We start from the raw sequence: 57671 nt of genomic DNA on the forward strand, positions 1-57671 counted from the left end.
TGTCTGGCTTGTGGCTATCGTGAGGAGCAATGCACAAGGCAGTGGCAGAGTGGGGCACGCACAAGTGATTTTACGCACTCAAGATGGCTTGGTGCTAGTCCCTACTAATGTCCCTCAGACGCCTTTTGATGTGTTCAGAGCTCAGCTTGATGCGACGACTTCAGCCACTGAAATCCTCAGCCGGATCACTCTAGGCAATACCCGCACGCTTTTTAGCCTTTCTACCTTGCGGCTTATCCAATCTGATGAGAACCCCATACAATTCACAATGTCGCAAAACAACTGCACAGGTGAGGGCAGCGATAGACGCGGTAGCAGCCATTTCCCTAGGAGCAATTTGGTCAATCAGTGCTTGAGCGGTAGGTGTCTTTTGCAATAGCTTGACTTTTATGCCCCTTGGCAGCAAGGGCAAGTCAGAGGAGGGGGAATCAAACTTTCAAGGAGGTATCGATGATATTTTTTTAATTAATAAATGGATATATAAAGTTTTATAGATATTCAATAAAACTATAGATATGAGTTATCAATAAGATTACAAGGTTTAAGTAGTTTATGATTTCAAGATCCCAGAGGATACAGCAGTTAGAGCCATAATCTGGGATATACAAAAACAGCGATTACCCATCGCACTCAATGGGGTTTAGCAAGACCACTAGGTGTGATGGGTATTTTTCTCAAACCTCTCTTTTGCAAGTAAAAACATCAGAATATCAAGAGTATTTAGCAAATAATAAAGACCCTCAAGTCTTTATAAAATTAGAATAAAAGATTTTAAAAATTTCTATATCTATTATGGTAATATTTTTAAAACATTAATTGTATGGAGTAAAAATGATTGAATTAGAAATTAAAAATCTTAGTGAAAAGATAGGTGCTATCAAAAATAAAGTAACCACAGAAGAAGCTACTAAAAATGCCTTTGTTATGCCCTTTTTGCAAGCACTTGGTTATGATGTATTTGACCCTGAAGTGATAATTCCTGAATTCACTGCAGACATTGGAACAAAAAAAGGAGAAAAGGTTGATTATGCTATTATGCGAGATGGTGAGCCATTGGTAATTATTGAAGTAAAAAAACACACAGAAGTTTTAGATGACCACAACAATCAGTTGGTTCGGTATTTTAATGCGTGCCTAACTTCAAAATTTGCCATACTCACAAACGGCATAGAATATCGCTTTTTTTCTGATATAGATGCACAAAATCGGATGGATAAAACACCATTTCTTATTTTTAATCTTGAAAAGCCCACCCAAAGAGGTATTAAAGAGTTAGAGAGGTTTATGCACTCGGAGTTAAATATTGATGATATCTTAAAGATGGCGAGTGCCAATCGCTATCACCAACATATACAAAAAATTTTTAAAGAGCAGATAGAGAAGCCAACTGACGATTTCGTTCGTATTTTTGCTTCTCAGCTCACAGAAAAACGAATGACAGAGAGTGTTTTAGAGGAATTTAGAGGGCATATTCATCGTGCCTTTAATAATATGATCAACGAGCTAGCTGGCGAAAAAATTATTGCAATTAAAAATAATATTTCTGATAATCAGGAAAAGAATCAAGCTAAAGACCAAACAGAAGAGACAGATATTATTGTTACCACCGAAGAAGAGCTACAAGCTTTTTATATCGTTCGTAGTTTTTTTGCAGATAGAGAAGATATTAAGATTTCTGATATTGGATATAAAGATACCCTAAGCTATTTTGGTGTTTTGTATCAAGATAAGGTAACAAAATGGCTATGCAGATTCTTTCTTAATGGCTCAAAGAAATTTTTTACCCTGCCAGGAGAAAATGGGAAAGACCATCGTATTAATATTGAATCTATTGACGAAATTTATAATTATAAAAAAGAAATTAATGAAGCCTTAGATAAGAGACTTTGAGACTTTTATTGCAAACAAAAGATATCCAGCAATATCTATCATATTTTGGAAGAATCGCCGAAGTCTTAAATGACAAACAAGAGGCTCCAACCACTCATAAATATCTCAAAAATTAATCCAAGCTCTTTTGCTGATTTTCCTCACTTCTGTTTTTATGAAACTATATAAAAATTTAGATAGTTATGCCTAAAATGATTAAAAAGGGGGAGGGTTTAGGGGGGGGGGTGAAAGATATGCCTTGAAATGCAATCTGTCTTGATTTTTTGGGATTTATTGTGGCGTGTGGGTGATTTTGAATTTGTTTGCTCTCTTTTTTGGCTGCTTTGTTTTTGCCTTTTGGAGGAGGGGTTGTTTTGAGTTTTTGGGTGGGTGGGTGTAGAGCGTGATGGTTTCATAATCGCTGCTTAAGGTAACAGAATCTCTTTGGATATGTGTGATGTGGTATTGAGAGAATTGCTGCCCTTGCACAAACCACTTGCCATTGATTCGGGCTTTTTGGTTGATAATCATCTCTAGCTGGGGCTTTTGGAGGATTTCTGGGTTGAATACATCAAAAATAGCTTGCTTGGGGATTATGCGCGGTGTATCAAAGGCTTCTTTGGTTAGCTCATAAGATTGCTCACCAAAGAGCATGACTCCAACTAGCCCTATCAAGCATATAGCCCTCATAGCATATTCCCTAGATTTTTAATCTGTATTTCATAGGTGAGTATAGAGTCTTGTGGGGATATGCGTAAGTCTTCGACAAAGACAAAATACTGCTCTTCTAGCACGCGCATCCACTCCATAAAGTCCTGAAAATCCCCTTGCAAAAGCAAGGTCAAGCCATCTTTTTGTAGAGCGATGTCAGCGATGGGTTCAAGATGGTGGTGCTTGGTGTGTGTTTGGAGCCAAACAAGCAGTGCTTCATTGTCTTTGGATACTTTTTTGAAGCTCTCTAATAGGGGCGGCGTGTGGGGTGGCTTTGTGTCTTGGAGGTGTGCGCTGAGCTTGTCTTTGAGTAAGGTGTTGTTGTGGTAGTTAGACTGCTGCTTGTCATGGGCTTGTTGTTGGAGGGCGAGTGATTGGGAGGTTAGAGGGAAGAGCCAAAAATAAATGACAGAAAAAATCAATGCAATCAGCAGGGCTATGAGTGTCCAATATTCTTGCTTGCTTTTGCTTTGAATATAGTTTTCAAGACGCAAAATCCCATTATAAAACATTGTAAGTCCAAATGATTTGAGCCCTAGGGGGTTGGGCGTCAAGGGTGTGGCTAAAAATTTGTGTGCTTTTTGCTTGCGGGAGGGAGGTTTTGAGCTTGGTGATTGCTGTTGTGAGGTTTTCTGAAGAATCGCTTGAGATTTCAAGACCTATCACGACAGCATTGCCCCAAATATCCCCGCTCACATAGAGGTCTTTGAGCTGGATATGGTAGCTTTTGAGTATCTGGGTGAGCTTAGCGATGAGTGCATAGCGAGGGATATAGGAAGTCTGGGCTTGATGAATAGCTAGCAAATCTTTTTGCGTGATGGGCTTTAAAGATTGGGGCGCAGTGGCTTTATAGGCAGTTTTGAGTGATTGGATCTGATGGGAGATCGCAAGATTTTGGTCGATGAGTTTTTGGGTTTGGTGCTTGATATAGAGGCTTTCAGATAGTTCAATCATGGGATATATGAGCATTAAAAGTGTCACACAAGCTATCAAGAGGAGGAGCTTTGAGGTGTGGCTTTGGTAAAAAGAAAAGGCAGGTTTTAAGACTAAAAGAGGCAGTGCTTTGGGGGTTTTATGCGCAAAATACAAAAAAGAGAGCGTGGCTATGGGCTGAGGGCTCCGAGCAACTAAGGTGCTTAATGGGATAAAAGGAACGGGTAATTCAGGGTAGCTTGTATCCTCTCCATAGATGGCTATTGGGGAGATTGAATAGATTGTATGGATATAATCTAGGGCATTGATAATCCCATCAAAATCTTGACACAAGGCAGTGTAAGCAAGCTTGCCTTGATGATAAAACACAAGAGTTTCTCCGAGCAAAAATAGATGTGCTTCTCTGAGTGTGCTCTCTAAAACCATCGGCAAGAAAACATCAGGGATACAGACTTGATGGGGGTTGATAGAAGTTGCTAGGAGTGCATAGATATGGAATACACTCTCTGAGGGGCTATCTTCACAGAGATACACAAAAACATAAGGCAGGTTGGCTTCAAAAATACCCATTTCAAGGCAACGCACATACAGCCAATCTTTGGTATCCACTCCATCTGCGGGCAATGTGTGTTTTGGGGCGCGGATTTGTCCTTTGATGAGATGACTCAAAGGGATACAAGAGAGGAGTTTGCTGTTTTTAGAGGGGGTTATGGGACGCAAATGGGTATCGATACACCCATCTTGTGTCATAAAGACAACTTTATTGCTCCTTTTAAGCCCTAATGTCAAGCCACTCTCCATACAGACACAAAATCACTGCTATCCCCACCCGATTAACCCCCCCCATATCAAGGGCAAATCAAAGCATACTTAATGCTTAGAATTCTATCAAAATCAAGATTATTTTACAATGAAAGGTCAGGAAATTTATCCACTATTTTTGTCTAAAGCCAAAAAGTGTGTCAAAAATAAAACCATTTACAGGTTTTGAAGGACAAATATAATCTAAAATATCATCTAAGCAAGGCACGATAAAGCCAAAAGGCACGACAAAAGCTATAAAGCCATAAAAATAATCGCGTGATAAAAATTTCATTAAATAAAGTTAGGAGATTTGTAGGAAATAATGGTCGGAGTAGCGGGATTCAAACCCACGACCTCACCCACCCCAAGGGTGCGCGCTAATCAGGCTGCGCTATACTCCGTTTGCAAAGCAAGGGTGTGATTATAGCACAAAATCACAGAAATCAGAGGAAAATTAGAAACTTTTGCTCCAACTCATATGGTGCTTGTTATGGAATATTTGTTGCTTGAAATCACTTGAAATGAGGCAAATATTTTGCTTTTTGAAGCTTTTCTTAAATTGATAAGGAAATATTGCCGAAATATCGCCAAGGAGAGCATTTGCAAGGAGAGAAATTGAAAGTTTTTATGGTATTTCAAAGCCGTTTGACCTTGTGTGTGTTGGTTGCGCTTTTATCGTGTTGTGTGCTCTTGAGGGCTGAGAAAATCGGGGATATTGCTAATATCGTTGGTGTCAGAGATAATCAGCTCATCGGCTATGGGCTTGTCATAGGGCTCAATGGCACAGGCGATAAGACCAGCTCTAAATTCACGATGCAATCGATTTCTAATATGCTAGAGAGTGTCAATGTCAAAATCTCTCCTGAAGATATCAAGTCTAAAAATGTCGCAGCTGTGATGATTACAGCCTCTTTACCCCCCTTTGGTAGGCAGGGCGATAAAATCGATATACAAATCTCTTCAATCGGTGATGCAAAGTCTATTGAGGGAGGGACTTTGGTGATGACGCCTTTAAATGCTGTTGATGGCAATATTTATGCAATCGCGCAAGGTGCAGTGGTGCTAGGGAATTCGCAAAATATGCTTTCTGGCACGGTGGTCAATGGAGCGACTATAGAACGCGAGGTTACTTATGATCTCTATGACAAGACAGGCATGACATTGAGCTTGAAAAATTCTAATTTTCAAAATGCTATCAAAATCCAAAACACGCTCAATGAGGTCTTTGGCTCAGATATTGCAGTAGCCATTGACCCTAGAACTATCAAGATAGTCCGGCCTGCTAAGTTGAGTATGATAGAATTCCTTGCGTTGGTTCAAGAGGTGCAGGTGGATTATTCCCATCGTGAAAAAATCATTATCGATGAAAAATCAGGCACAATTGTCGCAGGGGTGGGGATTGTTGTGCGTCCTGTGGTGGTAAGCAGTGGGGATATTACCATCAAAATCACACGCGATACTCCCATAGATGGCGATGCACAAAAGCTCGATGCAGACACGACTTTTGACCCAAAAGAAAGCACCTTAAATACTCAAGGCAAGCTCACGACCATCTCAAGTGTTGTCAAAGCCCTCCAAAAGATGGGGGCGAGCCCTAAGAGTATGATTTCTATTCTTGAAGCAATGAAAAGAAGTGGCGCTATCAGTGCTGAAATTGAGGTGATATGATGCGTATAGATACAAAAGGGATTTATGAAAATGCTGCTGTGCAACAAGTGCTAGACCATCGGCCCAATAGCCGTGATGATAAGGTCTTAAAAGAGCAGACAGACGCCTTTGAGGCCTTGTTGCTTAAATTTCTTTTAGATACTTCTTTGAAGCTTGATGACCCCTTGTATCCCAAGCAAGCAGGCGCTGAAATCTATCAATCCCTCTACAAAGACCAGCTTTCTAAAGAGCTCAGTGGGAGTTTTGGCTATAGTCAGTTATTGTTTGATTTCCTCAAAGAGCAGCAACTTGGCAAGCGATAAGCTTTCGGGCAAAAACACACTCACACTCCAAGACACCCCAAAGACTGACACAGCCGATGAAGGGGTAATTGGAGAGTCCTTGCTCCAAAAGCTCGAACCCAAGGATAAGCAAGAATTATTAGAGCGCTTGAACGAATTTATCCTCCAAACCTATAAAATCGAAAAAGAATTCAAAGACTACAAAGCCCTTTATGAGTGGGTGATAGAGATTTTGCCCCAAGCGATATGGGTGATCAATGGCAATGGGAGTTTTTTTTATAAAAATACCTTAGCTGAGGGGCTCAAGCCACTTTTTTCAGAGGCCAAGAAGTTGGATTTTGATGGTGAAGTCAAGGCTGAGGGGAGGACTTATTTGTTCCAAAATAATAGTATTCAAAACAAGCAAATCATCACAGCCACAGACATCACAGCCCAAAAACGCCAAGAGCGCCTTGCTTCAATGGGGCAAGTTTCTGCACATTTAGCCCATGAAATCCGCAATCCCATCGGCTCTATTTCTCTGCTTGCTTCTACCTTGCTCAAGCGCGTTGATAGCACTTCAAAGCCCATTGTCTTTGAGATCCAAAAGGCGCTATGGCGGGTGGAGCGTATCATTGCTGCGACTTTGCTTTTTTCTAAAGACATACAAATCCATAAAAAGCCCTATGCCCTCAATGCTCTTTGTGAGGAGCTAGAAGAGGCTATTGAGCGATACACTTACAGCAAGGTGATTGATTTTAAGTTTGATTTTTCTGCGCAGGAGGCGTGGTTTGACTGGGATTTGATGGGGATTGTGCTCCAAAACTTTATTTATAATGCCATCGATGCGATCGAAGATAGCGAAGTATCCCAAGGCCAGATTGTGATAAAAGCATTTGTTATGGGGGATAAGATTGTGTTTTCTATCAGCGATAATGGCAAAGCTATCGAAAATAAAGCCTTGCTGTTTGAACCCTTTGAAACCACCAAACTCAAAGGAAACGGCTTAGGGCTCGCACTTTCTTTGCAGATAGTCCAAGCCCATAATGGGAGTATTGAGCTTTTAGATACCGCAGAAAAGACCTTTAAAATCGAGCTTGCAAACACCTAAACCCAAAAACTTTTAAAAATAAATCAAACGATAAAAGATGATTGTAGCATTTGGAATGTTGAAATGTGAATTTGGTTTGGATTTATTTACACTTGTGCTATATGATTGAGATTATCTCAAAAGATAAAATTTTTCGATAAAAGGATTTTTCATGAGTAGCGTTAAAATTTTGAAACAACTTCAGGCTGATTCGATCGTGCTTTTTATGAAGGTGCATAATTTCCACTGGAATGTAAAAGGCTCAGATTTTTACAATACACACAAGGCAACAGAGGGAATTTATGAAAACTTTGCTGATATGTTTGATGATTTGGCTGAGCGCATTGTCCAACTAGGTGATAAGCCTGTGGTGACCTTGAGCGAAGCTTTAAAGCTCACTAAAGTCAAAGAAGAAACCCGATCAGATTTCAGATCTAGCGATGTGTTTAAGGGCATTTTGCAAGATTATGAATACCTTGAAAAAGAGTTCAGACAGCTATCAGATACAGCTGAAAAAGAAAACGACAAAGTCACTGTGGCTTATGCTGATGAACAGACTGCTAAGCTCCAAAAAGCCCTTTGGATGCTCAAAGCAGAATTAGCCTAATCGCTCCACCCCTTATTTGAGGGGTGTTTCTTGTATCTTTCTTGATTGTGTTATAATACCTCCATCTATAACTAAAAGCTAGCACTAGGGTTTGTGATGATAAAAATACTCCATACTACCGACGCCGATTTTGAAGTCAATTTCCAAAAGATACTCAATCGTGGGAAACTCGATATCAAAAATGTGCACCAAAAAGTCCAAAACTTACTTTGTGAAATCGCTACAGATGGAATCGATGCAGTTTTAGCACACATCAAGACCTTTGATCGCTGGGCGCCCCAATCACTCCAAGATATTATTATCTCCCCGCAAGCTTGCAAAGAGGCTTATGATGGGCTTGATAGCGCGACTAAAAAGGCTCTGCATACAGCCTATGAGCGTATCTATGCCTTCCATATGAAGCAAAAGCCCAAAACTTGGCTTGATATTGAAGACAATGGCAGTATCCTAGGGCAAAAGGTTAGCCCTATGCAACGTGCTGGTTTGTATATCCCAGGGGGGAAGGCAGCTTATCCGAGCTCTTTATTGATGAACGCTATCCCTGCGATTGTCGCAGGTGTTAAAGAAATCGTTGTTTGCACGCCCACTCCTGATGGTATCTCCCATAAGCTTTTGCTCGCAGCTGCCCATCTATGCCAAATCCAAGAGATTTATGCTGTCGGTGGGGCAAGTGCGATTGGTGTGATGGCATATGGTGTTGCAGGGATTGAGAAGGTTGATGTCATCACAGGACCGGGCAATATCTTTGTTGCCACGGCCAAAAAGCTAGTCTTTGGCGAAGTCGCTATCGATATGATCGCAGGCCCTAGTGAGATTGCTATCATCGCAGATGATGGGGCAAACCCCAGATATATCGCGCACGACCTGCTTTCACAAGCTGAACACGATGAAATGGCAAGCGCTATTCTCATCACTCCAAGCCTATCCCTTGCCCAAGAGAGCTTGCAATTTCTCCAAGAGATTTTACCATCTTTAGAACGCACAGATATTGCCAGAGAGAGTATCACACATCGTGGGGCTATCATCATTGCTAAAGACCTAGAAGCGTGCGTTGCTTTGAGTGATAGGATTGCTCCTGAACACCTAGAGATACTCACGCACAATCCCTTTGAAATCCTCCCTAAAATCCAGCACGCAGGGGCGATATTTTTAGGCGAGCATACCCCAGAGCCAATCGGTGATTATCTCGCAGGTCCCAATCACACACTCCCTACAGGGGGCAGTGCGCGGTATTTTTCTCCTTTAGGGACGGAGCATTTTATGAAAAAAAGTTCTGTGATTAGCTTTTCGACTCAAGCGATCGCAGAGCTTGGTGAGTCTTGTGCGGCTTTAGCACATTTAGAGGGGCTTATGGCCCATAAAAAGGCAGTTTTAGCCAGATTGAAAGGAGCAGAAAAAAATGTGGGAAAACTTTGATGAGCTTGAGGTGCTTGAGGGCTCTCCGATTGAAAAATGGAAAGATGTGATTTTTAATGCAAGTCGCAATCTTGCTTCTATGGAGCTAGAGAGGTTGCTTGAATTGCAAGCTTTTTATGAAGTGGCTTTTGAGGATTTTGAGCTAGAGGGCAGGCTGAGAGAATTGCATATGAAACTGCGGGAAGATACAGCATTTCAAGAAAAGGTCGCCCACCAAAAAAACAATATCGCTATTGAATCGATGGCTAAAATACTCAGTGAAAATGAGTAGGCTTTGCTGGGTCTTGATTTTTGTGCTAGTATCGTGGGGCAAAGAGCCAGTTTGGAGCTTTGACCGCAATATTACTTTGAAAAAAGACCAGATATATCAAGGGGTTGTTTATAAAGACACGATAGAAAAGCCCCTTGTTTTGCGATGGACTTTGTATAAAAATTTTGGGCTTGTGTTGTATGTGAATTATGATGGTTTCCCACATCAATTTGTGCTTTATAGGGATTATCAGAGAGATATGCTGCGTTTGGAGCTTTTTGGAGAGGGGCATTTGGAAAATGCTTCGTATTTGTATGTCGCATTTAGGGACTTTAGCCCAAAAGACCAGAGTGCCAAGCTATGGATAGGAGTATCAGGAGATGCGCAATTTTTGAGAAAATAAGGAGAGCATAGGCAGATGTTAGAGAAAATCCAAGAAAAAATACAGAGTTTTCTGCATCAAGTAGAGGGGGAAAATGTCGCTTCTTTGAGTGCGCAAATGCATTTTGGGAAAATGCTAAGAAGTAAGCTGATTTTAGCCATCTGCCCCCACCACCCAAAGACCCTTGAGCTGTGTGCTATCATTGAGATGATCCAGAGTGCTTCATTGCTCCACGATGATGTGATCGATGCATCACAAATGCGTCGGGGGAAATCCTCTTTAAATGCTGTGTTTGGAGATAAAAACGCTATCATGCTCGGAGATGTGTTCTATGCAAAAGCGTTTTTTGAACTCACCAAGCTGCCCCCACCCATCGCTCAGTGTATTGCAAAATCTGTCATTGAGCTTGCAAAAGGAGAGATTGATGATGTGTTTTTGAGCACACATTTCAACCCCCATAAAGACAAATATCTCCAAATGCTCCAAGACAAAACAGCCTCTTTGATTGCAGCAAGTGCAGAGTCAGCTGCTATTTTAGCAGGGCTTGAAGCGTCAAAATACCGAGATTATGGCCGCAATCTTGGTATCGCATTTCAGATTATTGATGACTTGCTTGATATCACTCAAGATAGCAAAACGCTCGGCAAGCCAGCTATGAGCGATTTCAAAGAGGGCAAGACGACCCTGCCTTATATCCTTTTGTATGCAGCGCTCCCAGAGGAGCAAAAAAAGATTTTGATTTCTTATTTCAGAGAAGATACAATACAAGCACAAAAATGGCTCAAAGAGCATTTTGAAGAATATGGTATCATCGCTTTGGTCGCACAAGAAGCTAGAGAATATGGCCAGAGGGCATTAGCAGCGATTGCCAAAGAATCCAACCCTTTGCTTGAAGAAGTGGTGCAAACTATGATTTACAGGGAGTTTTGATGGAACAGACAGCACAATATTTAGCGATCAGTTTTTCACACAAAAATACTCAAATCGCTACACGCGAAAAGCTCGCCTTTGCCTCTAATGAATCGATAAAAGAGTTTTTGCAAACACTCAAAAACCAAAATCCCGATATCTTAGAAATTCTCTTACTCTCTACTTGCAATCGCGTTGAAATCTACATTTACACGCACAATGCTGAATCCATCACAGACAAAGTAACCACAGCGCTCGCAGCCCTCAAAGACCTTTCAGATAGCTATTTGAGAGAAATCGCAGATGTGTATATCCAAGAGGGGGCTGTCCATCATGTATTTTGCGTAGCTAGCAGTTTGGATAGTATCGTCGTGGGTGAAACTCAGATAGCAGGGCAGCTCAAAAGTGCGTATAAATTTTGCTTTGATAATGGATTTTGCGGCAAGGGCTTGACACGATTGGTGCATTTTGCCTTTCGCTGTGCAGCCCAAGTAAGAAACGCAACACAAATTTCACAAAATGCCGTATCTGTAGCTTCTGTAGCTGTCAAAAAGGCCAGTGCGATTTTAGAAAATGACGCGATCAAAGACAAAATTGCTGTTGTGATCGGGGCAGGTGAAATGGGTGCTTTGCTCAGCAAACATCTTTTGGTCTGTGGGTATCGTATCTTGCTCTTAAATCGCAACAAAACCCACGCCCAGACCCTCGCGCAAACGCTCAACGCCCAAACTCCAAATTCTGTAGAAGTGCGTAATTTTTCTGAACTTTCCACACTCATCAATCAATACCCTCTTTTACTCGTAGCCACAGCAGCCCCTAGCCATATCGTGCTAGATTCTATGATAGAGCCCAGTGATTTCAAGCGCTTTTGGTTTGACCTCTCTGTGCCTAGAAATATCCAACCTCCCTCCATGGAGGGGATCACACTTTTTAGTGTTGATGACTTAGAGCAAGTCATGCACGAAAATCTCGCTAACAGAAAGCGCAACACCACCAAGGCCTATGAAATCATTGGTATTTATACCTTAGAGTTTTTCAAATGGCTCTCAAGCCTAGGTGTTGAGCCTGTCATCAAAAAACTCCGAGATATGGCAAAAGACGCGTCTTTAAGAGAGCTAGACCGCGCTATCAAAAAGGGCTTCCTCCCCAAAGAGTACAAAGAAAATGTGGCAAAAATCCTCCACAATGCGTTCAATATATTTTTACACCAACCCACGATTAATATCAAAAAACTCTCCGACAAAGAAGAAGCTGATCCGATTATCGAGGCCATCAAAGGGGTTTTTGGTATCGATGATGAAGCCATATTGATCAATCGCTATAAATGTGAATATGACACGATTTTGAACTGATTAATCATTTAAAGCAAAGGATATTGATGCGATTTTCCCAGACTTTTATCCCCACAACCAAAGAAAGCCCCAAAGATGCGATATTAAAGAGCCATCAGTTTTTAATTCGTGGAGGGTTTATCCATCAGATTGGCTCAGGGATTTATGATTTTTTGCCCTTAGGCAAGCGTGTTTTAGACAAGATCACCCAAATCATCAAAGAAGAAATGCAGGCTGCAGGCTCTTGTGAGATTATGATGGGTTTTGTTGTGCCTGCGGAGTTATGGAGGGCAAGTGGGCGCTATGAGAAATATGGCAAAGAACTCTTGAGATTTGCAGACAGAAAAGACAATGAATTTATCCTCGGACCAACTTATGAAGAGAGCGTGACTGCTATTGTCAAGACCTATGTGAAAAGCTACAAGCAACTCCCGCTCAATCTCTACCAGCTGCATATCAAATTTCGCGATGAACTCAGACCTCGGTTTGGCCTAATGCGCACGCGTGAATTCGTGATGAAAGACGCCTATAGTTTCCACGCAGATACTCAAGACCTCCAGAGAGAATTTACACATATGGAAGCGACTTATCGACGCATTTTCAAACGCTTAGGGCTGGATTTTAGAGTGGTTGAGGCTGATAGTGGGGCGATTGGCGGGAGTGGGAGCAAGGAGTTTGTTGTCTTAGCTGCGTGTGGGGAAGATACGATTGTGATCTGTGAGCAGTGTGAATATGCAGCCAATATCGAAGCAGCCAAGCGCACCAAACGCACCGAGCCACCACACCCCCCAAAAGCTGCATTTGCTAAGTTCCACACGCCTAGTATCGGCACAATCGAACGACTGAAAGATTTTTTCAAAATCGATGGATTTTTCACCATCAAAGCTGTTGTGCGTAAGGCTATCTTTGACCCCAAGACTCACAAAGCCCCAGAATTGGTGTATTTCTTTTTGCGCGGAGATGATGACTTAGAGATGACCAAAGCGCTCAATGCCCTTAACCAGCTAGGGGCTGAGGCGCTAGAACTCCAAGACGCTAGCACAGAAGAGATTGCTAATAGTGGCTTGTTTGCAGGCTTTATTGGCCCTTATGCTTTGAAAAACATCACACAAGCGCATTATATTATTTTTGACACTGATTTGTATGAAGCAAGAGATCTGATTTGTGGGGCTAATGAAAGGGATTATCATTTTGTGGGCGTGGATTTGAGTTTGTTTGAATCCCTGACATATGCAGACATCGCCCAAGTGCGGGTGGGGGATAGTTGTCCGTGTTGTCAGGGCAAGCTTGTGTATCAAAAGGGTATCGAAGTTGGCCATATTTTCAAGCTCAATCAACGTTATTCTGCACCTTTGGGGGCTCATTTCTTAGATAGTTCTGGCAAGAGCTTGCCTTTTGAAATGGGTTGTTATGGGATTGGTGTTTCTAGGTTGCTCCCAGCGATTTTAGAGCAAAAGAGCGATATGAAGGGCTGTGTATGGACAAAGGCCAGTGCACCTTTTGATATTGATATTATCATCTCTCACGCCCAAGACACACACCAAAATACCTTTGCCTCAGAGCTTTATGCAAGCTTACATAGTGCAGGAGTTGCAGTGCTTTTAGATGATAGAGATTTGCGATTTGGTGTGAAAATGACAGATTTTGAACTCATAGGCCCTAGATTTGCTCTGATCGTGGGTAAGTCCTTAGAAGAGGGGCGTGTGGAGTTGGTCAATCGGGAAAGCTTGGAGCGTGAATTCTTAGGTCTTGAGGGCTTGAAGGAAGCGATTCTTTTGAGGTTAGAGAGGGATTGAAATGCCCTTTTTGTATATTTTGATATGGGCGTATTTGGCTCTTGAAGTTTTTTTGATTGTTATTTTTGTGCAAACATATGGCTTTGGGATATTTTTTTTAGAGGTGGTTATCAGCGGCATATGGGGGTTTTTGATTCTTTTGAGCGCACAAGTGAATATTTTAGAGAGTTTATCAAGAGTGTTTGCGCACCAAGTCAATGCTTTTGGCGCTATCAGTGGGAATATTGCTCGTGTGCTAGGAGGCGTGCTTTTGATTATGCCAGGGGTTTTGAGTGATGTATTTGGCGTGCTTTTGTTGCTTGTGAGTTTCCTTGCTTTGCATACATCGCTTTTTTCTCGCTCCATCTTTGCTAGCAAACGCGCAAACACCACAGAAAATGCAAGAGAAAATAGCGATATTATCATCGATGCAGAGATTATCGACACAGAAACTGCCAATACAAATAGCCCTAAAATTCCAAAACAGGAGCAACAATGAGAGAGCTTGTCATCGGGACGAGAGGGAGTGTGCTGGCCTTATGGCAAGCAGAGCATATCAAAGAAAGACTGCAAAAGGAGCTAGGATTATCGAGCCGACTTGAAATCATCAAGACCAAAGGCGATAAAATCCTAGACACTCCCTTGGCTAAAATCGGTGGGAAAGGGCTATTCACTAAAGAGCTTGAAGAAATGCTTTTAGCGCAAAAAATCGATTTGGCCGTGCATTCACTCAAAGATGTGCCAGTCGAATTCCCAGAGGGGCTGGGGCTTGCGTGTATCACGCAAAGAGAAGATGTCAGAGATTGCTTTTTGAGCCATCATTATGCCAACATCACAGCCTTGCCTAAGGGCGCTAGAGTGGGCACAACTTCAATGCGCCGCACTATGCAGCTCAAAGCCATACGCCCTGATTTGGATACTCAAAGCTTGCGCGGTAATGTCCAAACAAGGCTCAAAAGGCTAGAGGACAATGCTTTTGATGCGATTATCTTAGCGCAAGCAGCCCTCAATCGCTTGGGTATCTCAAAGGCTCAAGTGCCTTTTATCACACCACTTTCTACAGAAGTCATGCTCCCAGCGATGGGGCAGGGTGCTTTGGGGATTGAGATGTGTTTAGAGAGTGAATTATTTGCTCAGATAGAGAGATTGGGACATACGCAGAGTGCCTTGTGCTGCGGGATTGAACGCACTTTTGTGCAGGCTTTAGATGGGGGGTGTCAGGTGCCTATTGGTGTGTATGCTTGTGTGCGTGAAAAAAAGGTGATTTTAAATGCTGTGATCGGTCTGCCAGATGGCTCGATTATGCTTGAAGATAGCATAGAGGGTAGGCTTGATGATGGCTCAAAACTGGCCTTGATACTTGCACATCGTATGATCCAAAAGGGAGCTAAGGAGCTTTTAGCCCAAGCGCAGGAGATGGCCTTTGATACATAGCACACCCCCCAAGCCCCTAAAATCTCCAAAGTCTCCAAAATCTCAAGAAACTCCAAAAATTCAAGAAATTCAAAGAGCTTCTCAAGTCCCTCAAGATCCCCAAAGACCCCATAATCTCAAAACCTCCAAAGCCCCTCAAATCGCCCAAAGTTCGCAAAATCTCACAACCCCCCAAGCCCCCCATTTTACTGCAACGCCCTCAGTGTCGCTAGCTCCTCAAGTCTTGTGCGGGCTTTATGGGATTTCTGATGCAGTCCTCACGCCCTATGATAGGATATTTGAGATGTTGGAAAGGGCGATTATGGGAGGTTTGAAGATATTCCAACTGCGCGATAAAATCCATAGCGATACAGACCTTGCCCCTCTTTGTGTCAAGCTCATGCAAGTATGTGCTTCTCATGGTGTTTTGTTTGTCCTCAATGACCGAGCACGACTTGCTCAAGAGCTCCAAGCCCCTGCTTTGCATATCGGTAGTGCTGATGGGATTTTGAGCGATATACGGAAGGATTTTAAGGGTATCATTGGTGTGTCTTGCTATGATAGTCTTTCTCTAGCCCAAGAAGCGCAAGATAAAGGGGCTGATTATGTGGCTTTTGGAGCATTTTTCCCCTCAAGCACTAAGCCCAATGCTAAAAGAGTCGCCCCAGAGATACTTTTAAGAGCTAAAGAAACCATACAAATACCTATCTGTGCGATTGGTGGGATCACTTCTTTGAACGCCCATCAACTCAAGAGCACGCAAATGATTGCTGTGATTGGAGGGCTTTGGCGGGGAGATGTTTTAGAAAATGCTAGAGAGTTGCAGAAGTGTTGGCAAGCTTAGCTGACTATTTAAACACTTAAAAGAGGAGAGGGGCTATTATCGGGGGGGGGGAGCAATAAGGACAGCGAGAAAGAAAGCAAGAAAGAAAAAAAGAAAGGAAAGAGGGGACTTGCCCCTTGTTTTTGCTCCCCCATTATTTGGCTCCATCGTTATTTGACTAGCCCATTATTTGGGTTGCTCCGATTTGCCCCTATGACTTGATTTGATTTGCCCTATTATTTTTTGCCATTATCTTGTTTTGGGATTGGCTTCATTGACACGAATTGTTCGGCTCATAAACTCGGTATTGTCTAAAGCATCGATTGCCTTGAGCGCTTGATCATCTTCCATTTCTACAAACCCAAAGCCCTTGGCTCTGCCTGTATCTCTGTCGCTGATAAGCTTGACAGATACTACATTGCCATACTTGCTAAAAAGCTCTTTGATGTCCTCGTTGGTCGCACTATAGGCGAGATTTCCTACATAAATACTTTTCAATTCAATTCTCCATATACTAAAAATTAGAGGCAGACCTCAACAAACACGGATCCTTTAATGTGTAGGCAGAGGAATCAAGGATACACAACCACCAATAAACTCAAACTTACATACTAAAGTATGGTATAGTAAGCTACTTAAGCTTTAAAAACAATTAAAAAACATTATTCATTACGCAAAACTGATAATGCATCAATACTCGAAGCCTTTTTGGCTGGATAATATGAAGCAGCACAGACAATCAGCACAGCCCCAAGTAATGTCGCACAAAAATCCACCACAGATAGGTCAATAGGGAGCTTTGTGATACCATAAACATCAGCAGGCAAAGAGATAATCGGGAAAGTCCTTAGCACATACAACACCACACCAGAGAGCATAACACCCAGCACTATCCCCCCACAGCCGATACAATTCCCCAGCCAAAAAAATGTCTTTTGGATTTCTTTGGCCCTTGTGCCCATACTCAAAAGCAGTGCAATCTCTTTGCGCCGATTCATAATAACCATCAGCAATGAACTGATAATATTCAATGAAGCCATCAAAATAATCAACATCAGCACGATAAATAACGCACGTTTCTCTAATGCCATCGCAGAAAAAAAGTTGCCATTTTGTTGCCACCACCCCTCAAGCGAAAGGCTTTGATGGGGAATATCATTGAGCGCTAGACGGATTTTTTCTATATCTTCCATTGGCCTGTCTGAATAGATATGGATCCCATCATACACCCCTTGGGGGATATTTTTGATCGCAGCGAGTGCAGAGAGATTGGTATAGATATAACTTGTGTCATATGCCCTAAGCCCTGAAGTGAAGACCCCTCCTATTGCAAATCGTTTCATCACAGGCGAAAGGCTTAACCCCATCGGCTCTAACTGCGTGAAAAACAGCGAGATTTTCTCTCCCACCTCCACTCCAAGCATTTCAGCAAGCCCCTCGCCAACAATCAATGCGAACTTGTCTTGCTTGAACTTTTGGATATCGATATTTTGGATAGCTTTCTGGAGCACACCATTGATTTGTGCTTCTTTTTGGATATCCACTCCAAAGATAATACTCGCTCCCATCACGCCATGCGCCCTTGCTACAGACTGCATACGCACATAGGGGCTAAAGATGAGTTTGGGGAATCGCTCTTGTAGGGATTGGAGCGTTTGGCTAGAAATCCCCTGCCTGCTTGTAGCATATAATGTAATCGGATAATTCATCACAAAAAGCTTTTTTTCAAACTCCTTACTCATGCCGTTCATGATTGCCATCGCCACAATCAAAACCATCACCCCCACCCCCACACCAACAAAGGCTAAAATCGCTGTGATGGAGATAAAGGGCTGTGTTTTATCAAAGCGTAAATAACGTCGGATAAGAAAGCCGCTCAAAGCCATTGGCACACCTTATTCACCCTTATGGGCTAGCAAACCTTTTTTAGGGCCACTTTTCCCGCAGCATTGCTTGTATTTTTTCCCACTATTGCACGGGCAAAGCTCATTGCGCATGATTTTTTTCCCTCCTATGCCTTGTGTGGGATTTTCTTTAATGGCTTGATTTTTGGTCGTTTGATTTTGGAGATGGTTTTCTTGTAAGTTTGCTTGGATCGCTTGGGCATTGTAGTCGAGATTTTCTTGATTCTCTTGGAGTTCTTCTATGATTTTTTGTGCAGAATCTTGGGCTTCTTCGCTTGTGTTTTCAGCTTGGAATTGTATGATATGCAATGTCTTGATTGCCTCTGTCTTGATGGATTCAATCAGCTCTAAAAACAAATTATAGCTTTCTTTTTTGTATTCAACCAAGGGGTCTTTTTGGTTGTAGCTACGCAGACCAATGCCTGTTTTGAGATTATCCATCGTATAAAGATGCTCACGCCACGCATTATCAAGGACTTGCAGATAAATCACTCTTTCGATTTCATTTCTTTGCTCTGGTGTGAGGGGGGACATCTTTTTGTCATAGGACTGCTCAAGTTGGGCTAAAATCGCTTGTTGCACGCCCCCATCATTGACATCAATCACTCCCATGCCCCCATCACTCCCCTCACCCAAAGCCCCATCAAGCACCACTTCTAGCCCAAAATCTTCTTTGATAATCGCCCGCAGTGCTTCTTTATCTGTATCCACCCCCTCGCCAAAGAGTGCTTGGAGTCTTGAAAGACTCTGTGATAGGGCATATTGACGATTTTCATCGATACGCGCACGCATATCATAGTTGGGATCAAGGAGCTCATTTCTGAATTTATACACCGTTTTTCTTTGCTCATTTGCGACATCATCATACTCCAAGAGGTGCTTACGGGATTCAAAATGCAGATTTTCTACCTTTTTTTGTGCTTTTTCTACAGCACGCGTTACGAGTCCTGATTCGATATGCTCGCCATTATTCAGCCCCAAGCGCTCCATCACGCCCTTGATTCTATCGCTACCAAATATCCTGAGTAAAGGATCTTCTAAGCTCAAATAAAACTGACTTGTCCCCACATCGCCCTGACGCCCAGAACGCCCACGGAGCTGGTTGTCTATGCGCCGACTCTCGTGTCTTTCTGTCCCGATGATATAAAGCCCACCGAGTGCTTTGACTGTATCATCAAGCTTGATATCCACACCCCGACCAGCCATATTAGTTGCAATCGTTACAGCCCCCTTTTTGCCCGCGTCTTTGATAATCTCAGCCTCTCTTGTGTGCTGCTTAGCATTTAAGACCGTATGGGGTATGCGCTCTTTTGTCAGCAAATGGTGGAGTGTTTCACTCTTTTCAATGCTCGCAGTCCCCACCAATACAGGCTGGCCTTTGGCGTGGAGTTCTTGTATCTTTTTAATCACAGCTTGGAATTTTTCCTCCTCGCTTTTATAGACCAAATCATTGAGATCGCACCTTTTGATGGGGACATTTGTGGGGATAGACACCACTTCAAGATTATAGATTTGCAAAAACTCGCTCGCTTCAGTCTGTGCTGTCCCTGTCATACCTGAGAGTTTTTCATAGAGTCTAAAATAATTCTGAAAAGTAATATCTGCAAGTGTCTGGCTTTCTTCTTTGATCGCCACGCCCTCTTTGGCCTCGATAGCTTGATGTAGCCCCTCAGAGAAGCGCCGCCCCTCGCTCAAACGCCCAGTAAATTCATCAACAATGATGACCTCACCTTCTTGCACGACATAATCTTTGTCTTTGATGAAAAGAAAATTTGCCTTCAGGGCTTGATCGAGATGATGGGAAAGCGCGGCATTTTCGATACTATAGAGATTATCAATCCCAAAGAGCTCCTCAGCCTTTTTGATACCATTTTCACTGATAAGAATTACGCGATTTTTTTCATCGATACTAAAATCCTCAGCCGCAGACAGCTTTTTAGCGACCTTATCAGCACTTTCATAGTTTTCCATCTTGCGATTGATAGGGCCAGATATAATCAAAGGCGTGCGCGCTTCATCAATGAGTATAGAATCCACCTCATCGACAATGGCAAAAAAGTGCTGTTTTTGCACCTTTTGATCGAGCGAATATTTCATATTATCCCGCAGATAATCAAAGCCAAATTCATTATTAGTCCCATACACAATATCTTTTGCATAGATTTCTAAACGCGTTGCATCGTCTTTGACCCCTGCTGTAATCACCCCGATACTATAGCCCAAAAACGCATAGAGTGGCTCCATTTCTTTAGCGTCCCTGTGGGCGAGGTAGTCATTGACCGTAACAACATGCACGCTTCGTGCCTCCATCGCATAAAGTGCCACAGCGAGCGTGGCTACAAGCGTCTTGCCCTCTCCGGTTTTCATCTCTGCAATCTTCCCCTCACACAAGACCATTCCCCCAATGAGCTGGACATCAAAGTGGCGCATATTCAAAACGCGTTTAGAAGCCTCACGCGTAATAGCAAAACTATGTTCAAGCACACCATCAAGGCTTTGCGTCTTTTCTTGCACCGACTGCTTGAGCGCCCTAAAGGCTTCTTGCAGCTCCCCATCACTATAGCTCTGATATTTGCTCTCAAGTGCGTTGATAGCCCCTAAGCGCCTTTGGTATTTTCTGATGAGTTTGTCGTTGCGAGTCCCGATCACCGACCCTATGAGTTTTCGTATCATGATTTGCCTTGTGTTGGATTTGCCTTGTGTTGTGTGCCTAGTTTTGAGGCATAACTATTTGGTTTGGATTCTAACACATTTACGATAAAATTCCTCATAAACCATTAAATTCTTCAAGCAAGCAAGGTCAAGTGATGCGACAATCCCGTTTTGTATCTCGATTTTTTTTATTGTGTTTTTCTTTGTGTGTGTGCGCACATCTCTCTTATGGGGCGTTTGCTGATATCAAGAGCTTTCAAGCTGATTTTATCCAAACCGTATCTGCCCCTGACACAGGGACAATCACCTACCAAGGGCATCTCATCGCCCTCTCTCCCCATAGCGTCCGTTGGACTTACACCACCCCAAGCCCCAAAACCATCTACATCACCGACCACACAGCCATCATCTATGAACCCCGCTTATCTCAAGCCACCATCACGCGCCTAGACCAAAAGACCGACTTCCTCTCTATCCTCCAAAAAGCCATTTTGCAAACTGATGGCAGATACCGTTCCCAAGTGGGCGAAACGACCTACTACCTCACGCTCAAAGACGACAAACCCTATCTTTTAGAGTTTCAAGACAGCTTCGACAACACCACCAAAATCCGCTTCCTCCACCCCATCATCAACGCCCCCATCAATGCAAGCGAATTTGTCTTCACCCCTCCAGATGGGATTGATATCATCTCGCAGTAAAAATTTAAAATACAAAAAAGAGTTTTTTAGAGCCTGAAATAAAAAGCCTCTTAGAGGCTAAAGTGGTCTTGGGATTATGAAAAAAATCTATCAAAAAATATGCAAAAATCTACACAAAAACTCGCAAAATAGGTGGTTTTAGAGGAAAATTGTATCAATTAAAGTGTTTTAAAATAAGCTATAAGCGTTATCTTTTGCTAGAATTGATTTTTCTAAAAATAAGCTGATTGCAGTATCATATCAAGCCAAAATATTCTCTAGCTTTTTTCTTGTTAAATCTTTAGATGAAATAATTTTTGGATTTTCTTGCATGAAGTCCGATGTGTCATAAATCTCACTAGCAACAACTATAAAATAACCATCTTTTTGAAGTATTGAATTTACTTTATCTTTATTTAAATCTGTGCCAAGAGTGAATAAAAATAAAGCGTCTACGCTTAGATCATCAATATTTTCATGGTTTTGCTTATATCGTTCTCGCAAGGTTCTTTTTGCCGAAATACCCACTTTTTTATCCTTGATGATAAAAATAAAATCATATTCCATTGCTTGAACTTTATGGGAACGACCCAATAATTTATCCACTATGGGCATTAAAGTCAGTTCTATCCTGCTCTCATAAGAATGCCCTGCTGTGCTTTTTATCGACTGACTCACACTTTCATTGACAATCAACAAAAACATATTATTGCAATGGATCTGATAAATATGGGTAAGCTTTGAAATCTGCATATTTATATTCTTGACTATCTGATTACTCGCAGTTAATAAAAATTCGCTCTTTCTCTCAGTGTTTGTAAGCGCAAAACATAAAAGAGAACTCAATACTTTCTGCCCATATGGCAAGCTTAAATTCTTTGAATCATATTCAATACTGAGCTTATCTAACTTTCCCAATATAAAACGCCTATTTTGTGTGTATGCCTTTGCTTCTGCTAAAATCAAATCTTTAAATAAAATCAATTCTATGCCCACGCTTACCATATCAAACCACATTTTACTATCATTGCCAATCAGGCTTATCAATCCATCATAATCTTTTTTCTTTGTTTCGCTTTTGATGATTTGTGAAGAATATAAAATATCTTTTAATCGCGTGTGATTGTTTTTGTGATTCTCAAGCAGATGGAGCATTTCTTGAAAATCTAAAAGTTGCTTTGCTGTAAAATTGCATTGAACGATTTTCTTTAAAATCGTATAAAAATAAAGATTATTGTCATAAATCTCATCATTGCTTAAAGCATTGTTTTTCAAAAAATACTCCTAAAATTCTTTTGCATCATTCAATGATTTGAATATCTGCTTGGCAACTGCGTGGATCATCTTTACTGGGACAGAGTTTCCAAATTGTCTATAGGTTTGTGTGTCGCTACAAACTATCTTAAATGTATCTGGAAACCCTTGGAGTCTGGCAGCTTCTCGCACGGTTAGTTTTCTTGGATTTTTTCCTTTTTGAGCTATTAGGATTTCGCTACCATCTTTATAATACCTTGCTGAAATTGTGCTTGTATAGGGCGAATTTTCATCAAATAGACAATAACCAAAGCCATTGCCTTTTGCTTTTTGAATCTCTTTTCTGCGTTGGTGGGAAGCCCATAAATGGTCTGAAATTGTATATTTTGGGTCGGGTGATTTTTCTAAAATATCTCCCAATTTAATCTTTTGTTCATGAGGTTGTGGAAAATCAAATGCAACTTTATGGTTCTTAAATCCAACAATGATGATTCTCTCCCTATTTTGGGGCACTCCGTAATCCTTGGCATTTAAAATCTTAAAAAATACTTTATATTTCAAATCCTCTTCCAAAATATTTTTAATCGTTTTAAATGTATTTCCACTATTGTGATTCAATAAACCCTTGACATTTTCAAGCATAAAACATTTTGGTTTGTGAAACTTCAAAATCCTAGCTATCTCAAAAAACATCGTTCCACGAGCGTCTTCAAAACCTTTGCGTTTGCCTGCTATGCTAAATGCCTGACAAGGAAAACCACCCAATAAAATATCAAAATTAGGAATATCAGATTCTTTGATTTGCGTAATATCTCCACTTGGTTTTTCACCCCAGTTTGCTTCATAAGTCTGACAAGCAAATCGATCGATTTCACTCGAAAACACACACTGACCACCCTCAATTTCAAAGCCATATCTAATACCACCAATCCCAGCAAACAAATCAATAAATTTAAATGGTTTTGGCTCGATGTGTTCTCTATTTGACAGAGTATGCATAGAAAATAAATTAGCCCCATCTATATAATTCATTTCAATCCCAATATAAAATTGAAAAAGGGTTAATGCCCTTGATTTGTTGTATTATAGCATAGCCTTTTCTTCCAAGCTACAAACTGCACAAAAACTCGTAAAATAGGTGATTTTAGAGGAAAAAATGTATCAATGTTTAGAATATGATATGCAAGAGAAAAATAGCAATGGTGGAGCTGTGGGGAATTGAACCCCAGTCCAAAAGCCATACCCAACAAGAACCTCTACATACTTAGAGGGAATTGAAAAGTCTTTTTGCCCATAGGTTCAAATCCCCAAAGCCCAAAAGCAAGCAACCTAAATCTTTCCCCATAGACAAGGTAATCTATAGGGGCATCTAGCAGAAATGATGACCTCAATGATGGGCTAGAAACATCTAAAGAGATCAGCTCCTAAGGTTAGTTAAGACTCACGCTACTTTTGCGTAAGCTGGAGCGTAATTTGCGTTATTTGCGTTTATTCTGTTGTGTAGTTTAACGACATACAGTCGGTATGCAGTCCAAGCGATACAGCTCCTGTCGAAGCCAAGTCAGCCCCAAACAAACTAGCCTTAGCAAAAACTAGTCTTTTAAAGTTATCATAAGGCACACTGATTATATCCAAATACAGCTTAATAAAGGGCAGTATAAAATCATTGCTCCATATAATCTAGCGCTTGCTTTTGGCAAATAAAAAAATCAAAGCCACAGCATAGACCACAAGCCCAAATATCCAAAACATATCCACTAAACCAAATATTTTCACCACAGGTTGGGTGATAAATGGCGAGATGAATTGCCCCATAAACAGCGATGCAGCCAAGAATCCATAGGCTTTTGCGCGTTCGTGGTCTGCTGCGAGCATAAAAAGCCATGAGCTATTATTGACCATCATGATTCCAAGCCCTGCGCCCATCAAGATAAAAGAAATCAGAACAATCGCATAACTATGGAACACGCCCACAACAACAAAAGATGTCCCAATCAAAAAAAGTGATAAAAAATAAATCTTAAAAATACTCAAATAATTTCTGAAGCGATTATAAAACAATGAAAATATTGCCATCACCACAGAGGCCACTGCCATAGAAATCCCCACATATGCACTATCCATACCCAAAGTATGCGTGATAAAAAACGGCAACTGCGTGGGGGCTATATAAAACATCGCCATACAAAAAACTCCCAAAAAATACACGGGCAAAAATTTGACAATCGAGAATTTTTCACTTTTTTGTCCATTGACATCGTTATTTGGTCTGTGTCTTGCAGGCTCAAAGAGCATCAAAAAGGCAAAAATCAAAATCAACAGCCCAAATAAATACGCCAAAAAAGGATAACGCCAGTCCAAGCTAGAGAGATACCCGCCTAAAATCAAGAAAAATGCCCCGCCAAATGCCATAAAAAAGCCTTGCATACTCAAGGCCTTTTCTCGCTTGATACCTGTATAATAATCGCTCAAAAGCACGCTCACTCCTGTCATCAAGAACGCTGTTGCTACCCCAAAGATGGCCCGAGATACCAAGAGCAGATATAAATTATCCAAGAAAAATCCACTTGTCCCTGCCAAACTCCAGACAATCATCGCAGGATAAATGAGCTTGAGCCGACCGAAGCGATCGAGCATGAAGCCACTGATGGGTGAAAATACCATAATAAAAAGTGCAGGCAGAGTCAAGATTAGCTTGGATAAAAAAGCTATGTTTTCTACATCTGAAAAATGTGCTTCGAGGGCAGGGAGGCTGGGGGCGATGATGGTGCTGCCTAAAACGGTGAGGGCAGCGATACTAAAGAGTGCTATTTTAAATACAAAACTATCGATATTTTTTGATTGTGAGGCAGAATTTTGTGTGTCCATTGTTGTATCAATCCTAGAAATAAAATATTGTTGTCTATGCAACAAATGTGTCAAGATATAAAAAAACCCGCAAATGCGGGCGAGGGGCAAAGAAGATAGAGGTTAGGCTTTTTTGTGGATATCGTTCATATAGAAATTCACAGAGTTGAGCCCCTCTTTTTTTGCCCATTGGTATGCTTGTGAAGCAAATTTCCAATTGATGTGGCTATAAAATTTTTCCAAATAAGTCGCACGAGCATTTTTATGGTCAATATAATATGCGTGCTCCCATACATCGACAACAAGCACAGGGATTTTGCCATCAGTAGGGGGAGTGGCTGCGTTGCTTGTTTGTGTGATTTCAAGCTTTTGATTGGAGGGGTTATACACCAGCCAGCACCAGCCAGAGCCAAAGAGTGTTGTCGCTGATTTGATATAAGCCTCTTTGAACGCTTCTAAAGAACCAAAATCAGCAATCAAAGCGTCTTTGAGCTCAGCACTGATTTCAGTGGCACTTGGAGCGATACAATCCCAGTAAAAATCGTGGTTATATACTTGCGCTGCGTTGTTGAATAAGCCGCCATTTGCTTTGGTGATGATATCAAACAAACTGCTTTGAGCAAATTCTGTGTTTGCAATCAAGTTATTGAGATTGTTGATATAGGTCTGATGGTGCTTTCCATAGTGGAAATCAAAAGTCACAGGGCTCAAAAAATCTCCCATACTATCTTTAGAATAAGGTAATTCTCTTAATTTAAACATCATATTCTCCCAAATAATTTAGTTGTAAATACTTTGTAATTATAGTCATTTTAATTCTAATTTTGACAAACTCGGTCAAAATTTATTTTTCTCATCAAGGGCGTGCAGCCATTTTAGGTTATTTGCTACTTCATTGCCACTCCTTGCTAAAAGCCCATTGCGTATGGCTTGCAGCGCGTTAATATCTAATGTTTCCATCATCTTTGTGTCTAATAATGTTTCTGTGGCTTTGTCTTGGAAATGATTGAGTAAGGATTGGATCTCTGCTATCAAGCCCTCTTTGGTGACAAACTCCCCGCAAGCCCCAATCAATGTTTCCTTATGCAATGTTTTTTTATGCACGGGCAAGCTCTTGCGTGAGGGCGTGCGTGAATACATCAGTATAGCCCATATTTTGGGGTAGATTTTCCTTGAATTCTTCTAAAATACTCATATAATCACTCAAAGTGATTGCGCCTTTTAAGAGTTCATATTTGAGATATACCCAGTAGGTATTGAGCACATCGCTTTGGCAGTAGGTATCGATTTGGGTGCGTTTTTGTGCCATATCTTGGTGTTTATCATAATAAATCTGATACACCTGATCTCCACTCATATCATATTTTCCCGGTATATTTAGCATTGCGCATACCCCATCAAGCCGCAGATTGCGTGCCATACCAAAATGCCCCAAACTATCGAGCAAATCAGTATGGAAACGTTCAGAAAATCTTTGGCGATAATTTTCCCATTTGCTTTTGTTGTGCGCGATATTGTCTTGTTCATAATAGGCACACACACTCAAGTTATACCGCATGGCACGCAAAAGCAGCACGGGCACATCAAAGCCCCTGCCATTGAAGCTAACAAGCTTGGGCTGGTGCTTGTCAAAAAACTTAAAAAACTCTTGGAGCAAATCCACCTCTTCTAGCTCCCCTGAAGCCTTGGTTGCATTTTTCCCAAAATTCCCTACCTTTTTAAACCTCCCGTGTTCATCAGCGATAACACTTGCAATCGAGATGACTTGATGGTAATAAAGAGGCAAAAAATCGCTCCCGCTTTTTTCTCTCTGCTCTGCCATCGCTTGCTGGCATATTTCTAGCTCAGAGCTAGCTTGGATATGGGGGAAGCTTTTTTGGATCAAGCCCACATCAGGCACGGTTTCAATATCAAATACACAAATCATTTTTTTCCTTTATCTTCATAATTAAATACAGGCAGTCCCATGCGATAATGGATCGCCAAAGTTCGTAAAATCACCCCAAAAATCAAGGTAGAAATACTAGCTATCAGCACATCGATAGCAAAATAATGCACCAAAGCATAATACACTCCAGCTGTAATCATTGCTACTCCAGCATATAGCTCCTTTTGGAATACAAGCGGGATACGATTGCAGAAAATATCGCGTAAAATCCCGCCAAATACCCCTGTAATCACAGCACTACAGACAATGAGTATGAAGCCATATCCCATTTTGCGCGCTACTTCTGCTCCGATGATACTAAAAAGCACTAAGCCTAAAGAATCTAGAAACAAAAACAAAGACTCCAATCGTGTCATCACTGATGGAATTCTTGTTGTTAAAATTGCAGCGACACAAATGATGATGACATATTGAGGGTTTGCTACCCATACAAGGGGATAATGCCCAAAAAGCACATCACGGATAGACCCACCCCCAATCGCAGCAACCAATGCGATAAACATCACGCCAAATAAGTCCATTTTATGGCGTCCTGCTGCCAATGCCCCACTCATGCCCTCTGCTGTAATCCCTATCACATAAAGTATCGTCAGCAACATTGCGACCCTGCCTTTGAAGTTAGCCCAATATACCTAAAATTTCAGTAAAATCTCAGTAAAATATTTTATCCAAAAACTTAAGGAAATGATATGCGTGAAATTATAACCAGATTTGCCCCTTCTCCCACAGGGCATCTCCATATCGGTGGGCTCAGGACAGCACTATTCAATTACCTCTATGCGCGCGCCCATCAAGGTAAATTCTTTTTACGCATTGAAGATACAGATTTAGCCAGAAACTCTATAGAAGCTACAAAAGCGATTATTGAAGCATTTAAGTGGGTGGGGATAGACTATGATGGTGAGGTTGTCTATCAATCTGAACGTTTTGAGATATACCAAAAGTATATACAAAAGCTCATTTCTGAGGGCAAGGCCTATCATTGCTATATGACAAAAGAAGAGCTCGATACTCTAAGAGATACGCAAAAAGCTTGCGGCCAAACTCCAAGATATGACAATCGCTATCGGGATTTTGATGGCACTCCACCAGCAGGAATCCCCCCTGTAGTGAGGATCAAAGCTCCTTTGAGTGGGTGTATAGAATTTGATGATGGGGTCAAGGGGACAATTAGAGTCGATGCAAAAGAGCTCGATGACTTTATCATTGCACGCTCTGATGGCACTCCAACTTATAATTTTGTCGTGAGTGTTGATGATGCCTTGATGGGGATCACTGATGTGATACGCGGGGACGATCATCTCTCTAATACCCCCAAGCAAATCATTATCTATAATGCACTGGGCTTTGCAAAGCCAAATTTTTATCATATCCCTATGATTCTCAATCCCCAAGGGCATAAACTCAGTAAACGCGATGGGGCGATGGGCGTGATGGAATATTTTGAAGCAGGGTATCTCCCTGAGGCGATTTTAAATTTTTTGGTGCGTTTGGGCTGGAGCCATAAAGACCAAGAGATTTTTAGTATGCAAGAAATGCTCGCACTCTTTAGCCCTAAAGCACTCAATTCTTCACCAAGCAGCTACAATCAAGAAAAATTCCTCTGGCTCAATGCCCACTATATACGCCAAAAATCCAATGACGCACTCCAAGAGCTTTTAGCAAAATTCCACGCCCCCTCTCTGCCCACACCCCAAAGGGACGCTCTTTATGCTGCGCTCAAAGAAAGAGTGCAAACGCTCAAAGACTTTGCCCAAAATATCTGTGAAATCCTCCAAACGCCTCAAAATTATGAAGAAAAATCACTCAAATCAATGCAGACTGAAACTTTTGAAAACTTGCAAAAATTCCACGACTCCCTCCAAAATATCCCTTGGGAGAAGCAAGAAGACATCAACCAACACCTCCATCATTTCGCTCAAAACCATGACCTCAAGCTCGGCAAGCTGATGGCACCTCTGAGGATTGCACTGCTTGGGAAGTCCGGAGGGATTGGGCTTGTGGAGGCTATGTTTGTCATTGGCAAGGCAGAAACACAAAACAGAATCCAGAAATTTTGCAATCTTGGCAAAACCTTAACTTTTTCATAGTAGAATCTTTGATTTTAAAACCACAAAAAAGGATTTTATTGATGAAAAAGCTTCTATCTGTTGCGACTTTGATCGCGTTTTCTTTGAGCCCAATGCTAGCAAAAAACTTTACAATCGATACAGCACACTCTTCAGTGGGCTTTGAAGTCGAGCATATGCTTTTGAGCAAAGTCAGTGGCGAGTTCAACACTTTCAGTGGGACTTTAGACATTGACCCTAAGACCAAAAAAATCAACAAACTCGAGGGCGAGATTAGTATCAGCTCTGTTGATACCAAAAACTCTAAAAGAGATGCGCATTTGAAAGCTGATGATTTTTTTGATATGGCAAAGTTCCAAAAAGCCACTTTTAAAATGACAAAGCAAGAGGGCGATAAACTCTATGGCAACTTGACAATACGAGGGGTGAGTAAGCCTGTAGTATGGGAAGTTGATGTCAAAGGGCCTGTAACAAATCCGATGACTAAAAAAGAAATGATGGCATTAGAAATCAGTGGAGAAATCAACCGCAAGGATTTCCAAGTCGGGACTTCAACGCCTAATGCAATTGTAAGTGATAAAGTCGAAGTCAAAATCCAAATAGAAGCTTCAGAATAATCAACGCACTTGATAACGCAATTAGCAAAAAATAAAAAAGAGGGGATTGCTCCCCTTTTGCTGATTTTTAGTATTTAGTTTTTGATAGATTGTTGGTATTGTTTGTTTTGATAATACTTTATGATATTTGGCTTATATTTTGACCACATTTTAGATAACCCAATCTCTCTTTTAACACACATTAAACACATATTTAAAACATATTAGCACGCAATTTCACTCCAAGGCACATTTTCTCAAAGCCCCCTCGCCCAAAAAAAGTTATAGATAGTCAAATCAGGCAAGCTGACAAACAAGCCTTGAAACTCTAGGAATCTTAAAGAATTATTTTATATAATGCTCTAAATTTTTTAAGGGTATTGATGTTGCGGCTATTTTTTGCGTTATTTCTTTGTATGGCTATCACGCAAGGTTATGAATACAAATACAATCTGGGCTTTGATTTTTATCTCGATAATACTGAAGAATCCCTCCCGTATTGGGATACACGCACGATTTATGGCGTGCGCTTAGCCCCAGAAATCGGTATTGCTTTTGATGGACGCCAATCTTTGATGTTTGGGGGCTATGTCTTGCAGAATATGGGCGAGCAGAGATTCCCTACAAAAGCCAATGTTTCTATCTACTACAGCGCTATCGGCGAGCATTTACGGAGCTATTTTGGCATATTCCCTAGAACGCACTCCATCGCACACTATCCCTTGAGCTTTTTCCGTAATGATTTTTATTTTTTCAATCCCAATATCAATGGTCTGATGTTCCAATACCAGCAGCAAGACCCCACAGACAAATACACAGGATATGCAGAGCTGATTTTTGATTGGTATGGGGGGAATCTTGCTAAACGGCTGGATGAATTTATGGTGCTTGCAGCAAGTCAATGGGATTTTTGGCAAAAATATCTCTATGTAGGTGGGAATTTCTTGATGTATCATTTCAAAAATGATGAAGTCCTCGCGCAAGATGGACATCAAGGCGATACTTATTTGCTCGATCGTATCTATTATAATCTTTATATCGGCTCAAGCTTGCAAAATCTCTTGCCCTCTATGGAAAAAGCGCCTTATATCCAATTTGGGACTTTATCGACCTTAGAGAGAAAGCGGCGTTTGAGCACGGGGCTAGATCCTTTTTATAATGGCTTGGGCTGGCAGCTTGATATAGGAGCGCAATACAAAGGATTTGGTATCAAAAATAGCTATTATTTTGGTAAGCCACAGATGAAATATTTTTCGCAATATGGCGAGGGGTTTTATAGTGGATTGCCCTTTTATCAAAGCAAGCACTATGATCGGGCAGATTTTTATTATGAATACAAAAATGATATTTTGACTGCTCGTTTTAGCATTATTTTTCACTTCACTAACAAGACTATCGCCAATCAAGAAATGCTGACTATCTCACTAGACACACACCAAATCATCAAAAAACTCAAATCACAAATACAGAATTGATCTTAAAACTTAAGGAAGTCAAATGAAATATTGGATATTTTTAGCCATAGCTGTTGTTTTTGAAACGATGGGGACGACATCACTCAAGCAAGCTGCCAACACAGGCAACCACCTCTACACAGGGATTTTTGTCTTGATGTTTGCAGTGTCTTTTACATTTTTTTGGAACGCCCTCAAAGGCATTGACCTTAGCATTGCTTATGCTTCTTGGGCAGGGCTAGGGCTGGTGCTAATCACTTTAGGGGGGATTTTTATATTCAAAGAAGAAATCAGTTTTTGGAAAATATTTTTCTTGACTCTGATACTCATAGGGCTCATTGGGCTCAAGCTGATTTCAAAAAACTAAGCGCTAGCCCCGCAATTGCTCTAGGCGCTCTCTTTTAGTGCCTATGTCTGTAATCTGCACGCCAAAATTCCCATCGACAATAACCACTTCGCCCTTGGCAATGACTTTATCATCTACAAGAATCTCCAAAGGATCATTTGCGAGTTGATTGAGCTCGACAACACTCCCAATATCCATTGATATCACATCTTTGAGAAGCATTTTTTTCTGTCCGATTCTGACTTTGATATTGAGCTTGACATCTAAGAGCATTCCGATATTTTTGATCTCATCTTGATTGAGTAAATGGCTTGGTTGGGCGTGTGTAGGGGCGTCTTGGGGTGGGGCGGGCTGGTTGTTTTCAAAAATCTGGATAAAATCAGAAGTGGCCAATAGGATAAAATTGGATTTGATCGTATGCAAAGAAAAGGAAAATTCATATTTTTTATTGTAAGCTGCTAGGTCAATGGGCGTGATGATAAACTCAACACTACGGCAAGAAAAACTCAGCTTTGGGAGCGTCTTTTGCGAGCCTAGGGCTGTTGAGATTGCACCAAAAATATTAGAATCAATCTCTTTGATCGCATCCAAGTCATCATTATCCATCTCAAGCTTGCTCACACCCTCGCCCCCTACCATCAAATCACTCAAAGCAGTCGCCAAAGAAGCAGGCATGATTAAAGCAATATCGGCATTAGCATTTCCTGTGACATTGATACGCGCGATAGCATAGGGGACAGGCAGTGAAATGGCATTAGAATAATCTGTCTTGATATTGATAATATCAGGAGTTGAGCCGGTGAGCCCCTCGATAGTAGCGATTGCTTCTTGGACAAAAATCTTTATAAAATCGTTCATTGTTCTTCCTCTTCGATGTCATTGACCTTGCTTTTTCGCTGCGCTTCAAGCATTTCAAGGATTTCTTTGACCTTGTCTTTTTCTGTTTTGATCACTTCTTTGATTTTAATCGTTTTGCGATAGCGTTGCAATCCGATACTTGCGAGGTATTTTTCCTTGCCATCGACATTGACAACCACGGTATCATCAGCTGCGCGGTCTAAACGGATAATATCCCCTTGCATTAAATCCAGCACTTCTTTTAGGGCCAAATGCACCCCGCCTAAAAACACAGCGACATTGACCCCAGCCCCTCCAACTAGTGCTTGGAGCTCTTTGTTGCGGGATTTTTTCGAGCTTGTTTCTGAGAGCACTAAATCGCGCCCTCCTAGCCTTGAGAGTATCGTTTCAAGCGAAATCACAGGATAGCACAGATTCATCATACCACTGCTATGACCAATGATGATTTCCATCACCACCATAATGACAATTTCATTTTGCGCAACAATCTGCACGACATTAGCACTAGATTCTTTAGCATCGACTGTGGGAAAAATCTCTGTGATAGGCGACCAAGCGTCCTTGAGCGTTTGCATGATTTGTCTTAGGATAGTGTCTAAAAGATTGAGCTCGATATCACTGAATTCTCTGGAGTGGTCATAAGGATCGCCTTTCCCTCCCAAAAGCCTATCAATCATGGGGAACGCAATGCTTGGGTTGATTTCTAAAACCCCTGTGCCATCCATGGGCTTCATCGAAAAGACATTAAAACTAGTCGGACTAGGCAAGCTCATCAAAAATTCTCCATAAGTCATCTGATCGACACTATGCAGCTGGATCTCAACGATACTACGCATGATTGCAGAGATCTGACTAGAGAGATTGCGTGCCATTTTATCGTGGATACTTCTGAAAGCCCGTAACTGCTCTTTGCTGACACGATTGGGGCGTTTGAAATCATAGAGAGTTACTTGCTTTTGATGGACAATCTCGTGTTTTTGCAATGCTTCAGCATCATCGCCCTCATCGACTACTTCAAGAAGCGCATCGATTTCTTCTTGACTCAATATATCAGCCATAATTTTTTTCTCCTAAAGACTTTCTTATTTTCTTGATGACTTCTTTGATGATCTGAGAGATTCTCGATTCTGTGATGTTTAAGACCCCTTTGATTTCATTGAGATTGAGCTCTTCAAAAAAATATAATTGGATAATCAGTTGCTCCCTTTCTGGGAGCGTTTCTAAGATACGATGGATAATGCTAATGAGCTCTTCTTTTTCTAGCTTTTCTAAGATATTTTCTTGCTCGATGATATTGCACTGCTCATCAATAGGCACTAAAGTATAAATATCGGAGGCAATTTTGGCTTCTTTGATTTTTTCGACATCTTCACGCAAGATTTTTGATAAATATTCATTGCTGGGCTCTTCATAAAATTCATTGAAATATTTGGATATTTCATAGTCGATGGATTTTATCAGTTTCCTAGAAGATCTTGAAACAATATCTAGCGAACGGAGATAATCGAGCATAGCCCCATTGACACGCACTTTTGCATAGCCCCAAAATGAATCATTGAGTTTGCTATCATATCTCCTAGCTAGCTTGATGAGCTCCTCTGTGCCGATAGATACTAAATCATTGAGATCAATCGAGCTTGGCACACGTTCTTTGATACGATATGCCATCGAACGCACAGCAGGCAAGTATTGCATTGCTAGCTCATCTTGAGAATATTTGATATGTTGGTCATAGCCTTGGAGTTGTTTTTTGTTCATACTATTTTGCCTGATGTGAGAGCACATCATTTTCTAAAAAATCTGAATTCCCAATGAAACGGCGGATATTAGCCACTTCCTTTTCGCGTATATCAAATTCGTGATCAAAGTAGTCCAATCGCTTTTCTAAGCCACTTTTGTTGAATAATGTCTTGTCAAATTCAATGAACCAAATATACACCGAAACGCTAAAAAGTGCGATCAAATAAAAGCCTATCGTGGATACAATCGTCCAAAATAAAATCAATTCTGGGGAGTCAAGCCGCATGAGCGCAAACACCAAACCCAAAAAAAACCCAAAAACAACAGAAAAGTTAATGAAGTTATTTGGTTTCATCTGACTCCTTATAAATAGCTCAATATCCTTTTAAAGAAACCTGCAAAGCTCTCTTTTGAGGGTTCAAGCATATTGTGTTCCATTTTTGAGGTGATGATTTTTGCAATTTGCTTGATCGAAGAAGAAAAGCCATTGATAGGCTCGATTTTGCAGAGCAATTCTCTGTATTTTGTGGATTTTTTGACCGCATCGCTGCTATAGAGACAGCCCAAAAAATCCAACTGCAAATGGGGGAGATTTTTCTTAGCGACATTTTGGATCTTTTCAAAGACCTTCAAACCCTCTTTAGATGAAGCTGCCATATTGATGAGGACAAAAAGCTCTTGTTTGATTTTTGAATTGATTTTGATAGTCGCATAAGCGTCTGTAATCGCAGCAGGATCGGGGGTTGTCACAACGATGATATGGTCGCTTGCGTTCAAAAAGGCCTGAGTCACCTCGCCGATCCCCGCACCTGTATCAATAATCATATAATCCAAACTATCTAGCAACTTGCTTTCAGAGATAAAACTATCTAAAATATCTTGATTGGCATATTTTAAAATTTCATCGCCACTATCCCCTGCGATGAGATACAACCCCTCTTCAATCGCATAAATCACTTCATCAAATTGCGCTTCCCCTCTGAGGGCGTGCAAAATATTTTTATGGGTCTTGACTCCAAAAATCACATCTAAATTTGCCAGTCCAATATCAGCATCGAACACACCGACCCTATAGCCTAGCTTATAGAGCGCATAAGAGAGATTAGCGCTGATGGTAGATTTCCCCACGCCCCCTTTGCCACTTGTGATAGCGATAAACTTTGTCCTGCCTTTTTGGGGAGTGAGGGTGGCTTTCATCAAGTCATCTAAATTGCTAGCTTGATTCATAGCACCACTCGATTAGGGTTTGAAAATCCATCTAACATACAATCGACCAAATAATCATTGCTCGCTACCATCAAATCCATAGGCACTTCTTGCCCCACGGATAGGTAGCTCACAGGCTTTTTGCTCTCATACACCAACGAAAAGAGATTACCCAACCCCCTGCTTTCATCGAGCTTGCTAAAAATCAAAGTATCAATATCGAGCTCGCTAAAAGATTGATAAATATCCCTCAAATCCTCGTATTTTGTCGTTGCTGAAAGCACCAAAGTCACATCGATTTTATAATCATTGTTGATAAATTTTTTTAACATATTGATTTTTTGCTTATCGTGCTGGGAGTGCCCTGCAGTATCGACTAAAATATAATCACAATAGCGCAGCGCATCGATTTCTTTCAAAAAATCTTCAGGTTCAATGACTGTTTCAATGCTGATTTTCATCTTCCTAGCATACCAAGTGAGCTGCTCTAAAGCCCCAATACGATAGGTATCTAATGTGATGATACCGACTTTATATTTTTTGTCTAACATCTTAGAATACCTTGCTGCAAGCTTTGCTAGTGTGGTTGTTTTCCCCACGCCTGTAGGGCCTACGAGCATCATGATTTTTTTAGTCCCTATGTCTAAATGCTCGCTGCGGCAATAGATCATCTTACGCAGCACCTCACGGAAATAGCGCTTGACCCTCAAAGAATTTTCGCGCATTTTTAAAGGCATGAGCTCCAGACTCAATTGCATGATTTCATCGAGATGGCTTTTATGCATGCCACTATTTTTAGAAATGCGATAGATTTCAGCAAACTCTTGGGGGATCAGAGGGGGCTCATTTTTCGGGGCTTTTTCGTCCCAAAACATATTTTGTATCAGCTTGATTTTATCATTGATTTGATCGAGCTCGACTTTGATTTGCTTGAGCTCTTTGGTGTCATTTTGCTGGTGTAGGCTTCTTTCTTCTTGTCTTCTGATGAGCTTGTTTTCAAGCCTTAAATCAAGCGTGCTAGGGGCACTAGGCACAATCACAGGCTCTTGGGGCTTGGGGCTTTGAGTGGGCTTGATACCTGCTATTTTGCTGATTTCTCTGACAGCATCTGAGAGTTGGATTGTCACATCATCATAGGGAGTTTTGGAGTCTTTTTTCTTTTTATCCATATTTTTTTCTAAAATCTCATCTAAGCGCTTTTGGATACTATTTTTAGGTGGTGGGATGATTTCAGAGCTTTCTTGCTCCTCCCTCTCATCTCCCTCAACAGCTACAACGATTTCATAAAGCCCTGGCTGGGTCATTGTCTTTTTTCTGATTTCTTTTGTCTTGACCACTAGGGCATCTTCGCCGTGCTTGTTTTGTGCAGTTTTTAGGGCTTCTGCAGCTGTTTCACCACCATAGGTATAAAGTTTCATTTCCATCTCTTTTGAGTTAAATATTCTAAAAATAGCGGCACTAAGACGGATTCTCTTTGGTGCCATTTGGAATGTGGTATTTTAAGATAAGGACGCTTTAAAATCAAATCATTGAAAAAAATAATATCAAGATCGAGTTTTCTCGGAGCATTTTTAAAAGCTCGCTTTTTAGGGCGCCCAAATCGCCGCTCCAGATAAAACACTAATCCAAAAATCTCACACACGCCCAATCGTGTAGCTAGTGTGATGGTAGCGTTATAAAAGTCATTTTGATTTTTATAGCCAAAGGGAGGGTTTTGATAGATAGGGGAGGTCGATAGGATCGAAAAATTTTTATTACGCATAAACCACCTCCACAGATGCATAAAACACCGCTTGCAATCCCCCACATTCCCGCCAATCCCTAGAGTGATAGTATAAGGGAGTTTGCTATCAATAGACCTTTGATAAGGGAAAAAATAAGAAAAATACAAAGCCCTCATCACGCCCCCATTGCTGATCCCCTCAAAAGTCTAAAGAACCACAGCCCTACCATCTTCCACCACGACCAAATCCTCGATACGCACACCATAGCGATTGGGGATATAAATACCTGGCTCAATGGAAAATACCATACCATCTTCGATGATTGTTTCACTCTTTTTGGAGATAAAGGGTAGCTCGTGGATATCTAAGCCAATGCCATGCCCTGTGCTATGGATAAAATATTTTCCATAGCCTGCTTTGTCGATCACCTCTCTGGCGATCCCATCAATCTGCTTGCCACTCATTCCACTCCTTAGGAGCTTGATAGTTTTTTCTTGTGCTTGCAAAACGATGTCATAGATCTTTTGGAGTTCTTTGTCGGGGAAGTTTTGGTGCTTGCTAAAAGTAATGCCATCTTTGCCAAAAAACCCCGTGCGCGTCCTATCTGAGCAATATCTCTTATAAGCAATCCCTGCATCAAAGAGCAAAAGATCGCCATATTTGAGCTTGACTTTGGGGCTAGGGAGGGCGTGGGGCTTGGCTGCGTTGGCATTGATACCCAATATGGGCTCAAAGCTCAGTCGATAAGTGCCATTGTGTGTCAAATATTTTTGGGAGCGATAATACAGCTCTTGCTCACGCATTAAATGTCCGTGCTTATTGAGATATTTGGCAAAATTTTTATAAGCTTCTTTGTTGAGTTTTTGGGATTTTTTGATCAGCTTGATTTGGTCTTTTGTTTTGATGATTCGTTTGGTTTGGCAGAAATTCCCTATGCCCTCAAGAGTTTTTTTGCTCTCCAAAGAGCCCTTAAGCCTTTCAAACGCTCCCAAAGTGATTTGATGGGGGTCAAAGATGATGTGCTTGATGGGGCTTTTGTTGATAAGAGTGGCTGCTGTGGCGAGTAGGTCGCTTGATTCGATGACTTGAGTTTGGGGCTGGGAGATTGTTTGCTTGGCTTCGAGTGTGTAGCGTGCATCTGTGATAAAAAACTGCTCGTCTTTGAGTTTCAAAAACAAGCCATTATCACAGCTATAGCCACACTCAAAATACTGAGCATTTTCATTGAGGGTAAAATAAGAGGCCTCATTTATCTTTTTTTTCATGTTTGACTTCAGTCTTTGTATCGCTTTTTGACTCATTTTTGAGATCTGATGGATTGTTGGCTTTGGCTTGATGGGTCTGGACAGCTTGAGTTTGAGCTTGGGCTGCCTGTGCTTGTGCGGCTTGGGCGTTTTTGATCGCTTGGATTTCTGAGAGTATTTGGAGCATTGCAATGATAGCCATATGGTATCCAAAAGCCCCAAATCCAGCGATCACACCTGCACTCACAGCACCTGTATAGCTATGTCTTCTGTATTCTTCTCTGGAGTGGATATTACTCAAATGCACTTCGATAATAGGCACACCCGCAGCCATGATCGCATCAGCGATAGCCACAGAAGTATGTGAATACGCCCCTGGATTCATAATAATCCCTGCATAATCGCTCCCTACGCACTCTTGGATTTTGTCGATAATCTCGCCCTCAAAATTGCTCTGGAAAAAATCAACATCAAGATTGTTTTGTTTGGCAAATGCTCGCATATTTTCGTGGATTTGTTGCAATGTCATTGTGCCATAAATTCTAGGATCTCTGTGTCCTAGCATATTCAAATTGGGACCCTGTATAACTAGTATTTTCATGTTTTTCTCCTAATGATTAAAATATCAAAGATTATAACACAAACTATCGCAAATTACAATCCAAAGCTATATCGATGCATTTGGGCTAGTATCTGGCTCAATAGGCTCTTGTGTCTGCGTAGTGGGCTCGTTTTTGGGGGACAAGGAGGGTTGGTCAAAAGGTGGGCCTTTTTTTAAGATTTCTGTGAGTAGGGCTGCTTTTTTGGGAGTCATTTTAGAGAGGATTTTGCCCATATCCTGTGCGCTCAAGGCAAACAAAATCGCTGCAGCCTCCATATCTGGGAGATTTTCTAAAATAGGTGCGGCTTTAGAGTCCTTCATCTTGGCATAAGTCTGTGCTAATTTATTGTCTTTGGCCTCTTTGATTTGTGTCAAAATATCTTCATTTTTGGCAATGAGTTGCTTGATTTTAGCTTGTTGGGCTGTGTTTTTTGCCGTTGCTTCTTGCTCTTTGTTTTCGATTTCTTTGAGCTTAGCGCTCAAGGCCTCCTCGCGTTCTTTGAGCTTGGCTTCTCGGGCTTTGAGGAGGTTTTGTGTGGCGTTTTTGAGGGCTTCTATCGATTGGGTTTTTTCATCAAGCTCTCTGAGTTGCTCGATGATTTCATCTTTTCGTGATTCAAAGATGGCATTGCATTGCAAGAGCTGCACAGAAGATTGTGTGCTTTCAGTGGAAGTGTCTTGAGCTAGGAGGAGCAGGGCAAAAAGGGGAGTGAGGGCTAGGAGTGATTTTTTCACGCATTTTCCTTATGGGGAGCAAAAAGCATCATAGAGATTTCATCAAGATTTTTGATTTCTGTGATTTTGAGATGGCGCAGGGCTTGTTTGATGGCTGTTTCTTGGAGATATTTAATTTTTTCATATGCAATTGAGGCGATTTTATAGGATTCTTGGAGTTTTTTGGCTTTTTGCTTGATAGAAGCAATTTCATTTCGGAGCAAATCCATCTCATAAACAAGTGTTTTTTTGAGTTCATTGATTTGTTTGAAATCCCAAAAATCCCCGCTCTTTGGGACGCTTATTTCTCCGAGCTCTCTTAGGAGCGTATCGAGTGCTTGGAGTTTGCTAGCTAAGAGATTGTTGTTTGCAATGATAGCAATTTCGCTTTTGTTGAGGTCTTGTTTTTTGAGTTGTGCTAGGGAGTCAAATTTTGTTTTCATGTTTTATTTCTATATTTTATTTTCACATTTTGTTTTTGTGGCCACTTCATTTTATCATCATCATAGCACGATGGTATCATCGCGCTCAGGGCCAGTGGAAATGATAGAAATACGCACACCAATGAGTTTTTGAATATCTAAAATATATTCTTTGGCCTCAAGGGGCAAATCATCAAAACACCGAATCCCTGCTGTTTTTTCCCAACCTTTATAGACCTTATAAACAGGCTCTACTCCCTCTAAATCACTAGGGATACTCTCAAGGACTTGCCCTTTGTATCGATAAGCTGTGCATACCTTGATGGTTTCAAGCCCATCTAAGACATCTAGCTTCATCAAGCTAAGCTCGGTGCAGCCATTGATTCTGCAAGCATATCGCACACTCAAGGCATCAAACCAACCACAACGTCTTGGGCGCCCTGTTGTGGTGCCAAATTCAAACCCTTGCTTGCGCAAAAACTCTCCATCTGCGCCAAAGTCTTCAGTAGGGAAGGGGCCATTGCCCACGCGGGTGCAGTAGGCTTTAGAAATACCAATGACTCTATCAATTTCCTTGGGCGAAAGACCACTCCCGCTGCACGCCCCAGAGGCCGTGGTTGTCGAGCTTGTGACAAATGGATAAGTCCCAAAATCAATATCAAGCATACTGCCTTGCGCTCCCTCTAGCAAGATCTTTTTACCCGCATCAACCTCTTTCCAAAGCAAACCTAGAGTATCTGTTACAAAGGGCAAAATCTTAGGGGCATATGCATACAAATAGCTTTCAATCTGCTCATAAGAGGGGAGGGCTATCTGATAAAGGTCTTGCAAATAAGCGATTTGTGCTAGATGGAGCTTTAGCTTTGATTTTAAAGCAGGAATATCTCTCAAATCGCCTATGCGGAATCCACTCCGACCGACCTTGTCTCCATAGCTAGGGCCGATCCCTTTGCCTGTTGTGCCGATGGCATTTTTTAGGGATTTTTCTTTGGCTTGATCGATGATTTGATGATAGGGCATGATGATATGTGCCTTATCGCTGATAAAAAGTCTGCCTTGCAAGCCCTCAAACTGCTCAATCTCTTTGCATAAAGCGTCTAAGGCGACCACCACGCCATTGCCAATGATATTTTTGCACTGAGGATACAAGACCCCAGAGGGCATGAGATGTAAGGCATATTTTTTGCCATCAACAACAATCGTATGCCCTGCGTTGTGCCCCCCTTGGTATCTGATGACATAATCATAATTGCAAGCAAGCCTATCAACAATCTTGCCTTTTCCCTCATCGCCCCATTGAATCCCCACTACAAGATCAGCCATCATATTCCTTTTAAGATATTTTTATCTGATGATCGATGACATCATCAACATAAATCCCAAAGCCACAAGATTCAATCCCCTCAATCGTGTATTTGCCCCCCAATAAAAAGGTATGATTGCCTGCAAACATACGAAACACCAAGTCATTATAATAATCCACAGGCGCAAAATCAAGAGGTGAAAAAATCATATTTTCATAATGGCAATAGCTCGCACACATCGCTAATGCACGCAACTGATCTTGCAAAAATTTTGGTGCAATGGGGATAAAACTCTCTAAATCAGCCTGCGTCTGGATTTTAAGCAAATCAGCGATATAGCTGCCTGAGGTCAAAATATCTTCAATCTGCATTTTTCTGAAAGCTTCCATCTCCACGCCCAAGTCCTCGGCACAAGCTTTGAGAATCTTGACATTTGAGATTTGTAAAATCGGCTTGAGTTCAAAACTCTGCATCATCATCGCTCCCAAGCGCAATATTTGCGGGAACGCATCAGACTCCAAGCACTCTGCACCAATCTGATAGATTTCATTAGTCGGATAGCTCAGCACAGGCTGGATATAAAACCATTTTTTCTGATCTGTGGTTCTGCCTAGGCGTTTGGTGATGATTCTGATTGCATCGATAGTTGTGTCATAGCGCAAGGATATTTGATGGTTGTTTTGTGAGCTCAAGCGAATAATACTGCGATTGGAAAAGTTTTTTTGGTGCTCAAGATAAACAAAAAAGGGCGTGAGGATTTCTTCATAGCCATTTTGGTAGAATATTTCACAAGCGAGATTTTCAATTTTGCGCTTTATCTTAGCCGAAAGACCAAAGTAAAGTTTTGTCCCCTGTGGGATTTCGTGTTCTAAAATCATATTTGTCCTATATAAAAAGAGAATTCACACTTTCATTGTGATAAATTCTTCTGATAACCTCTGCAAACAAGGGCGCTACACTCAAAACCATGATTTTAGAACACTGCTGTTTTAAGGGGATAGAATTACTCACAACAACTTCATCTAAAGCACTTTTTTCAATGCGCTCAATCGCTGGGCCACTCAGCACAGGGTGCGTCCCTAGGGCCATCACTGAATGTGCGCCTTTGGCTTTGAGCACATCTGCAGCCTTACACATTGTCCCTGCTGTATCGATCATATCATCGACTAAAATCACATCTTTCCCCTCCACATCACCGATGATATTCATCACCTCGCTGACATTGGCTTTTTCGCGCTTTTTATCCACAATCACAAGATCCATACCCAGTTGATTGGCAAAATATCTAGCCCTTGAAACCCCGCCAATATCAGGACTTGCGATAATGGGATTTTTGAATCGTTTAGAACGTACATAATCCCGAAAGACAATCGAACCATACAAATTATCGACAGGCACATCAAAAAAGCCCTGAATCTGCCCTGCGTGCAAATCCATTGTGATCACACGATTGATCCCTGCACTCTGCATTAAATTAGCCACGAGCTTTGCTGTGATAGGCACTCTGGGTGCGGCCTTTCGGTCTTGTCTGGCATAGCCAAAATAAGGAATCACTGCATTGATAGAATTAGCCGAGCTGCGCCTAAGCGCATCGGTCATGATTAAAAGCTCCATCAAAGTGTCATTAGCAGGGGCGCAAGTGGGCTGTATGATAAAGACATCTTTCCCGCGCACAGATTCGCTGATTTGCACATTGATCTCCCCATCACTGAAGCGATTGACCATTGCTTTTGATACCACAGCGTCCAAGTGCTTTGCTAGCTCTTTGCCAAACTCTAGGTGCGCACTTCCAGTAAAAATCTTGAATCCTCGCATTTTGCCCCAATCCTCAAACAAATTTTAGTTTATGTGAGTAGGATTATAAAGGATAAGAGTTAAAGGCTTACTTAGAAAGTAAAAATCTTTTAGAGGGCAAAAAACTTACGCTTCCTTTTGCCCCCACCATCTCTCTCCCTCTATTTATTCCCCCCCCCCCTCTATCGCTTGTGCTCTTGTGCTTATAAAAAATCTTTTAGAATAAATATGCTATAGTTTTTGAAAATCAGGGTTTTAAAACAGGTCGCTGCGATGAGAATAATTTGTGTGTGCCTATTCTTTTGTGTTTTTTATTTGGAATTGTATGCAGAAAATTCCCCGCTTGCTTATAGCCTGCCTACTCCAAAGACGATTACAATTCATGCAGCGTGGGAGAGGGTTTTAAGCAATAATGAGGGTATCAAATCTGAAGAGTTTGGTGTGCAAAAAGCCCAAAAACTCAGTCTAGCTAGCAAGCTTTCGTTTTTACCGAGTGTAGATCTTAGCGGCTTTTATGTCCATATGTCTACTCCCATTTCAATGCAACTCATACAAGACAAAAGCGCACTCGCACAGATGTCTGCTCTGCCGATACCGGGTCTTTCAGGGCTTTTGAATACTTTGGGCTCTCCGATTGCCCTCTCCAAGCAAGATATTGTATTGGGAGCTTTGAATATTATTTATCCATTGTATGTGGGTGGGGCAAGAATTTATGCGAGCAAAATCGCTTCTTTGGCTGCTAAAGACGCTGCTGAAGCGCTCAGACTCAAAAAGCTAGCTACTTTTGAAGAGCTCATACGCGTGTATTATGGTGTGGTGCTCAATCATGAGATTTTAGAAGTCCTCCAAAAGATCCAAAAAGGGCACTATACGCATTATCAAAACGCTATCAAAATGCATAAAGCAGGGCAGATTGCTAAAATCGAAGTTTTGGGCGCTCAAGTTGCTTATGATCGAGCTAAAAACAAGACCATACAAGCAGAAAATTCCCTAGAAATCGCCCAACTAGCACTCAATACCATCCTCACATCGCCCAGTAATCTCACGCCCAGCTCACAACTCATCGCACACACAGATAAACCCCTTTTGGGAGTGGAATTTTTTGTCCAAGAAACTCTGTCATCTTATCCCATACTCAAGACACTTGAAAATCAATCCTTAAGTGCCAAAGAGCTCAAAAAGCTCACAATCAGCAAGTTCCTCCCTCAAGTGGGGCTTTTTGGGTCTTATTTGATGAAGGGGCAAGATACAATCCTCAATCAAATGATCCCTAATTGGTATGTTGGAGTCGGCGCAAGACTCCCGCTCATCACTCCAGAAGGACGGATCCAAAAATACCAAGCAGCCAAACTCACCGAACTCCAGCTAGCAGCCAAAAAAACGCAGGCAAGGCAAGATATGGAGCTTTTGGTTAAAAAGACCTACAAGCAAGTTGTTGCAATGGCTCAAGAATATGCGAGCTTGGATTCAAGTATTGCGCTTGCTAAAGAAAATCTCAAGCTCCAAGAGCAAGCCTTCAAGCAAGGTATGGCAACAAGCACGCAAGTTGTGGATGCTAGAAATGCTCTTTTGGGGGTCATGATGGAGCAAAAAACGATCGGGTATGCCTATATCACATCATTAGCAAGTCTAACGGCCTTGAGTGGGCGCTTGGATTTGTTTTTTGAATACCAACATTAAAGAAATTCAAAAACAGGAGAACCTTGAGATGAGAAAAAATCTACAAATAGCCCTAATCATCGTGCTTGTAATGGGGATTGTGGTGTGGTTATCGATGGTATTTATCAAAGCTTATAGTCCCAAACCTCAAGTCCTCCAAGGGCAGATGGACGCAAGGGAATATAGTGTGAGCTCTAAACTTGCAGGCAGAATCGATCAAGTCTTTGTCAAAAAGGGTCAATGGGTCAAAAAAGGCGAGCTGATCTATACAATCAAAAGCCCTGAGCTTTCTGCCAAACTCACGCAAGCCCAAGCAAGCTATCAAGCCGCTAAAGCTATCAGTGATGGGGCTAAAAAGGGTTCAAGAACAGAAACAATCATCTCTGCTAGAGATTTATGGCACGCTTCTAAGGCGATGGCAGACCTCGCAGAAAAGACCTATAAAAGGATACAAGGGCTTTATGATAATGGCGTAGCGAGCTTGCAAAAACGCGATGAGGCATATGCTGCTTTTAAAAGCGCAAAATACAATGAAAATACAGCCTATCAGCAATACAAAATCGCACTAGATGGGGCAAGTGATGAAACCAAAAAGGCTGCAGCAGAAAAAGAGAGGGCTGCCCTTGGGCAAGTGAGCGAGGTGGAGGCATATGTCAAGGACATCAAGGCCTTTTCACCCATCGATGGAGAAGTGAGTAATATTTTGCTTTATAGTGGGGAGTTGAGCCCTGCGGGTTTTCCTGTGGTGTTGGTTATGGATACACAGCAAATGTGGCTTAAAATCAGCGTGCCTGAAGTTTATTTGAGTGATTTTGAGGTGGGGAAGAGCTTTTGGGGTTATGTCCCTGCGTTGAAGAAAAAGATCCAATTCAAGGTCGATTATGTATCGGTGATGGGGGATTTTGCGACTTGGAAGGCAACTTCGAGCACACAAGATTATGACAAAAAAAGCTTTGAAATCCAAGCGAGCCCTATGGACTCTACAGCGGGCTTGAGAGTGGGAATGAGTGTGCTTGTGACACTGCTATGATGAAAACTCTCAGACATACCATCAGCTTTTTTAAATTTTTCAAGCCATATCTATTTTTTCTCACGATTAGCTTGGTTTTGCCCTTGCTTTTAGGAGCAGTGGTGTATAGTATCTTTCAAGCTTCGCTTCCAAGGGAGCTGCCTATTGGGCTCATCGATAAGGATCAGAGCACTTTATCGCTAGAAGTGGGATTTGACCTTGAAGCGACTTCGGTGCTGCATATCAGCAAAAGGTATCAGAATTTGCAGCAAGCAAAAGATGATTTGAGTGTGGGAAACATCTATGGTCTTGTCTTGATCCCTGAGGGCTTTGAACGCAATGTAAGGCTTGGTCGGGGCTCTGAAATCCCTTTGTATTATAATGCGCAGTTTGTGTTGATCGGCAAGGCAATCAATGGGGCTTTTTCACAAGTGATTGCTGCGCTCAATGCTAAGGTCGGTGTTTTGAGGGGTTTGGTGGAGAGCAAGGTTTTTGCAGCTTCCCTCCCTCAAGCCCTCCCTATCAAGCTCAATTTCCACGCACTCTATAATCCCAACAACAACTACGCACAATTTTTATTGACCTTAATTTTGCCTTGTATCTGGCAGATACTCACAGCCCTAGGTATGCTCAATCTCTTAGACAAGCCATCAAAATTTAAATCTAATAGCCAAGCCCTTGGTGTCAATGTGGCGATTTTTGCGTGTTGGGGGGTGGTGATGTTGTGGTTTTTTCAAGGCTTGGGCTACCCGATGGAGGGAAGTTATAGTATTTTATTTTTGGGTGTTTTGGTGCTAGCAGCAAGTATCAGTGGGATTGTGCTTTGTATCCAAGCAGTTTTAAAAGATAGTGCCAAAAGTATCGGTGTCATCGCTGCTTACACAGCACCAAGTCTGGCTTTTGCTGGGATCACATACCCTCAAAATGCGATGGATAGTTTTGCATTATTTTGGAGCCATATTTTGCCGATTTCTTATTTCATGGAACTATATTTGCAGCAGGCAAATTATGGGCTTGATATAGCTGAGAGTCTAAAAACTCTCGCACAAATGCTGCCATTTTTGCTCTTTTGCCCTCTGGGCTTGCTGATTGGCACAGTGCGGGTGGGTGATGGGATTTTTTAGAGTGCTTTGGGAGGAGCTATATGCGATATGCACGCAAACTGCTGTTGTATTTGTCGTGGTGGTGGGCTCGCTTTTATACGCCTTTTTATACCCCGCTCCTTATCAAAATGACATTGTAGTTTCTCAAAAAATCGCTGTAGTCGATGGGGACAATACTTCTTTATCCAGAGAGCTAGCCTTTTTGGTCAATGCAAGCGCGCAAACAGATGTCGCCTATAGGCTCACTGCGATAAAAACTGCTAAAAAGCTCCTAGAACAAGGCAAAATTTATGGGATATTGCAAATCCCTGAGGGCTTCCAATCCAAGATATATAAAGGCATGATTGCTCCGATTGATTATTTTGGTAATGCTTCATACTTTTTGATCTATGGTGCAGGGCTCTCTGGCGTGGTCGGTGCGAGCGATGCGCTCTCAAATGCTATCAAATCCATGCGGGATTTAAGAGCGCAGAGCCAGTCTTTTGCGCCCAATTTAATTCAAGCCGATCCTATCGCACTTTTCAACCCCAATGAGGGCTATATCAACTACGCCCTAGCAGCAATTTTAGTTTTTATCTTGCACCAGACAATGATTGCAGGGGCAGGGATATTGGGCGCTTTGCAGAATCAAAAAAATAGCTTAGGGATTAGAGGGTATTGGAATCAAGTGGGCGCATGCAAGCTAGTTTTAGCAAGAATATGCGCTTTTTCGCTGATTTATGTGGTGTTTTTTCTGTTTTATTTTGGATTTTTATTCCAAATGTATGGTATCCATATCCATTCTGATATAATCTCATTTTGGTCTTTGGGTTTGATGTTTATTTTTTGCTGTGCTAGCTTTGGTGTGCTTTTGGGTGTGGTTATCAAACGCCCTGCCTTACCCACACAGATTATTTTGATTTCTTCTTTGCCTTTGGTGTTTATGATGGGATTTGTATGGCCAAAAGAGCTGCTGCCAAGCTATATCCTTGCTTTTGTGCAGTTTATCCCTGCCTTCCATGGGATCAATGCAATGATTGCACTCAATCAAATGGGTGCTTCTTTGGGGTGCGTGATGGGGCATTTTTATTGGCTGTTGGGCTTGTTTATAGGGGCTGTGGTCTTGAGTGTGTGGGTGATAAGAAACAAAAGAAAATGAGGCATTTGATGGAGAAAAATCAGGTTTTAAAAGCCCTAAAAGACGCCTTTCCTCATACGATACCGATTATGTTGGGGTATCTTTTGATGGGAATGGCCTTTGGTGTGCTGTTAGAAAAAAATGGTTATGGCTATATTTGGGCTTTTTTTATGGCAGTTTTTATCTATGCAGGGGCGACGCAATTTGTGGCCGTGGGCTTGCTGGCTGTGGGGGCTGGGCTGTGGAGCGTGTTTGTGGTGTCTTTGATGGTCAATGCTAGGCAGGTGTTTTATGGTATTGGTATGTTGGGGAAGTTTGATAAAATGGGTAAAAAGCTCCCTTATATGATCCACTCTCTCACCGATGAAACTTTCGCGCTTTTGAGCCTGAAAAAGCCCTCTTCAGGGGTTGATGAGGGATATTTTATGTTTTTTATCGCGCTATTGAACCATATCTATTGGGTGATTGGCTGCGTGGGTGGTGCGTTGATTGGGGCTAGGGTGGGTTTTGATGCTCGGGGGATTGATTTTGTCATGACAGCTATTTTTATTGTGATTTTTATCGATCAATGGAAGCACGCACCCAAACACACGCCCGCTATGATCGGTATTGCAGTGAGTCTTTTGTGTTTGGTGGTTTTTGGGAGTGCGCATTTTTTGCTCCCTGCATTGATGATAATGACGGGGCTTTTGGGATTGTTAAAAAACACATTGGAGTGAGTGATGTTGGATGCAGTGATGATTTTAGTGGTCGTGATGGGAGTGACGATTTTTGCCCGCGCCTTGCCTTTTATGATTTTTAATTCCAAGCATAAAGCACCTGATTTTTTGCTCTATCTAGGAAAGGTCTTGCCTACTGCGATTGTGGGTATGCTGATTGTGTATTGCTTCAAAAATACAGACCTCACAAGCACACCTTATGGGCTCAATGAGCTTTTGGGGCTGATTTGTGTGGTGGGTATGCAGTGTGTATTCAAGATTTCTATTTTGAGTATCCTATCAGGCACAATATTATATATGTATCTGTTGCAAAGCGCTGTGCTTGAAAAGATATTTTAAAGGCTATTAAAATGATTATTAATCGTTATTGGCTTTTGGGACTTTAAAAAGGGGAGGGCTTGATAGGGGCTTTAGAGGGCTTGCCCCTCTCCCTCTATTTTTTTGTTTTCTATTTTCTATTTTTTATTTTAGAGCAAATAGGGGGTTAAGCTAGGGCGTATTTGTAATAAGCTGCGCAAGCTCCCTCAGAGCTAACCATACAGCTACCTAATGGATTGGTGGGCGTGCAGGCCTTACCAAAGACTTTGCAGTCAAAAGGCTTGGCAATACCTTTGAGTATATCGCCACAACGGCAGGCTTTGTTGTCTTTGATAGGGGTTTTGGTGAGTATAGAATCAAAGATTAATTCAGCATCCAAATGGGCATAGGCATTTTTGAGTTTGAGCGCAGAATCAGGGATCTCTCCGAGCCCTCGCCACTCAAAGCTCTCTCTTGTTTGCATTGTTTGCGCGACCATTTCTTGGGCTTTGAGATTGCCCTCCATACTCACAAGGCGCGTGTATTGAATTTCTAGCTTGGGCTGGGCATTGAGAAATTGATGGACTAGTCTTAAGATACTTTCCATCATATCCACAGGCTCAAAGCCGCTCACAACAATAGGGATATTGTATCGCTCCAAAAGAGGGCGATAAATCTTTGCCCCTGCAATCACGCTTACATGCGAGGGGGCGATGAGGGCGTTGATTTGAGAGTCTTTGGCTGAGAGTATCGCTTCTAGGGGTGGGGGGACTAGGACATGGTTGATATGGAAAAAAAGATTTTTGATCCCCTCATTGATGGTTCTTTGGATCAAAGAGGCTGTCATTGGGGTGGTGGTTTCAAAGCCGATAGCAAAATAAACGACCTTTTTATCGGGGTGGGATTTGGCAATTTGGATAGCTTCTAGGGGGGAGTAGATGAAGCGCGCATCGCAGCCTTGGGAGCGAGCGTGCTGCAAGCTGCCTTTGCTACCGGGGACTTTGAGCATATCCCCTAAGGTGAGTAAGATTGTATCAGGTGCTAGAGCGATGTCATAGGCTTGGTCGATACGATTTTTAGGCATCACACACACAGGGCAGCCTGGCCCGTGTATGAACTCAATATTTTCGGGTAAAAGATGATTGAGGGCATATTTCATCAATGTATGGGTATGCCCCCCACAGACTTCCATCACACGGATTTTTTCTGTGAGCTTGGCTGCGTTTTCTTTGATTTCTTTGGCTAGGGCTAAGATTGTGTCTTTGTCACGAAATGCATTGATGAATAACGCATCATTGATAGGGCGTTGTATGGACTTGGTGGGTGGATTGGTGTTGTGTGTTGGTGGTGTTGGATTCATGAGTGATACTCGCTAGCTTGGTCATCTGCTTCCATCGCTGCAATCATTTGTTCATAGAGCTTGATGGATTCTAGCGCACTGCTTGCATCGATTTTACTCACGATATAACCGATATGCAAAAGCACATATTCACCGATAGCGACTTCTTCGCCCATCAGATCAAGGCTAGCTTGGCGCTGCACGCCCATTGTTTCTAAGGTAGCAGAGTTGGTGGTTTTATCAATAGCGATAATTTTAGAGGGGATTGCAAGACACATTATTTTTTCCTTTTTAAAAAGAATGCTTGGAATGATACCCTTGTTTTTTCTTGTTTGCAATAAAATCTTTGAGTGTTTCTAAACTTTTTTTATCCTTAGAGCTTGTCAGCAGCAAGGGGACATTGGGCTTTAGCTTTTGCATATCTTCTTGGACTTGCTGGATACGAAAGCCAAAGTAATCGATCATATCAGCCTTAGAGATCACAACAGCATCAGCGCATAAAAACATCGTGGGATATTTGAGGACTTTATCATCTCCCTCAGGCACAGAAAGCAAGATCATATTGAGATCAGCACCCAAATCATAGCTAGCAGGGCAGACAAGATTGCCTACATTTTCTATCATCAAATATTCCACTCCCTCCAACGCCCCATCGGCTTTGAGTTTATGGTAAGCGCGCTCGACCATCGCAGCTTCTAAATGGCAGGCTTCACCTGTGGCGATTTGTTCTGCAGCGACGCCTTTTTGCTTGAGGCGATCGGCATCTCTGTTGGTCTGTAAATCGCCCTCTACAACGCAAAATTTAAAGTCTTCAAATGCTGCTAACTGCTCTAAAAGCGTGGTCTTTCCACTCCCAGGAGAGCTCATGAGATTGATAGTATAGAGTCCATCTTGTGCGTATTGTGTGCGGAGTTCTTGGGCTTTGAGGTCGTTTTTGCTAAGGATTTTCTCGACAATAGCGACCTCTTTTTTGCTCAAATTGGGATTGTTATGCAGGGAATTTTCTCGGGAGTTCATCAATATTCCTTATAGTTATGGTGTTTGGGGGCATTATACTTTTGGTGGTTAAATATTTGACTATGTTTGCATGACTAAGAGCGCAAATCGCCCCGTAAGCCCATCGCGGCGATAAGAAAAAAGATCTTTAGAACAACAAGAGCAAGCAGGGTGGATCTGGATATGCTCTGGTGGGATTTTCAGCGCTGATAGCTGGAGGGATAAAAGGGCGATGAGGTCAAGATGTGGATTTTGGGTATTTGTATGGACTATAGTATTTGGGGGAGCTTGCAGCGCATAGCTTGGGAAGTCTTTAGCTAGCTTGGGACTGATGGCATAGCAGCATTTACGGATTGAGGGGCCAATGAAGATTAAGAGGTCTTTGGCTGCGCTGTGATAGGTGTTTAGAAGCTTTGTGATTGTTTTTGTGAGGATTGCGTTGCAAACACCTGCGCGCCCTGCGTGGATCAGGGCAAATATCTTTTGGCGGGGGTTATAGACTAAGATAGGATTGCAATCAGCGACCATCACCATACAAGCGATATGTTTTTGCGCGCAAATGAGGGCATCGCCTGAGCCAATCAGACCATCTAAAGGGAGGCTAGAGAGGTCATTGAACTCGATGATATGATCGCTATGGGTTTGGTTGAGCCAAAGTAGGGGGCTTTGTGGGAAAAGGGCATTGCAGAGTTTGGTGCGATTTGATGTGACAGATGTGGGAGAATCGTGGGTATGGTAGGCAAGATTGAGGCTATCATAGGGCTTTGGGCTATGGCCGCCATAGCGTGAACTGACATAAAAAGTAATAGGCAGATCCGAAAACAAGGGGCTTTGAGCACTGGAGTAGAAAATCATCTCTGTGGAGTGGGTGTTTGAGGGCATGAATCTGTCCTTTTGGGGTGGGTGGATTGATGTGAGTCAAAACATTGGGTCAATTTTAACACTAAAATCTAAAGTGCAAATCACTAAAAGGAGAGTTTTTGAAAACGAGCAAGCCAAAAACTACATCTTTTCTTGTCGTTTTGGCAGTTTTTGTAGTGGTGGCTGGATTGGGAGGAGGGATATATACCTTTTATAATGCTAAAGGTTTTTCTTATCTGAGTAACCAATCGAGTGCCTGCAACAATTGCCATGTGATGAACGAGGTGTATGATGATTGGAATAAGAGTTCTCATAAGGAAGTCGCAACTTGCAGTGATTGCCATCTGCCCCATGAGTTGATACCTAAATGGATAGCCAAAGCCCAAAGTGGCATAGGACACGCCTATGCTTTTACTTTTGACAAAAATTTGCCTATGCATTTTAGTGCTACTAAAAAGACTCAAGAGATTGTGCAAGAAAACTGTATCCGCTGCCATTTGCCGTATGTAAAAAATGTCGTAAATCCCACTTTAAGACCTGAACACCAAGACCAGTCGCTCAAATGCGTTTCTTGCCATCAGGGTGTGGGGCATTCACGTGGATTCTAAGCTTAGGAGGAGATAATGAATAACAAGATTTTATGGGCTGTTATCATAGCAGTCGTCGTGGTAGGGGGAAGTGTGTTTTGGCTCAATTGGGATATTAGCCAAAAGAAAAGTGAAACTTCAGGTATCCAAGCTAACGCACAGATGCACTTGAGTGATGATGATCCTAGATTTGATAGTTGGGGGAAATATTTCCCTGATTATTTGGATATGTATCTGAGTGTGGAAAAGCAAACGCCAAAGCCCACTGACTTTGGAGGGAATCTCTCTTATAGCAAGCTGATCCGTTACCCCCAGCTAGCAGTGATGTGGGCGGGGTATGCTTTTAGCGCTGATTTCAACGAAGAGAGAGGGCATTTTTATGCACAAAATGACCAGATGAGCACAGGGCGCAATCATAAAGATTTCTTGAACTCTTGGGGTCTTAAAGCATTTGGTGGTCAGCCTGCTGCGTGTATGAACTGCCATAGTGGTTGGGTGCCTTGGCTGTATAAAAATGTCGCTAAAGGTGATTTTGTCGCTTTCAATACAACAAAATACTGGACAATGATTAAAAATGTGCCACTCAAAGATGGTGTTGCCCCTGATAGTGAGGCGCATAGAGGGCTGCACGGAGGGACAAGAATGGGGATCACTTGCGCTGACTGCCACAATCCTGATGATATGAGCTTGCGTATCACGCGGCCTGCAGCGATTAAGGCAATGATAGCGCGTGGTTATCAGAGCGATCCAATCGCAGGTATCAAAGCCAGCAGGCAAGAAATGCGCACTCTAGTGTGCTCACAATGCCATGTAGAGTATTATTTCCGTCCCACAGGCCAAAAGGTCACTGTGATGGGCGAGTCTATCTCTAAAGATCCCAAGGCAAAATGGTGGGATGGCAAGCAAAAAACCTATGATGAAATCGATATTTGGCGCTCAGGCAATCAGCCCATAGAAATGCAAGCCAATGGGATTGAACTTGTCTTCCCTTGGTCAGAGTGGAAAAAAGACAAGCCCTTTAGGATTGAAATGCTTGATGTGTATTATGATAAAAACCGATCCGTTTTTGCTGATGATTGGATCCATAAAGACACAAAAGCCCCGATGTTAAAAATGCAACACCCTGAATCTGAAATGTATAGTGGTGGGGTGCACGCTGCTAATGGTGTGAGCTGTGCTGATTGCCATATGCCTTATATCCGCAATGGATCTAAGAAAATGTCCCAGCATAATGTGGTATCTCCACTCGATGATATCAACAGCTCTTGCAAAAGCTGCCATACACAATCTGAGAGCTATTTACGCAATCAAGTTGCTAGTATCCAAGAGTCTGTGGCCTTTGATTTACGGAGTGCAGAATATGCGATTGTGAGCTTGATTGTTGATATCAAATACATGCGCGAACAACTCGGCAAAATGCCTGCTTATCAATCTGATGGCAAGCCCGATGATACAAAGATTTCTAAAGCCCTCTCTCCGATACTAGAACTGCACCGCAAGTCACAAATGCGTGCTGATTTTGTTGGCGCTGAAAACTCAGGGGGCTTCCATAATCCCAAAGAAGCAGCTAGGGCATTGTTGCAAGCTGTAGAAATGGCTAAAAAGGCTCAAGTGTTACTCTCTGAAGTCGCTAGCGCTAATCATATTAGTTTCAAAGCTTCTGATTTGGGCTTTGAAGATATGCAGCGCTTCAATCCCGGAGAGCTCAAATGGAAAGCTGATGTCAATGGGCATAAAAAAGGCGATCGTTTCTATGAAGAAAAAGATGTCAATATCGCCCCTCCCAAAGATCTCATTGAACTTGATAAACAAACCAATCCCTTTGATTATCAAGCCTTGGATAAAAAAATCACCACACATTAAATACAATCCTCTCTTTTAAAGGGAGGATTTCTCTACTTCTGCTATAATCTCTTTAACCAAAATTTCAAGGGTATGTTTATGCTGAATAAAAAGATAATGATTGTTTTGCTCGCACTAGGGGCTTTGGTGATTATCGCACTTTTGGGCGTGAGCTATCAGCTTAGCTCTAAAATCAGAGCCGAGCTAGAACTCACGCTCAACGACCATCTCTCCCAAGCTGTCAATACATACACACAAAGGGGCTTAAATATATCATATGCACCTTTTGTATGCTTAGGCATGAGTAGTTATCAATGTATCAGCAAGCACATCACTCTCATCGATAGCCATACAGGCGAGGAAGTAGCCAAGGTAGCAGGGCTTGCATTGCATATTGATGAGATACAAACAGGCTCAATGCAAATCTCTTTAGGGGCAGATCATCTCTCTTTTAGCGGGATACAAAAGGCGATTCAAGAGAGCAAGAACCAAGAATTGCTTGATTTATACACAGTGCTTATGCCTGAGTCTTTTGTCTGCCACGAAAAAGACATCGTTTCTGACAAACACAGCGGTGCAGTTTCTTCCCAGCGCCAATGCACCTTTAAAGCCCAAGGTATCCAATACCGCTATAGCTTTGATGGACGGGTTAAAAGCCCTGATTTTGCTGATAAAACGATTTTAAATGCGATGATTTCATATTATGGCAGCTTGAGTTTATTAGATAAGCTCAGCAGTGGAGAGCTCCAAGCTGATTTTGCTATCGATCATATAGCCTTTGTCCTCACATCTTCTCATCTCAAAGACACGCTCTATCCGATACTAGAAGCCGACTATCGCCAACACCACCCCAAAACAAAAATACCATTTGATACAAAAGCCTATCATCAGGCCTTAGAAAATATCAGAGGGTTTATTGACTTTGGTCTGACCTTTAGTGGGCTTGGAGTCGGGCCATATGCATATGGTTTGCAGCAATTTTTTGATGGGATTGTTGCGATGGCAGAAGGTGAAGTGTCTGAAGTATCAATACAACTCATACCTAAGAATAACCCAGCCCCTTATTTTTCCCTCACTCCTGATACCATCAGCAATCTCACCAAGCTAGGGACACAGCAGCGATTGCTTGCAAAGGTTTTTAATCATTATAATCTCCAAGTTAGCACCCAAGCACTTAAAGCCCCAGATAAGCCCGCTAAGCCCTCCAAATCAGATAAATCAGATACTACGCACTGATATGGCGATATGACACAAAGCAAATAGCAATCATAAAAATAGTAAGCTAGATCGATGGAACCAGATAAAAACACAAAAAAAGGCAAAAAAGGTTTTGAACGCGTAGTCGCAGCGTTTTTTTATTCCAAAGATGGGCTGAGCGCAGCTTGGAGAGAGGAAGCAGCGTTCAGGCAGGTCTTGATATTGGCTATTTTGTGTGGAATCGCAGCAATTTTTGTGGGCAGATCGTGGGTAGAGTGGGTCTTGCTTGTTTTGCCTTGTGTGCTTTCTGTTTTGGTGGAGCTCATCAATAGCGCGATTGAAAATGCTATCGATTTTACTAGCACAAACCTCCACCCCCTAGCCAAAAAGGCTAAAGATATGGGGAGTGCAGCCCAGTTGGTGGCGTTGGTCTTTTGGGTGGGCGTGTGGATTGGCTTTTTGTGGTGGAGGTATGTGTAGTTTGCTCCACCCTTTAAGCAAAAATAAGCTAAAATGCAATGATAATTAGAATATTTTGGAGCGATAATGGATAATTTGTTGGACAATACGAGTGTTGTAGATGTGAAGATTGATGATTCCATCAAGGAAAGTTATCTTGATTATTCGATGAGTGTCATCATCGGGAGAGCGCTCCCTGATGCTAAAGACGGGCTTAAGCCTGTGCATCGCAGGATTTTATATGCAATGAGTGAGCTAGGATTGACCTCTAGGGTAGCGTATAAAAAAAGCGCAAGAATTGTCGGAGATGTCATCGGTAAATACCACCCTCACGGCGATATAGCCGTTTATGATGCGTTAGTGCGCTTAGCACAAGACTTTTCTATGCGCCTTGAGCTTGTCGATGGGCAAGGGAACTTTGGGTCTATCGATGGGGACAATGCTGCTGCTATGCGATACACCGAAGCGAGAATGACACAAGCTAGCGAGGAGATACTCAGAGATATTGACAAAGATACCGTGGATTTTATCCCTAATTATGATGACACACTCAAAGAACCCGATGTGCTGCCTAGCAGGATACCCAATCTCTTAGTCAATGGCTCAAGTGGGATTGCTGTGGGTATGGCGACTTCTATCCCGCCCCATCGTATCGATGAAATCATTGACGCGCTCATTTGTGTGCTGGATAATCCCGAGGCTTCTTTAGAAGACTTGATGGATTGCGTGCAAGGGCCAGATTTCCCTACAGGAGGGATTATCTATGGCAAGCAAGGGATTATTGACGCTTATAAAACAGGCAGAGGGCGTATCCGAGTGCGCGCAAAAGTGCATATCGAAAAGACCAAGACAAAAGATGTCATTATCATCGATGAAGTCCCCTATCAG

The 57671-nt window shown here is 41.9% G+C and carries 61 protein-coding genes, 1 tRNA gene, 1 other RNA gene and 1 pseudogene (2 of these 64 running past the window's edge); 31 read left to right on the forward strand and 33 right to left on the reverse strand.

Features of this window, described 5'->3' with window-relative positions:
* Together BKH46_RS05050 and BKH46_RS05055 are read left to right on the forward strand one after the other, a co-directional pair.
* Positions 1-379 carry the final stretch of a DUF1561 family protein gene (locus BKH46_RS05050; protein ID WP_095225753.1) on the forward strand. It extends 1529 nt beyond the left edge of the window, so only the last 379 of its 1908 coding nucleotides appear in the window; its start codon lies beyond the left edge, outside the window; it ends in the stop codon at positions 377-379.
* A 452-nt stretch (positions 380-831) separates the two neighbouring features.
* On the forward strand, positions 832-1890 hold the full coding sequence (locus BKH46_RS05055; protein ID WP_095225754.1) for a type I restriction endonuclease: 1059 nt from the start codon (positions 832-834) through the stop codon (positions 1888-1890).
* 270 nt (positions 1891-2160) lie between these two features.
* Here BKH46_RS05055 and BKH46_RS05060 read toward each other — a convergent pair whose 3' ends face one another.
* From BKH46_RS05060 to BKH46_RS05075, 4 genes are all read right to left on the reverse strand, one after another.
* Entirely contained in the window at positions 2161-2559 is a 399-nt protein-coding gene (locus BKH46_RS05060; RefSeq protein ID WP_095225755.1) for a hypothetical protein, read from the reverse strand.
* Positions 2556-3092 carry a hypothetical protein gene (locus BKH46_RS05065; protein ID WP_095225756.1) on the reverse strand — a complete coding sequence of 179 codons (537 nt, stop codon included), beginning with the start codon at positions 3090-3092 and terminating at the stop codon, positions 2556-2558. The genes BKH46_RS05060 and BKH46_RS05065 overlap by 4 nt, the downstream gene beginning before the upstream one ends.
* Complete coding sequence (locus tag BKH46_RS05070) at positions 3082-4302, reverse strand: hypothetical protein (RefSeq protein ID WP_095225757.1); 1221 nt, start codon at positions 4300-4302, stop codon at positions 3082-3084. The genes BKH46_RS05065 and BKH46_RS05070 overlap by 11 nt, the downstream gene beginning before the upstream one ends.
* Before the next feature lie 338 nt (positions 4303-4640).
* Positions 4641-4718, reverse strand: a tRNA-Pro gene (locus tag BKH46_RS05075).
* Between the two features lie 226 nt (positions 4719-4944).
* Here BKH46_RS05075 and BKH46_RS05080 point away from each other — a divergent pair.
* The 13 genes from BKH46_RS05080 to BKH46_RS05140 all read left to right on the forward strand — a co-directional run bounded on the left by BKH46_RS05080 (position 4945) and on the right by BKH46_RS05140 (position 16262).
* Complete coding sequence (locus BKH46_RS05080; RefSeq protein ID WP_095225827.1) at positions 4945-5985, forward strand: flagellar basal body P-ring protein FlgI; 1041 nt, start codon at positions 4945-4947, stop codon at positions 5983-5985.
* Positions 5985-6287 (forward strand): hypothetical protein, encoded by a 303-nt coding sequence (locus tag BKH46_RS05085; RefSeq protein ID WP_095225758.1) that lies wholly within the window; start codon positions 5985-5987, stop codon positions 6285-6287. Before BKH46_RS05080 ends, BKH46_RS05085 begins: the two co-directional genes overlap by 1 nt.
* Positions 6288-6354: 67 nt before the next feature.
* Complete coding sequence (locus tag BKH46_RS05090; protein ID WP_253248310.1) at positions 6355-7356, forward strand: ATP-binding protein; 1002 nt, start codon at positions 6355-6357, stop codon at positions 7354-7356.
* A 151-nt stretch (positions 7357-7507) separates the two neighbouring features.
* Positions 7508-7942, forward strand: a complete 435-nt coding sequence (locus BKH46_RS05095; protein ID WP_095225759.1) for a Dps family protein — start codon at positions 7508-7510, stop codon at positions 7940-7942.
* A gap of 99 nt (positions 7943-8041) precedes the next feature.
* Positions 8042-9358, forward strand: a complete 1317-nt coding sequence (gene hisD, locus BKH46_RS05100) for a histidinol dehydrogenase (protein WP_216358699.1) — start codon at positions 8042-8044, stop codon at positions 9356-9358.
* Entirely contained in the window at positions 9342-9629 is a 288-nt protein-coding gene (locus tag BKH46_RS05105) for a DUF2018 family protein (protein WP_095225761.1), read from the forward strand. Before hisD ends, BKH46_RS05105 begins: the two co-directional genes overlap by 17 nt.
* Positions 9616-10011, forward strand: coding sequence for a hypothetical protein (locus BKH46_RS05110; RefSeq protein ID WP_143428913.1), 396 nt, complete (start codon positions 9616-9618; stop codon positions 10009-10011). Before BKH46_RS05105 ends, BKH46_RS05110 begins: the two co-directional genes overlap by 14 nt.
* A 15-nt stretch (positions 10012-10026) precedes the next feature.
* Positions 10027-10920 (forward strand): polyprenyl synthetase family protein, encoded by an 894-nt coding sequence (locus BKH46_RS05115; protein WP_095225763.1) that lies wholly within the window; start codon positions 10027-10029, stop codon positions 10918-10920.
* Positions 10920-12251, forward strand: coding sequence for a glutamyl-tRNA reductase (hemA, locus tag BKH46_RS05120; protein ID WP_095225764.1), 1332 nt, complete (start codon positions 10920-10922; stop codon positions 12249-12251). The genes BKH46_RS05115 and hemA overlap by 1 nt, the downstream gene beginning before the upstream one ends.
* Positions 12252-12277: 26 nt before the next feature.
* On the forward strand, positions 12278-14026 hold the full coding sequence (locus BKH46_RS05125) for a proline--tRNA ligase (RefSeq protein WP_095225765.1): 1749 nt from the start codon (positions 12278-12280) through the stop codon (positions 14024-14026).
* 1 nt (position 14027) lies between these two features.
* A complete protein-coding gene (locus BKH46_RS05130; RefSeq protein WP_095225766.1) occupies positions 14028-14504 on the forward strand; it encodes an FxsA family protein in 477 nt (158 codons plus the stop codon).
* Positions 14501-15439, forward strand: coding sequence for a hydroxymethylbilane synthase (gene hemC, locus BKH46_RS05135; RefSeq protein ID WP_095225767.1), 939 nt, complete (start codon positions 14501-14503; stop codon positions 15437-15439). Before BKH46_RS05130 ends, hemC begins: the two co-directional genes overlap by 4 nt.
* Positions 15429-16262 carry a thiamine phosphate synthase gene (locus tag BKH46_RS05140; RefSeq protein WP_253248306.1) on the forward strand — a complete coding sequence of 278 codons (834 nt, stop codon included), beginning with the start codon at positions 15429-15431 and terminating at the stop codon, positions 16260-16262. The genes hemC and BKH46_RS05140 overlap by 11 nt, the downstream gene beginning before the upstream one ends.
* A gap of 228 nt (positions 16263-16490) precedes the next feature.
* Here the strand turns inward: BKH46_RS05140 and BKH46_RS05145 are convergent, their stop codons facing one another.
* From BKH46_RS05145 to secA, 3 genes are all read right to left on the reverse strand, one after another.
* Entirely contained in the window at positions 16491-16739 is a 249-nt protein-coding gene (locus BKH46_RS05145) for an RNA-binding protein (protein ID WP_095225768.1), read from the reverse strand.
* A 164-nt stretch (positions 16740-16903) separates the two neighbouring features.
* Positions 16904-18133 carry an ABC transporter permease gene (locus tag BKH46_RS05150; RefSeq protein ID WP_095225769.1) on the reverse strand — a complete coding sequence of 410 codons (1230 nt, stop codon included), beginning with the start codon at positions 18131-18133 and terminating at the stop codon, positions 16904-16906.
* 3 nt (positions 18134-18136) lie between these two features.
* Positions 18137-20818 carry a preprotein translocase subunit SecA gene (gene secA / locus BKH46_RS05155; RefSeq protein ID WP_095225770.1) on the reverse strand — a complete coding sequence of 894 codons (2682 nt, stop codon included), beginning with the start codon at positions 20816-20818 and terminating at the stop codon, positions 18137-18139.
* Between the two features lie 134 nt (positions 20819-20952).
* On the opposite strand from secA, the gene lolA reads away from it, so the two are divergent.
* A complete protein-coding gene (gene lolA / locus BKH46_RS05160; RefSeq protein ID WP_095225771.1) occupies positions 20953-21498 on the forward strand; it encodes a LolA-like outer membrane lipoprotein chaperone in 546 nt (181 codons plus the stop codon).
* A 240-nt stretch (positions 21499-21738) separates the two neighbouring features.
* On the opposite strand, the gene BKH46_RS05165 is transcribed toward lolA, so the two are convergent.
* From BKH46_RS05165 to BKH46_RS05200, 8 genes are all read right to left on the reverse strand, one after another.
* Entirely contained in the window at positions 21739-22752 is a 1014-nt protein-coding gene (locus tag BKH46_RS05165; RefSeq protein ID WP_095225772.1) for a hypothetical protein, read from the reverse strand.
* 9 nt (positions 22753-22761) lie between these two features.
* Positions 22762-23730: a DNA cytosine methyltransferase gene (locus BKH46_RS05170; RefSeq protein ID WP_095225830.1), complete on the reverse strand. Its 969-nt coding sequence runs from the start codon at positions 23728-23730 to the stop codon at positions 22762-22764.
* Between the two features lie 201 nt (positions 23731-23931).
* Positions 23932-24300: a transfer-messenger RNA gene (gene ssrA, locus BKH46_RS05175) on the reverse strand.
* Positions 24301-24411: 111 nt separating this feature from the next.
* A complete protein-coding gene (locus tag BKH46_RS05180) occupies positions 24412-25599 on the reverse strand; it encodes an MFS transporter (RefSeq protein ID WP_095225773.1) in 1188 nt (395 codons plus the stop codon).
* A 102-nt stretch (positions 25600-25701) separates the two neighbouring features.
* A complete protein-coding gene (gene sodB, locus BKH46_RS05185) occupies positions 25702-26340 on the reverse strand; it encodes a superoxide dismutase [Fe] (RefSeq protein ID WP_095225831.1) in 639 nt (212 codons plus the stop codon).
* Positions 26341-26415: 75 nt separating this feature from the next.
* The gene (locus BKH46_RS05190; protein ID WP_143428914.1) at positions 26416-26718 is read right to left on the reverse strand and encodes a hypothetical protein; all 303 of its coding nucleotides are present in this window, start codon (positions 26716-26718) and stop codon (positions 26416-26418) included.
* Positions 26675-27505 (reverse strand): 3'-5' exonuclease, encoded by an 831-nt coding sequence (locus BKH46_RS05195; RefSeq protein ID WP_095225775.1) that lies wholly within the window; start codon positions 27503-27505, stop codon positions 26675-26677. The genes BKH46_RS05190 and BKH46_RS05195 overlap by 44 nt, the downstream gene beginning before the upstream one ends.
* A complete protein-coding gene (locus BKH46_RS05200; protein ID WP_095225776.1) occupies positions 27502-28125 on the reverse strand; it encodes a trimeric intracellular cation channel family protein in 624 nt (207 codons plus the stop codon). The genes BKH46_RS05195 and BKH46_RS05200 overlap by 4 nt, the downstream gene beginning before the upstream one ends.
* A 90-nt stretch (positions 28126-28215) precedes the next feature.
* Here BKH46_RS05200 and gltX point away from each other — a divergent pair, with 90 nt between their 5' ends.
* The 4 genes from gltX (at position 28216) to BKH46_RS05220 (ending at position 32012) form a co-directional block, all read left to right on the forward strand.
* Positions 28216-29616 carry a glutamate--tRNA ligase gene (gltX, locus tag BKH46_RS05205; protein WP_095225777.1) on the forward strand — a complete coding sequence of 467 codons (1401 nt, stop codon included), beginning with the start codon at positions 28216-28218 and terminating at the stop codon, positions 29614-29616.
* A gap of 41 nt (positions 29617-29657) precedes the next feature.
* On the forward strand, positions 29658-30212 hold the full coding sequence (locus BKH46_RS05210) for a YceI family protein (RefSeq protein ID WP_095225778.1): 555 nt from the start codon (positions 29658-29660) through the stop codon (positions 30210-30212).
* A gap of 362 nt (positions 30213-30574) precedes the next feature.
* On the forward strand, positions 30575-31666 hold the full coding sequence (locus BKH46_RS05215; RefSeq protein ID WP_095225779.1) for a hypothetical protein: 1092 nt from the start codon (positions 30575-30577) through the stop codon (positions 31664-31666).
* A 22-nt stretch (positions 31667-31688) separates the two neighbouring features.
* Positions 31689-32012 carry a multidrug efflux SMR transporter gene (locus BKH46_RS05220; protein ID WP_095225780.1) on the forward strand — a complete coding sequence of 108 codons (324 nt, stop codon included), beginning with the start codon at positions 31689-31691 and terminating at the stop codon, positions 32010-32012.
* 3 nt (positions 32013-32015) lie between these two features.
* Here the strand turns inward: BKH46_RS05220 and fliY are convergent, their stop codons facing one another.
* The 14 genes and pseudogenes from fliY to BKH46_RS05290 form a co-directional block, all read right to left on the reverse strand.
* A complete protein-coding gene (fliY, locus tag BKH46_RS05225) occupies positions 32016-32849 on the reverse strand; it encodes a flagellar motor switch protein FliY (RefSeq protein ID WP_095225781.1) in 834 nt (277 codons plus the stop codon).
* On the reverse strand, positions 32846-33907 hold the full coding sequence (gene fliM, locus BKH46_RS05230; protein ID WP_095225782.1) for a flagellar motor switch protein FliM: 1062 nt from the start codon (positions 33905-33907) through the stop codon (positions 32846-32848). The genes fliY and fliM overlap by 4 nt, the downstream gene beginning before the upstream one ends.
* Entirely contained in the window at positions 33900-34607 is a 708-nt protein-coding gene (locus BKH46_RS05235) for an RNA polymerase sigma factor FliA (protein ID WP_095225783.1), read from the reverse strand. Before BKH46_RS05235 ends, fliM begins: the two co-directional genes overlap by 8 nt.
* A gap of 1 nt (position 34608) precedes the next feature.
* Positions 34609-34944: a hypothetical protein gene (locus tag BKH46_RS05240; protein ID WP_095225784.1), complete on the reverse strand. Its 336-nt coding sequence runs from the start codon at positions 34942-34944 to the stop codon at positions 34609-34611.
* 8 nt (positions 34945-34952) lie between these two features.
* Positions 34953-35816, reverse strand: a complete 864-nt coding sequence (locus tag BKH46_RS05245) for a MinD/ParA family protein (RefSeq protein ID WP_095225785.1) — start codon at positions 35814-35816, stop codon at positions 34953-34955.
* Positions 35813-37213 (reverse strand): flagellar biosynthesis protein FlhF, encoded by a 1401-nt coding sequence (gene flhF / locus BKH46_RS05250; RefSeq protein ID WP_172402568.1) that lies wholly within the window; start codon positions 37211-37213, stop codon positions 35813-35815. Before flhF ends, BKH46_RS05245 begins: the two co-directional genes overlap by 4 nt.
* Entirely contained in the window at positions 37210-37695 is a 486-nt protein-coding gene (gene folK / locus BKH46_RS05255; RefSeq protein WP_095225787.1) for a 2-amino-4-hydroxy-6-hydroxymethyldihydropteridine diphosphokinase, read from the reverse strand. Before folK ends, flhF begins: the two co-directional genes overlap by 4 nt.
* Positions 37696-37725: 30 nt before the next feature.
* Complete coding sequence (locus BKH46_RS05260; protein WP_253248307.1) at positions 37726-38784, reverse strand: aminopeptidase P family protein; 1059 nt, start codon at positions 38782-38784, stop codon at positions 37726-37728.
* 106 nt (positions 38785-38890) lie between these two features.
* A pseudogene (gene aroQ / locus BKH46_RS05265) lies at positions 38891-39364 on the reverse strand (type II 3-dehydroquinate dehydratase); the annotation flags it as partial.
* Between the two features lie 66 nt (positions 39365-39430).
* Entirely contained in the window at positions 39431-40099 is a 669-nt protein-coding gene (locus BKH46_RS05270) for a MotE family protein (RefSeq protein ID WP_253248308.1), read from the reverse strand.
* Positions 40096-40521, reverse strand: coding sequence for a flagellar export protein FliJ (locus tag BKH46_RS05275; RefSeq protein ID WP_095225790.1), 426 nt, complete (start codon positions 40519-40521; stop codon positions 40096-40098). Before BKH46_RS05275 ends, BKH46_RS05270 begins: the two co-directional genes overlap by 4 nt.
* Before the next feature lie 60 nt (positions 40522-40581).
* Positions 40582-41823 carry an adenylosuccinate synthase gene (locus tag BKH46_RS05280; protein ID WP_095225791.1) on the reverse strand — a complete coding sequence of 414 codons (1242 nt, stop codon included), beginning with the start codon at positions 41821-41823 and terminating at the stop codon, positions 40582-40584.
* Between the two features lie 10 nt (positions 41824-41833).
* On the reverse strand, positions 41834-42682 hold the full coding sequence (locus BKH46_RS05285; RefSeq protein ID WP_095225792.1) for an ATP phosphoribosyltransferase regulatory subunit: 849 nt from the start codon (positions 42680-42682) through the stop codon (positions 41834-41836).
* A 7-nt stretch (positions 42683-42689) separates the two neighbouring features.
* On the reverse strand, positions 42690-43619 hold the full coding sequence (locus BKH46_RS05290; RefSeq protein WP_095225793.1) for a ribose-phosphate pyrophosphokinase: 930 nt from the start codon (positions 43617-43619) through the stop codon (positions 42690-42692).
* Between the two features lie 252 nt (positions 43620-43871).
* Between BKH46_RS05290 and BKH46_RS05295 the strand changes: the two genes are divergently transcribed.
* The 6 genes from BKH46_RS05295 to BKH46_RS05320 are packed head-to-tail and all read left to right on the forward strand — an operon-like array spanning position 43872 to position 49544.
* Positions 43872-45278, forward strand: a complete 1407-nt coding sequence (locus tag BKH46_RS05295; protein WP_095225794.1) for a TolC family protein — start codon at positions 43872-43874, stop codon at positions 45276-45278.
* A 28-nt stretch (positions 45279-45306) separates the two neighbouring features.
* The gene (locus tag BKH46_RS05300) at positions 45307-46287 is read left to right on the forward strand and encodes an efflux RND transporter periplasmic adaptor subunit (protein WP_095225832.1); all 981 of its coding nucleotides are present in this window, start codon (positions 45307-45309) and stop codon (positions 46285-46287) included.
* Positions 46287-47390, forward strand: coding sequence for an ABC transporter permease (locus BKH46_RS05305; protein WP_095225795.1), 1104 nt, complete (start codon positions 46287-46289; stop codon positions 47388-47390). The genes BKH46_RS05300 and BKH46_RS05305 overlap by 1 nt, the downstream gene beginning before the upstream one ends.
* Positions 47377-48507, forward strand: a complete 1131-nt coding sequence (locus BKH46_RS05310) for an ABC transporter permease (RefSeq protein WP_095225796.1) — start codon at positions 47377-47379, stop codon at positions 48505-48507. The genes BKH46_RS05305 and BKH46_RS05310 overlap by 14 nt, the downstream gene beginning before the upstream one ends.
* Before the next feature lie 8 nt (positions 48508-48515).
* Positions 48516-49205 carry an AzlC family ABC transporter permease gene (locus BKH46_RS05315; protein ID WP_095225797.1) on the forward strand — a complete coding sequence of 230 codons (690 nt, stop codon included), beginning with the start codon at positions 48516-48518 and terminating at the stop codon, positions 49203-49205.
* Between the two features lie 3 nt (positions 49206-49208).
* Positions 49209-49544 (forward strand): AzlD domain-containing protein, encoded by a 336-nt coding sequence (locus BKH46_RS05320; protein ID WP_095225798.1) that lies wholly within the window; start codon positions 49209-49211, stop codon positions 49542-49544.
* Positions 49545-49689: 145 nt separating this feature from the next.
* On the opposite strand, the gene hypD is transcribed toward BKH46_RS05320, so the two are convergent.
* From hypD to pgeF, 4 genes are read right to left on the reverse strand one after another with little or no spacing between them, the layout of a single operon-like run.
* Complete coding sequence (gene hypD / locus BKH46_RS05325; protein ID WP_095225799.1) at positions 49690-50862, reverse strand: hydrogenase formation protein HypD; 1173 nt, start codon at positions 50860-50862, stop codon at positions 49690-49692.
* Positions 50859-51119 (reverse strand): HypC/HybG/HupF family hydrogenase formation chaperone, encoded by a 261-nt coding sequence (locus tag BKH46_RS05330; RefSeq protein ID WP_095225800.1) that lies wholly within the window; start codon positions 51117-51119, stop codon positions 50859-50861. The genes hypD and BKH46_RS05330 overlap by 4 nt, the downstream gene beginning before the upstream one ends.
* A 13-nt stretch (positions 51120-51132) precedes the next feature.
* Positions 51133-51861: a hydrogenase nickel incorporation protein HypB gene (hypB, locus tag BKH46_RS05335; RefSeq protein ID WP_095225801.1), complete on the reverse strand. Its 729-nt coding sequence runs from the start codon at positions 51859-51861 to the stop codon at positions 51133-51135.
* A 57-nt stretch (positions 51862-51918) separates the two neighbouring features.
* Entirely contained in the window at positions 51919-52719 is an 801-nt protein-coding gene (pgeF, locus tag BKH46_RS05340; protein ID WP_095225802.1) for a peptidoglycan editing factor PgeF, read from the reverse strand.
* A gap of 98 nt (positions 52720-52817) precedes the next feature.
* On the opposite strand from pgeF, the gene nrfH reads away from it, so the two are divergent.
* The 5 genes from nrfH to gyrA all read left to right on the forward strand — a co-directional run.
* A complete protein-coding gene (gene nrfH / locus BKH46_RS05345) occupies positions 52818-53306 on the forward strand; it encodes a cytochrome c nitrite reductase small subunit (RefSeq protein WP_095225803.1) in 489 nt (162 codons plus the stop codon).
* A gap of 15 nt (positions 53307-53321) precedes the next feature.
* Positions 53322-55148, forward strand: a complete 1827-nt coding sequence (locus tag BKH46_RS05350; RefSeq protein ID WP_095225804.1) for an ammonia-forming cytochrome c nitrite reductase subunit c552 — start codon at positions 53322-53324, stop codon at positions 55146-55148.
* Positions 55149-55226: 78 nt separating this feature from the next.
* Positions 55227-56363: a hypothetical protein gene (locus BKH46_RS05355; protein WP_095225805.1), complete on the forward strand. Its 1137-nt coding sequence runs from the start codon at positions 55227-55229 to the stop codon at positions 56361-56363.
* A 54-nt stretch (positions 56364-56417) separates the two neighbouring features.
* The gene (locus tag BKH46_RS05360) at positions 56418-56804 is read left to right on the forward strand and encodes a diacylglycerol kinase (RefSeq protein WP_095225806.1); all 387 of its coding nucleotides are present in this window, start codon (positions 56418-56420) and stop codon (positions 56802-56804) included.
* Between the two features lie 66 nt (positions 56805-56870).
* A protein-coding gene (gene gyrA / locus BKH46_RS05365; RefSeq protein WP_095225807.1) for a DNA topoisomerase (ATP-hydrolyzing) subunit A crosses the window boundary here: on the forward strand, positions 56871-57671 show its 5' end (the start). It continues 1677 nt past the right edge of the window; the window shows 801 of its 2478 coding nt (coding positions 1-801); its start codon is at positions 56871-56873; its stop codon lies beyond the right edge, outside the window.

Source organism: Helicobacter sp. 12S02634-8 (assembly GCF_002272865.1).
GTDB lineage: Bacteria > Campylobacterota > Campylobacteria > Campylobacterales > Helicobacteraceae > Helicobacter_J.

Bases quoted from the DNA above. Each gene is read 5' to 3' on its own strand.
- BKH46_RS05115 (WP_095225763.1), top strand. From the start codon at position 10,027: ATGTTAGAGAAAATCCAAGAAAAAATACAGAGTTTTCTGCATCAAGTA.
- fliM (WP_095225782.1), bottom strand. From the start codon at position 33,907: ATGGCTGATATATTGAGTCAAGAAGAAATCGATGCGCTTCTTGAAGTA.
- BKH46_RS05060 (WP_095225755.1), bottom strand. From the start codon at position 2,559: ATGAGGGCTATATGCTTGATAGGGCTAGTTGGAGTCATGCTCTTTGGT.
- BKH46_RS05245 (WP_095225785.1), bottom strand. From the start codon at position 35,816: ATGAATCAAGCTAGCAATTTAGATGACTTGATGAAAGCCACCCTCACT.
- BKH46_RS05200 (WP_095225776.1), bottom strand. From the start codon at position 28,125: ATGTTGCTGACGATACTTTATGTGATAGGGATTACAGCAGAGGGCATG.
- BKH46_RS05355 (WP_095225805.1), top strand. From the start codon at position 55,227: ATGCTGAATAAAAAGATAATGATTGTTTTGCTCGCACTAGGGGCTTTG.
- BKH46_RS05210 (WP_095225778.1), top strand. From the start codon at position 29,658: ATGAAAAAGCTTCTATCTGTTGCGACTTTGATCGCGTTTTCTTTGAGC.
- BKH46_RS05080 (WP_095225827.1), top strand. From the start codon at position 4,945: ATGGTATTTCAAAGCCGTTTGACCTTGTGTGTGTTGGTTGCGCTTTTA.
- folK (WP_095225787.1), bottom strand. From the start codon at position 37,695: ATGAGGGCTTTGTATTTTTCTTATTTTTTCCCTTATCAAAGGTCTATT.
- BKH46_RS05215 (WP_095225779.1), top strand. From the start codon at position 30,575: ATGTTGCGGCTATTTTTTGCGTTATTTCTTTGTATGGCTATCACGCAA.
- BKH46_RS05130 (WP_095225766.1), top strand. From the start codon at position 14,028: ATGCCCTTTTTGTATATTTTGATATGGGCGTATTTGGCTCTTGAAGTT.
- hemA (WP_095225764.1), top strand. From the start codon at position 10,920: ATGGAACAGACAGCACAATATTTAGCGATCAGTTTTTCACACAAAAAT.
- BKH46_RS05260 (WP_253248307.1), bottom strand. From the start codon at position 38,784: ATGAAAAAAAAGATAAATGAGGCCTCTTATTTTACCCTCAATGAAAAT.
- BKH46_RS05310 (WP_095225796.1), top strand. From the start codon at position 47,377: ATGGGATTTTTTAGAGTGCTTTGGGAGGAGCTATATGCGATATGCACG.
- gltX (WP_095225777.1), top strand. From the start codon at position 28,216: ATGCGTGAAATTATAACCAGATTTGCCCCTTCTCCCACAGGGCATCTC.
- hypD (WP_095225799.1), bottom strand. From the start codon at position 50,862: ATGAATCCAACACCACCAACACACAACACCAATCCACCCACCAAGTCC.
- BKH46_RS05290 (WP_095225793.1), bottom strand. From the start codon at position 43,619: ATGCGAGGATTCAAGATTTTTACTGGAAGTGCGCACCTAGAGTTTGGC.
- pgeF (WP_095225802.1), bottom strand. From the start codon at position 52,719: ATGCCCTCAAACACCCACTCCACAGAGATGATTTTCTACTCCAGTGCT.
- BKH46_RS05350 (WP_095225804.1), top strand. From the start codon at position 53,322: ATGAATAACAAGATTTTATGGGCTGTTATCATAGCAGTCGTCGTGGTA.
- BKH46_RS05180 (WP_095225773.1), bottom strand. From the start codon at position 25,599: ATGGACACACAAAATTCTGCCTCACAATCAAAAAATATCGATAGTTTT.
- BKH46_RS05320 (WP_095225798.1), top strand. From the start codon at position 49,209: ATGTTGGATGCAGTGATGATTTTAGTGGTCGTGATGGGAGTGACGATT.
- BKH46_RS05330 (WP_095225800.1), bottom strand. From the start codon at position 51,119: ATGTGTCTTGCAATCCCCTCTAAAATTATCGCTATTGATAAAACCACC.
- secA (WP_095225770.1), bottom strand. From the start codon at position 20,818: ATGATACGAAAACTCATAGGGTCGGTGATCGGGACTCGCAACGACAAA.
- BKH46_RS05220 (WP_095225780.1), top strand. From the start codon at position 31,689: ATGAAATATTGGATATTTTTAGCCATAGCTGTTGTTTTTGAAACGATG.
- BKH46_RS05280 (WP_095225791.1), bottom strand. From the start codon at position 41,823: ATGGCTGATCTTGTAGTGGGGATTCAATGGGGCGATGAGGGAAAAGGC.
- BKH46_RS05275 (WP_095225790.1), bottom strand. From the start codon at position 40,521: ATGAAAACAAAATTTGACTCCCTAGCACAACTCAAAAAACAAGACCTC.
- BKH46_RS05195 (WP_095225775.1), bottom strand. From the start codon at position 27,505: ATGATTTGTGTATTTGATATTGAAACCGTGCCTGATGTGGGCTTGATC.
- fliY (WP_095225781.1), bottom strand. From the start codon at position 32,849: ATGAACGATTTTATAAAGATTTTTGTCCAAGAAGCAATCGCTACTATC.
- BKH46_RS05055 (WP_095225754.1), top strand. From the start codon at position 832: ATGATTGAATTAGAAATTAAAAATCTTAGTGAAAAGATAGGTGCTATC.
- lolA (WP_095225771.1), top strand. From the start codon at position 20,953: ATGCGACAATCCCGTTTTGTATCTCGATTTTTTTTATTGTGTTTTTCT.
- BKH46_RS05095 (WP_095225759.1), top strand. From the start codon at position 7,508: ATGAGTAGCGTTAAAATTTTGAAACAACTTCAGGCTGATTCGATCGTG.
- sodB (WP_095225831.1), bottom strand. From the start codon at position 26,340: ATGTTTAAATTAAGAGAATTACCTTATTCTAAAGATAGTATGGGAGAT.
- BKH46_RS05360 (WP_095225806.1), top strand. From the start codon at position 56,418: ATGGAACCAGATAAAAACACAAAAAAAGGCAAAAAAGGTTTTGAACGC.
- BKH46_RS05305 (WP_095225795.1), top strand. From the start codon at position 46,287: ATGAAAACTCTCAGACATACCATCAGCTTTTTTAAATTTTTCAAGCCA.
- BKH46_RS05300 (WP_095225832.1), top strand. From the start codon at position 45,307: ATGAGAAAAAATCTACAAATAGCCCTAATCATCGTGCTTGTAATGGGG.
- BKH46_RS05065 (WP_095225756.1), bottom strand. From the start codon at position 3,092: ATGTTTTATAATGGGATTTTGCGTCTTGAAAACTATATTCAAAGCAAA.
- BKH46_RS05170 (WP_095225830.1), bottom strand. From the start codon at position 23,730: ATGCATACTCTGTCAAATAGAGAACACATCGAGCCAAAACCATTTAAA.
- BKH46_RS05105 (WP_095225761.1), top strand. From the start codon at position 9,342: ATGTGGGAAAACTTTGATGAGCTTGAGGTGCTTGAGGGCTCTCCGATT.
- BKH46_RS05285 (WP_095225792.1), bottom strand. From the start codon at position 42,682: ATGATTTTAGAACACGAAATCCCACAGGGGACAAAACTTTACTTTGGT.
- BKH46_RS05125 (WP_095225765.1), top strand. From the start codon at position 12,278: ATGCGATTTTCCCAGACTTTTATCCCCACAACCAAAGAAAGCCCCAAA.
- BKH46_RS05295 (WP_095225794.1), top strand. From the start codon at position 43,872: ATGAGAATAATTTGTGTGTGCCTATTCTTTTGTGTTTTTTATTTGGAA.
- BKH46_RS05235 (WP_095225783.1), bottom strand. From the start codon at position 34,607: ATGAACAAAAAACAACTCCAAGGCTATGACCAACATATCAAATATTCT.
- BKH46_RS05240 (WP_095225784.1), bottom strand. From the start codon at position 34,944: ATGAAACCAAATAACTTCATTAACTTTTCTGTTGTTTTTGGGTTTTTT.
- hemC (WP_095225767.1), top strand. From the start codon at position 14,501: ATGAGAGAGCTTGTCATCGGGACGAGAGGGAGTGTGCTGGCCTTATGG.
- BKH46_RS05190 (WP_143428914.1), bottom strand. From the start codon at position 26,718: ATGTATTCACGCACGCCCTCACGCAAGAGCTTGCCCGTGCATAAAAAA.
- BKH46_RS05085 (WP_095225758.1), top strand. From the start codon at position 5,985: ATGCGTATAGATACAAAAGGGATTTATGAAAATGCTGCTGTGCAACAA.
- BKH46_RS05315 (WP_095225797.1), top strand. From the start codon at position 48,516: ATGGAGAAAAATCAGGTTTTAAAAGCCCTAAAAGACGCCTTTCCTCAT.
- flhF (WP_172402568.1), bottom strand. From the start codon at position 37,213: ATGAAACTTTATACCTATGGTGGTGAAACAGCTGCAGAAGCCCTAAAA.